The 43,841-nt window shown below is 58.9% G+C and carries 25 protein-coding genes and 1 rRNA gene; 10 read left to right on the plus strand and 16 right to left on the minus strand.

Translation table 11 applies throughout. The features are described from left to right. Nucleotides 1-26 precede the first annotated feature (26 nt). The 3 genes from AC1DWM_RS24000 to AC1DWM_RS24010 all read right to left on the minus strand — a co-directional run bounded on the left by AC1DWM_RS24000 (nucleotide 27) and on the right by AC1DWM_RS24010 (nucleotide 5,005). A complete protein-coding gene (locus AC1DWM_RS24000) occupies nucleotides 27-1,595 on the minus strand; it encodes an FGGY-family carbohydrate kinase (RefSeq protein WP_477796320.1) in 1,569 nt (522 codons plus the stop codon). A 204-nt stretch (nucleotides 1,596-1,799) separates the two neighbouring features. Continuing rightward, nucleotides 1,800-3,404, minus strand: coding sequence for a glycerol-3-phosphate dehydrogenase/oxidase (locus AC1DWM_RS24005; protein WP_223518353.1), 1,605 nt, complete (start codon nucleotides 3,402-3,404; stop codon nucleotides 1,800-1,802). A gap of 5 nt (nucleotides 3,405-3,409) precedes the next feature. Beyond that, nucleotides 3,410-5,005: an FAD-binding oxidoreductase gene (locus AC1DWM_RS24010; protein ID WP_223518357.1), complete on the minus strand. Its 1,596-nt coding sequence runs from the start codon at nucleotides 5,003-5,005 to the stop codon at nucleotides 3,410-3,412. A 209-nt stretch (nucleotides 5,006-5,214) separates the two neighbouring features. Between AC1DWM_RS24010 and gliR the strand changes: the two genes are divergently transcribed. From gliR to AC1DWM_RS24040, 6 genes are all read left to right on the plus strand, one after another. Beyond that, a complete protein-coding gene (gliR, locus tag AC1DWM_RS24015) occupies nucleotides 5,215-6,243 on the plus strand; it encodes an AraC family transcriptional regulator GliR (RefSeq protein ID WP_223518360.1) in 1,029 nt (342 codons plus the stop codon). A 153-nt stretch (nucleotides 6,244-6,396) separates the two neighbouring features. Continuing rightward, complete coding sequence (locus AC1DWM_RS24020; protein ID WP_477796304.1) at nucleotides 6,397-9,354, plus strand: Tc toxin subunit A; 2,958 nt, start codon at nucleotides 6,397-6,399, stop codon at nucleotides 9,352-9,354. A 26-nt stretch (nucleotides 9,355-9,380) separates the two neighbouring features. Beyond that, nucleotides 9,381-13,205 carry a Tc toxin subunit A-related protein gene (locus AC1DWM_RS24025; protein ID WP_477796305.1) on the plus strand — a complete coding sequence of 1,275 codons (3,825 nt, stop codon included), beginning with the start codon at nucleotides 9,381-9,383 and terminating at the stop codon, nucleotides 13,203-13,205. Next, a complete protein-coding gene (locus AC1DWM_RS24030; protein ID WP_477796306.1) occupies nucleotides 13,202-17,734 on the plus strand; it encodes a SpvB/TcaC N-terminal domain-containing protein in 4,533 nt (1,510 codons plus the stop codon). Before AC1DWM_RS24025 ends, AC1DWM_RS24030 begins: the two co-directional genes overlap by 4 nt. Continuing rightward, nucleotides 17,731-20,478, plus strand: coding sequence for an RHS repeat-associated core domain-containing protein (locus tag AC1DWM_RS24035; RefSeq protein ID WP_477796307.1), 2,748 nt, complete (start codon nucleotides 17,731-17,733; stop codon nucleotides 20,476-20,478). Before AC1DWM_RS24030 ends, AC1DWM_RS24035 begins: the two co-directional genes overlap by 4 nt. A gap of 574 nt (nucleotides 20,479-21,052) precedes the next feature. Continuing rightward, the gene (locus tag AC1DWM_RS24040) at nucleotides 21,053-21,418 is read left to right on the plus strand and encodes a DUF6124 family protein (RefSeq protein WP_223518373.1); all 366 of its coding nucleotides are present in this window, start codon (nucleotides 21,053-21,055) and stop codon (nucleotides 21,416-21,418) included. A gap of 112 nt (nucleotides 21,419-21,530) precedes the next feature. On the opposite strand, the gene AC1DWM_RS24045 is transcribed toward AC1DWM_RS24040, so the two are convergent. The 6 genes from AC1DWM_RS24045 to mdaB all read right to left on the minus strand — a co-directional run bounded on the left by AC1DWM_RS24045 (nucleotide 21,531) and on the right by mdaB (nucleotide 27,720). Beyond that, the gene (locus AC1DWM_RS24045) at nucleotides 21,531-21,899 is read right to left on the minus strand and encodes a glyoxalase superfamily protein (protein WP_223518374.1); all 369 of its coding nucleotides are present in this window, start codon (nucleotides 21,897-21,899) and stop codon (nucleotides 21,531-21,533) included. Between the two features lie 121 nt (nucleotides 21,900-22,020). Beyond that, nucleotides 22,021-23,478 carry an N-acyl-D-amino-acid deacylase family protein gene (locus AC1DWM_RS24050; RefSeq protein ID WP_477796308.1) on the minus strand — a complete coding sequence of 486 codons (1,458 nt, stop codon included), beginning with the start codon at nucleotides 23,476-23,478 and terminating at the stop codon, nucleotides 22,021-22,023. 46 nt (nucleotides 23,479-23,524) lie between these two features. Beyond that, nucleotides 23,525-24,970 (minus strand): SulP family inorganic anion transporter, encoded by a 1,446-nt coding sequence (locus AC1DWM_RS24055; protein WP_477796309.1) that lies wholly within the window; start codon nucleotides 24,968-24,970, stop codon nucleotides 23,525-23,527. A gap of 192 nt (nucleotides 24,971-25,162) precedes the next feature. After that, nucleotides 25,163-26,056: an NAD-dependent epimerase/dehydratase family protein gene (locus tag AC1DWM_RS24060; RefSeq protein ID WP_477796310.1), complete on the minus strand. Its 894-nt coding sequence runs from the start codon at nucleotides 26,054-26,056 to the stop codon at nucleotides 25,163-25,165. A 103-nt stretch (nucleotides 26,057-26,159) separates the two neighbouring features. After that, nucleotides 26,160-27,071 carry a LysR substrate-binding domain-containing protein gene (locus AC1DWM_RS24065; protein WP_477796311.1) on the minus strand — a complete coding sequence of 304 codons (912 nt, stop codon included), beginning with the start codon at nucleotides 27,069-27,071 and terminating at the stop codon, nucleotides 26,160-26,162. Nucleotides 27,072-27,129: 58 nt separating this feature from the next. Then, a complete protein-coding gene (mdaB, locus tag AC1DWM_RS24070) occupies nucleotides 27,130-27,720 on the minus strand; it encodes an NADPH:quinone oxidoreductase MdaB (protein WP_477796312.1) in 591 nt (196 codons plus the stop codon). A gap of 161 nt (nucleotides 27,721-27,881) precedes the next feature. On the opposite strand from mdaB, the gene AC1DWM_RS24075 reads away from it, so the two are divergent. After that, on the plus strand, nucleotides 27,882-28,196 hold the full coding sequence (locus AC1DWM_RS24075; protein WP_223518386.1) for a putative quinol monooxygenase: 315 nt from the start codon (nucleotides 27,882-27,884) through the stop codon (nucleotides 28,194-28,196). On the opposite strand, the gene AC1DWM_RS24080 is transcribed toward AC1DWM_RS24075, so the two are convergent. Beyond that, complete coding sequence (locus tag AC1DWM_RS24080) at nucleotides 28,186-28,950, minus strand: sulfite exporter TauE/SafE family protein (protein WP_477796313.1); 765 nt, start codon at nucleotides 28,948-28,950, stop codon at nucleotides 28,186-28,188. The two genes, AC1DWM_RS24075 and AC1DWM_RS24080, sit on opposite strands and share 11 nt — an antisense overlap. 223 nt (nucleotides 28,951-29,173) lie before the next feature. Between AC1DWM_RS24080 and AC1DWM_RS24085 the strand changes: the two genes are divergently transcribed. Both AC1DWM_RS24085 and AC1DWM_RS24090 read left to right on the plus strand, forming a co-directional pair. Next, nucleotides 29,174-30,055 (plus strand): LysR substrate-binding domain-containing protein, encoded by an 882-nt coding sequence (locus AC1DWM_RS24085; RefSeq protein ID WP_477796314.1) that lies wholly within the window; start codon nucleotides 29,174-29,176, stop codon nucleotides 30,053-30,055. Between the two features lie 111 nt (nucleotides 30,056-30,166). Then, a complete protein-coding gene (locus tag AC1DWM_RS24090; protein ID WP_007946320.1) occupies nucleotides 30,167-30,511 on the plus strand; it encodes a cupin domain-containing protein in 345 nt (114 codons plus the stop codon). A 199-nt stretch (nucleotides 30,512-30,710) separates the two neighbouring features. Here AC1DWM_RS24090 and mmsB read toward each other — a convergent pair whose 3' ends face one another. Both mmsB and AC1DWM_RS24100 read right to left on the minus strand, forming a co-directional pair. After that, nucleotides 30,711-31,598: a 3-hydroxyisobutyrate dehydrogenase gene (gene mmsB / locus AC1DWM_RS24095; protein WP_046031847.1), complete on the minus strand. Its 888-nt coding sequence runs from the start codon at nucleotides 31,596-31,598 to the stop codon at nucleotides 30,711-30,713. 10 nt (nucleotides 31,599-31,608) lie between these two features. Beyond that, nucleotides 31,609-33,135 carry a CoA-acylating methylmalonate-semialdehyde dehydrogenase gene (locus AC1DWM_RS24100; RefSeq protein WP_477796315.1) on the minus strand — a complete coding sequence of 509 codons (1,527 nt, stop codon included), beginning with the start codon at nucleotides 33,133-33,135 and terminating at the stop codon, nucleotides 31,609-31,611. A gap of 150 nt (nucleotides 33,136-33,285) precedes the next feature. Between AC1DWM_RS24100 and AC1DWM_RS24105 the strand changes: the two genes are divergently transcribed. Then, nucleotides 33,286-34,233 carry a LysR family transcriptional regulator gene (locus tag AC1DWM_RS24105; protein ID WP_477796316.1) on the plus strand — a complete coding sequence of 316 codons (948 nt, stop codon included), beginning with the start codon at nucleotides 33,286-33,288 and terminating at the stop codon, nucleotides 34,231-34,233. Between the two features lie 11 nt (nucleotides 34,234-34,244). Here AC1DWM_RS24105 and recD read toward each other — a convergent pair whose 3' ends face one another. The 4 genes from recD to rrf all read right to left on the minus strand — a co-directional run bounded on the left by recD (nucleotide 34,245) and on the right by rrf (nucleotide 43,760). After that, nucleotides 34,245-36,353: an exodeoxyribonuclease V subunit alpha gene (gene recD / locus AC1DWM_RS24110; protein WP_477796317.1), complete on the minus strand. Its 2,109-nt coding sequence runs from the start codon at nucleotides 36,351-36,353 to the stop codon at nucleotides 34,245-34,247. Beyond that, entirely contained in the window at nucleotides 36,350-40,039 is a 3,690-nt protein-coding gene (gene recB / locus AC1DWM_RS24115; RefSeq protein WP_477796318.1) for an exodeoxyribonuclease V subunit beta, read from the minus strand. The genes recD and recB overlap by 4 nt, the downstream gene beginning before the upstream one ends. Continuing rightward, nucleotides 40,036-43,488: an exodeoxyribonuclease V subunit gamma gene (recC, locus tag AC1DWM_RS24120; RefSeq protein WP_477796319.1), complete on the minus strand. Its 3,453-nt coding sequence runs from the start codon at nucleotides 43,486-43,488 to the stop codon at nucleotides 40,036-40,038. The genes recB and recC overlap by 4 nt, the downstream gene beginning before the upstream one ends. Before the next feature lie 156 nt (nucleotides 43,489-43,644). Continuing rightward, nucleotides 43,645-43,760: ribosomal RNA gene (gene rrf, locus AC1DWM_RS24125) — 5S ribosomal RNA — on the minus strand. Nucleotides 43,761-43,841 lie beyond the last annotated feature (81 nt).

Raw genomic sequence — 43,841 nt, forward strand, 5'->3', positions numbered from 1 at the left:
CCCTACAAGGGATTTCCGGTGTTTTTTCAGGCGGGGTAATCGGTGATTTTGCGGATGCTTTGGTACAAAGGCTTGAGCTGCCGATACATGCGCAAGTAGACCTCTTTGTACAGTCGCTCATAGATCTGCTGCGCCTCGGGTTGCGGCATGAAGACCGCACCAACCCGGGTCATGGCCGCCATCGCCGTGGGAAAGTCCGCGTGCAGACCGAGCCCCACCGCGCAGCAAATGGCCGCGCCCAGACCGGACGCTTCGTAGACATGCGGACGCTCGGCCGGCAGGCCGAAAATGTTCGCCGTGAGTTGCATCGCGGCATCACTCTGGGAGCCACCACCGGCGACGCGCAAACGCTTGATGGAGACCTTCGAACGCTTCTCGATGTTCTCCATGCCCTGCCTCAAGGCATACGCCAGACCTTCGAGGATCGCCCGGTAAATGTGCGCGCGGGTATGCACGTCGCCGAAGCCGATCATCGCGCCCTTGGCTTCCACACCCGGCTCGCGGATGCCCGGCGACCAGTAGGGTTGCAACATCAGCCCCATGGACCCCGGCGGCACGGCGTCGACCAGTGCATCGAAGAGTTGCTCAGGCTCCACGCCCAACGCTTTGGCCTGCTGCATTTCCCGCAGTCCGAACTCGTTTTTGAACCAACTGACCATCCAGTAACCGCGATAAATCATCACCTCGCAGTTGTATTGGTCCGGCACTGCAGACGGGTAAGGCGGGATCAAAGGGACGATTTCCAGGTAGCGCGACCGGGTGCAGGTGATCGTCGCTGTGGTGCCGTAGGACAGGCACACCGTGTCAGCATCGACGACACCGGAACCCACGACTTCGCAGGCTTTGTCGGCACCCGCGGCGATCAGCGGCAGCCCCTCGGGAATGCCGGTGTGGCGGCTGGCCTCGGCGCTGATGTAACCCAAGGTTTCACCGGGCTTGTGCAGGCTCGGCAGCTGCTCGGGACGCACCGCCAGCGCCTGCCATTTCCAGTCGCTGGGCGCGGCCCATTTCAGACGTTTGAAATCGAACGGCAGGTAGCCGACGCAACAGCCCACGGAATCGACAAATTGCCCGCACAGGCGATGAGTGAGAAACCCCGAGAGCAGCAAAAACTTGTCGGTCGCCGCCCAGACTTCAGGTTGGTGGCGGGCGATCCAGTTGGCCTCGGCCTGGGCGCGGAAATAATCCACGGTGGCTTGCGCGCCGACCAGTTTGAACAGCCAGCCCCACGGCCCCTTGATCCCGCCTTCGACTTCGCTCTGGCGTTGATCGAGCCACAGGATCGCCGGACGTAGCGCCTTGCCTTGGGCATCGACATTGATCAATGTGCCGCGCTGAGTGGTCAGGGATACCCCGGCAATCTGCGAACGATCGATACCGGTTTGCTGCCACACCTGCTGGCAGGCCTCGCCCAATTTCGCCCAGTAATACTCCGGGTCCTGCTCGGCCCAGCCGGGTTGAGTCGAGTAATAGGCCTGCAACTCGACCTTGCCTTTGCCCAGCAGATTGCCCTGCAAGTCGAAGAGCAGCGCGCGCACGCTCTGGGTTCCATTGTCGATGGCCAGCAGGTAACGCTTGTTCGGGTGGTTATCCATGGAGCTCTCTTCAATGGGCATGGGTCGCGCACATTCCTGAATTTTTATAATCCGTGTAGCAGCTGTCGAGCGCAGCGAGGCTGCGTCCGAGAACATCGTTCTCGCCCTCCCTGCTCCGAGGTTTATCTGAAACACCGGGCTGGGGGTTTTGCGACTGCTTCGCAGCCGAACGCAGCCTCGCTTCGCTCGACAGCTGCTACAGGGCTATGGGTGCTCAACGCGGCTGTAGGGCAAACCGTGATGGCGTTGCCACAACTCCAGGTAGCGCTGCTGCTCCTGCTGCCAACGCTCATCGTCCCAGCCCAGCCGTGGCTGGCAGAGTCGGCGTATGGCCGGCCAATAATCCTCGGCGCCACGCGGCAGCAACAGACCCAGACGGGTTCGGCGCAGCAGCAGGTCATCCAGGTGCAGGACCATTTCCGCCTCACAGGCAAAAGCCAGTTCCGCCCACAAGGTGTCAGTGGCGCCAACGCTGTCATGGCCCAGTTCCGCGATCAGTTTCGCCAGCCTCGGCAGGTCACGACCATGCCGCCCGGCCAGGCGCCGCCACTGGCTGCCACAAAGTCCGGGGATCGTCAGCTGCGGCACGACGGCAAACACCGGCGCGGCGTCATCATTGAAGGGGCGGTCGAGCATGGTCGCGCAGGCCTTGAGCACTTCGATCGCCTGCGGGCGAAAGGTGGTCAGCTTGCCGCCGGCCAGGGTCACGCAACCCGGTTCCTGCCACAGCACATGCTCACGGGTTTCATTCGACGGCTTGCCTTGATGTTCACTCGCAGCGCTGCCCACCACCGGGCGCACACCGGACCAGGTCGACAGCACATCGGCCGCGACCACCTCAGCCTGGGGGAACTGCTGGGTGCAGGCCGCCAACAGATAGTCGAGTTCCTCGCTGCTGATGCTCGCGCTCTGGTCCAGATCTTCGTGATGATCGAGGTCCGTGGTGCCGACCACCGTGGCCCCCTCCCACGGAAAAACGAACACCGGTCGACGGTCGCGCTCGTGCAGGAAGGTGAAGGCTTGCGCCACTGGCAGGCGCCAACCCGGCAGCAACAAATGACTGCCACGCAACGGGCGCAACTGGCGAGGGGCATCGGGCACGCGCAAGCGCCCAGCCCAGGCGCCGGTGGCCACGGCCAACACGCGACAACGCAATTGCATTGACGCGCCACCTTCGCTGTCCTCGACCTGGACCCCGCAAACCCGTCCCTCTTCACGCAGCAATTGCTGCACGCGCGCGCTGTTGAGCACCACGGCGCCGTCGGCCCGGGCCTCGCCCAATACGCGCATCACCAGTCGGGCGTCATCGGTCAGTGCATCGACAAAACAGGTGCCACCCAGCAGGTCATGTTCCTTCACCCCCGGCGCCAGATAACGCAGTTGTTGCGCGTCATGGAAGCGATGGCTACGCCGCCCGGCCAACGCGTCATAGATGGACAACAAACCACCCAGCACCCGCGGTCCGGGAAAGCCGCCACGGTAATGCGGCATCATGAAACTCATCGGCTCCACCAGTCCCGGTGCTTCATCGAGCAGGCGCTGGCGTTCGCGGACCGAATCGCGGGTCAGGCGCCACTGGCCCTTGGCGATGTACCGCAAGCCGCCATGGACCATTTTCGAGGATCGGCTGGAGGTGCCCCAGGCGAAATCACGCTGCTCCAGCAGCAGGCAACGCCAGCCGCGGCGCGCGGCTTCGCGCAGGATACCGGCGCCGCTGATGCCGCCGCCGATGACGATCAGGTCCCAGTTTTCATCCGCCAGCGTCGGCAGCACCTGCTGTCGCCACGCGGCGTTCCAGTCCAGGCTCATGTCCGTCACTCCTGCAACAGCGTGCCAGGGTTCAGTCGCCCGGCCGGATCAAAATGCCGGCTCAATGCCTGCAAGGTGTCCATCGCCAGCGCCCCTTTCTCCCGCCGCAGGTACGGCGCGTGGTCCTTGCCCACGCCATGCTGGTGACTGATGGTGCCGTGGTTGTCGACGATGGTCCGGCTGGCCGCCTGCTTGAGCGCCTGCCAGCGCGCCAGGGTCGCGGGGTAATCCGCCGCAGGGCGAAACACATAGGTGGTGTAGATGCTCGATCCTTCGCCGTAGACATGGGACAGGTGGGTGAAGACATGCACCCGTTCGCCTTCAGCCGCCAAGGCGTCGCGCAGGCTGCTTTCGATGAGAGTGAGCAGGTTATCGACGTTGCTCCAGTCGGTGGCGGTTTCCAGGGTGTCCACCACATAACCGGCGTTCCACAGGTTTTCCCGCAGGTAGGGAAAACGGAAGCGGTTCTGCTCCCACTTCTTGCCGAGCAAGGTGCCGGTAAACACCCCGCCGAAAGACTTGAGGTGCTGCCGGGCCTGGCTCAGGGACAGCGCATTTTGCCGACGATTACCGGTCACGCCGAATGTCAGCAGGCATTTGCCCTCACCGGCGCCGCGCAGGGCAAGGTACTTTTCCAGCCAGGCGATCTGCTGTGGGTGACCGGCCAGGGCCAGCTGGGTTTCGGTTTCCACCGCGTTGGACAAGCGCAGCATCGACAGCGGCACGCGCGCCTGGGCCAACTGGCGGATGGCTTGCAGTGCCTTGGGCCAATCGGGCAGAAACACCCCGTAGAAACGTTCATCAGCGGGCAGTGCGCTGACCCGCACCTTCACCTCGGAAATGATCCCGAAACGGCCCTCGCAACCCAACACCACCTCGCGCAGATCAGGACCTGCTGCCGAGGCCGGGAACGTGGCGATTTCCAAAGGCCCGGCAAAGGTTTCCAGGGTCCCGCCGGCGAACAGTTGCTCGATTCGCCCGTAACGCAACGATTGCTGGCCACTGGAACGGCTGGCGACCCAACCGCCCAGGGTCGACAGCTCCCATGACTGCGGGAAATGCCCCAGGGTGTAACCACGGGCGCGCAGCTGACTTTCCACTTGCGGCCCTGTCGCGCCGGGGCCGAAGGTGGCCAGCAGGCTCTGTTCGTCGAGGTCCAGCAGGCGATTCATGCGCGCCAGCGAAACCGTCACCACCGGCCGCGCGGAACTCGGTGGGTTGATGTGCCCGGCCACCGAGGTGCCGCCGCCATAAGGAATCAGGCACAAGTCCTGCTCATGGGCGAGGGTCAGCAACTGGCGGATCTGTTCGGCGCTCTCGGGAAAGGCCACGGCGTCGGGATAATTCCCCAGCGCACCTTCACGCAACGCCAGCCAGTCCGGCAGGCTCTGCCCCCGGGCATGCAGTAGACGATCATGCGCATCCACGCTGAACAAGGTGTGTTCCTGCAACCGCGAGGCCGGCACGCGGACCAAGGCTGTCTCAAGCGTCGCATCGGGCAGCGTTCGACCGGCACCTAGCCGGTCAGCGAGAAACCCCGCGCCCTGGGCCGGCAGTTCGACCACCGTGGTTGCATCTCCCCAGCCGTTCCAGCGTCGCATGCATGTGTCCTTTTGCGGTTCTGATCAGTGATATTTCAAGCCACATACTAGTCATCCGCCCGAAAGTGTCACGGTCGCATCGGGCCAGTTCGAGTAGCCAATTGAGTCAAACGTCGCGCAGGCATCAGCCATTTACTTTAGCCGTGGTTTCAAATTACCTTTCGGGGCATTCATCCGCGCACGCGGGCCTTGATCAAAGGAATACGATCATGCAATCCCTGGGCTTCACTTCAGTTCCGCCGCTGCTCAAGTACCTGCGACATGCCGAACAACTGGGCGTGGCCATCGAGCCTGCGTTGGCGGCTGCCGGGTTGCAGGCGCAGCAGTTGAGTGACAACAGCCTGCGGTTGCCGGGTGAAGCCCATGAACGGCTGCTCGATTATTTCTGCGAACACTCGGGTGATCCGTTGTTCGGTCTCAACGCCGCGCGTTTTGTGTTACCCAACTCCTGGAGCGTGCTGGGTTACATCACCATGAACTGCGCGACACTGGGCGATGCCATGAGCCGCATCATGCCGTTCGAGAAGCTGGTGGGCGACATGGGCGTCAGCCGCGTCGAGGTGCAGGACAGCCACGTGCACCTGATCTGGACATGCCGCTATCAACGACCGCGTATCCGCCGACACCTGGTGGAAAACGTGCTCGGCTCCTGGCTGCAATACGCGTGCTGGATCGCTGATACGCAGATGTCGCCGGCCGCTGTCTGGCTGGAACATGCACGACCGGCTGACACGACGCTGGCGCAGTACGAGCAGTTCTTCGACTGTCCGGTACTGTTCGACCAGCCTTATTCGGCGCTGATTGTCCCGTTGCCGTATTTGCAGCTGCCCTTGCGCCAGGCCGATGCGCAATTGCTGCGCACCCTGGAAGAACATGCCATGGGGTTGATGGCGACACTGGAGGATGCGTCGCTGGAACAGCGGGTCAAAAGCATCCTGCGCCAGTTGCTCAAGGAAGGTCTGCCCCGCAAGGAGCAAGTGGCCGAGCAGCTCACCGTGTCGGTGCGTACGCTGCAACGCCAGTTGCATCAGGCCGGCACGTCGTACCAGCAGATCCTCGATGACCTGCGCCAGGAACTGGCCGAGCATTACCTGCTCAACAGCGCCTTGCCGATTCAGGACATCGCCCAGTACCTGGGTTTCACCGAACCCCGCTCGTTTCACCGTACGTTCAAAAGCCGGCGCGGGATGCCGCCCGGCGAGTTTCGCCAAACTCACCGGGTGCAGGATGAAAGCTGAAGGCTCAGAGGCTGTTTCAACGTCCTACAGTCTCCCGTCCTTCTTCCCCGTCCCAGCGGTGAAAGATCCAGTCCTCAGTCAATGACGAGGCTGACAGCGCCCCCTCATGCCACGCCGTAATGTCGTCAGCTCCATCAAAGGAGATGCATTGGCATGGACGACAACACCTTACTGACTTCTCTGGTCAGGGCCTATGGCACCGGGCAAACCAACGCTGCCCTGGTGATGTTTTTTAAAGACACACTGAAATTCACCTCGGTGTTCGATATCGCCCGCCTCACCGAAACCGAATTCCAAAAACAATTCGATGACGCCATCAAGACTGACAACACGCTCAAAGACCAAGCGTCCAGCATTGACACCGCAAAGCTCTACGACGACGTTAAATGCCTGGCCACCCAGATCAGCCATCTGTATCTGGAACAACGAACTTCAGTCGAAACGGCACAAGATCATTGGCATCCCTTGGGCATTCGTGCGATCGAGAAAAAAGGCCCCACCTACACCCATCTGTTCAAAGAGAACTGGGACGACGCTTGCAAAAACGATTCGATTGCAGCCATCGACTCGCCGGTTGCTTACCTCAGAGCGCTGTACCGGTTTGCCTTGCAACTGGAAACCAGTGTCTCGTCATTACCGGGTGAAAAAGACAATCGAATCACGTTGGAAAAACGCCGTCCGGATCTCGCCGCACTGTCGATTGATCAGCAAAGCACCTTCACTGCGCAACCGATGCTCGGGATCGTTAATGAGACGCTGGACAAAAATATTCAGAGCGCGCTGAAGCACACCGAAGATGAGGGCAAGTCGACTTATGAAGTGCTCGCACAAAACTATTATCCCTTTGTGCTCCCCTATGAGTTTTACCATCACCAGTGCCTGCTGGGGCTGAATGGGAACAAGCCGACGCTGGGAGAGTTGAGTTACCTCGTGAGTGAATCCCTGCCTCTCACGTCGCATGACATCGCTCAGTACGGCAAGGTGTTGAACACTGGTTCTGATCAAGCGCAGAGGCTGATGTCCGGGCTTGGCCCGAAACAGCAGGCGCTGCTGACAGAACTGCCATGGGCTGAAAGATACGTGGGGAACTATTACTACTCCCACTCGAGCATCGGCCGGATAAGAGACAGTTACTGGAAAAAAATCTATGGCATCGCACCCATTACCGTTCTGAAAAATATAGACACCTTCCTGGAGCGAACCGAACTTAAAGCCGAGCAAATGGAAGCGTTACTGGCGCAAGGTAAATACGCGCCATGCCTGTCTCTTCATTACCTGTTGCCGGCACCTCACTCCCATCCTTTTGGAGCCCGATACGTAAACGGACCTCTCTCGGTCGATGACAGCATGGCGCTGGACAACGAGAAAAAAACCGGGGAAATCGAAAACGCGACCGAAGACCGACTCGAACGCTTGCATCGGATGATCCGTCTCCAACGCTGGCTCGCAATCCCGTTTAATCAGCTGGACACCCTGATATGCAGCGCATTTGAATCACAGCTGTCGCTCAATACCCAGCGGCAACTGGACAGTTACACCATCAGGGCCTTGGGCGTTTATCGGTATATGAGTCGCCGGTATTCCATCACGGCTGAAGAGTTCGCAGCGCTGTTGCATCACGTTTCACCTTATGCGTCCGGCGATGAGACGTCGCTGTTCGATAAGGTATTCAATCAGACCCGGGTATTCGCTACGGCGCTGAAGCTCGATGGTCGCGCCTTCGTGGCGGATGATTCGGATCCGGCCTCCCACACTATTCTCCAACACCTGAGCATCAGCCTCGGCCTGCCTTTGACCGAGGACTCGCTGATGCAGGTCGTCAAGAACACACTGAAATACCAGGGATCGCTCAAGTGCGATTTGCCCACGCTGTCATCCATTTATCGACAGGCCCGGGTAGCGAGAATGTTCGGCCTTTCGATCGCCGAAAGTTCAACACTGGCGAACTTGCTCGGGGGGGAACATGTTGCCAGGTGCCTGACAACCGGCGACACGGGCAAACAAGCCCCCCAGGAAGACTCGGCGCAGAACATTCTCGACGTCCTGATGCAAATGGACTGGATCACCCGCTGGACCAAGCAATCCGCCTACAACATCCCCTTTCTGAATCGTGTTCTTGAACTGCAAGGCAACGACAATTATCCGCAAGGAGATTTGCAGCAACGCCTCCTGAAACTGAGTGCCGAAACGCGTCATAGCGCGGTAACCGCACAAGAACTGGCATCGTTGGCACTGCCAGGCAACGTTGACTGGCGTGCGAAGCTGGCTGACTCCCTGCTCGATGACAAAGGTTTAGTGAAAAACTTCGCCCCATCGATCCGGGACAATGTGGTGCAAAAGTTGACCTTGGCGCTGAACAACGTCATCGAAGACAAAACAATCAAACTGGACGACGATCCCGAAAAAGACCTGACGCTTAAAAATGACGCCAGGCAAAAACTGAAAAACCTGCTCTTGTTAGCTCATGACCGGCAGTTGCACCTCATCGAAGCGTTTCTACAGGAAACATTCCTGCTGCCCATGAACTGTGCGAAGGATGTTGTGATATGGGCCAACACCTCGGTCCATCAGATTCTCGCCCAAGTTCTGAATTCAAAAGACTCACATGCCTTGGTGCAGACACTGCATCCGCTACTGCGCCACACAGAAACTGCCGTCCGGTTGCAGTTGAGCAACAAGGCCCTGCGTGCGCTCCTGAGCACTGCCCGTTGGCTGGACACAGCGGATGGACAGTTGAGGCTGTCATTCAAAAGTCTGTATCTGTTCGATCGCTTCAACCATTGCCTGAAAACATACCAGCAGACGGAAGAAAACCTGCTGAGCTATCTGGAGTTCGCGAACTTCTTCGGTAGCGAGAGTCATGCCATCAACGGCCGTCTGGCCCAATTGTTGAACTGGGAAACGGCTGAAGTGACCGTGCTCGCCTCAAAACTGATGTTCAAGTACGCCATATCGATGAAGGACATCGATTGGATTATGCGCTGCCACCAAACCTGCAAGGCCACCGGGCTCAGTGCAACCGCCCTGCTCAGCGCCGCGCCCCTCGACAACGACAGTTCGCTCGACCACTGGAAAACGGTCGGTGAGGCCGTCATGGCGGCCAGTCACTAATCCCACTCCATGCTCAAGGAATGAACATGTCTATTGCTATTGAAAAACAACTCAACGAAAGCCTTCGTGATGCGCAGCTCGGGCTCTATCTGTCAGTGATTGCTCCGCAAGACAAGACCCTCAAAGCCCTGAAACTGGCAGAGCACCTTAAAACGCCCGATGACCTTTATCATTATTGGCTGCTTGATGTACTGGTCAGCCAGGACGTGCCGACCAGCCCGGTAGCCTGCACCATTGCCAGCCTCCAGCAATACATCAACAGTATTCTGGCCAATATGGAGCCGGGATATCACTCCGCCCGGATTCCCTCGGATCAAGTCGAAGCCTGGCGCACCGTCATGCATCACTACCAGGACTGGGCCGCCAATCAGCGTCTTCACTACTTCCCCGCAGCCTACCTCGATCCAACGCTTCGCAAGAGCAGGACCGCAAGTTTTGAGCAGCTGGAAAACGACCTCAACCGCAATCAGCTCACGGCTGAGTCCGTGCAAACAGCGGTACTGGCCTATCTGACCAGATTAGAGGAAGTGGCCAACCTGGAGATCGTCAACGGTTACATCGACGGTAACGATTTCGCCAACAGCACCTATTACTTTGTTGCCAAATCCCGCGCGGCAAACACGTGGTACTGGCGCTCACTGGACATGGCGTGTCGCCCCTTCATGCCCGGCTCCCGGACTGACAAATTTGATGCCCCGGAACCACAGGCATGGTCCGACTGGCATCGCATCAATCTGCCGGTTTCCGAAAGTGCCATCGAACACACCATTCGCCCGGTCATGTTCAACAAGCGCTTGTATGTAGTCTGGGCTGAGTGTGTCTATCAGGATCAGGCGAGCAGAGAGGATCACAAGGACAAACCCTATCCATTGTTTCGTCTGAACATGTGTTACAGAAAATACGATGGCAGTTGGAGCCCGCCAAAGACATGCGCACAAGGTTACTGCCCGGTCGAAACAATTGATGGCATGGACCTGACGAAACTGAAGGAAAACACTAAAACCATTGCGACCAACGTTCAATCGCCCTCGTCACTCTGCATTGTCTTGCACGTCGGCCGCTTTGACCGCTCAGACTTCAATCTCTCCTACATTGATTTTTGCCTGTCGGTCGTAATCGACAAGGACGCCGTGCTCACTTCAGTCACTCGTCTCAAAGAGTTGAATGCCACGCAAGACAAAACGCTTATTGCACTGCTCGAATGCTGGCCATTTTCCAAGCCGAAACTGCTCCAGTTCAGTTATCCCTCAGCCTCGTCCGTAGCGCCCAGCATCGATTCCCATCTGGACAACACCCTCGGCAATGCAGATTTCATCGACTTCAAAGAATCCGGAATCAAACATACCGATGGCCAGGATAAGCAACTCCGTCCCCCCATCCGAATGAACATCACCTTCGCCAGGCACCTGATCGAGCGCGCTGAAGACAGCATGGATACCTTGCTGAGCTGGTCCTCCCAGCACCTGGAGGAACCACCTCTCGGGCGCGACAAGCCACCTCAGACAATGGACTTCTACGGCGCCTACGGTCGCTACTTCGTCGAACTGTTTCTATACCTTCCCTGGTTGGTCGCTCACCGCTTTAACCAGGAGCGTCAATTCAGCGAAGCCGAACGTTGGCTGCTTTATCTATTCAACCCCGCCCGAAAGGCAGTCAGTGGCGGCAACCCGGATTACTGGAACGCGGTGCCACTGATCTCTGGCCCTCCGAAGCCGGGGCAGCCCAGTTATGCCCTCCAGGGGCCACACGATCCACACCAGATTGCACTGAGTCATCCCGTGCACTTTCGCAAAGCCTTGTACGTGCTCTACATCGACATTCTGGTCAATCGCGGCGATGCCGCTTACCGCGAATTGAGCCCCGACAGCCTGACCGACGCGAAGCTCTGGTATCTGCGCGCCCAGGGCTTGTTGGGGCCAAGGCCGGACAGCAGGCAAACCGATTTGTGGACAGCCCTGACGTTAAAAACATTCAGTGAGGAGCATGATAAAAAACTGCGTGAGTGCGAGGAAAAGCTGGTCAGTGACGGTAAACATCAACGGATAGCAGATGCCCCGGGGCTGGCGCCAGAGGTGTGTGTCCGCCCGTATGTCCATTCGCACTTCACGAGCCTGATCGACACGCCGCATTCACGTTTACCCTTCAATCCCGTGCTGTTGCCGCGTTGGGACAAACTCGAAAGTCGTCTGCACAACCTCAGGCATAACCTCGACATCGTCGGCCGCCCCTTGCGACTTGCACTCTTCGCCACCCCGGAAGCGATAGACAACCGGCTCGGGACCAATCCACAACGGGCTGCGGAGCCCGGCCTGGCCCAACGCCTGGGCACAGAGATTCCGCCTTACCGTTTCAATGCTCTGCATGCCCACGCCATGATTGCGGTAGACACGGTGATCCAGTTCGGCGCGACGCTGATGTCGTTCATCGAGCGCAGCGAACAGGCCAGTTATCAGGAGCTTTCGCAGCAACATGTCTGGGACATCGCCAGCATTGCGGTAGACCTGCAGACCCAGGCCCTGAACATCGACCAGAAAAACCGGGAAGCGTTACTGGCCAGCAAAACCATCGTCGAATGCCGCCGCGATTATTACAGTCAGCGAGTTAGCGAAGTCGTCAACCTTGAGGAAGTGACCGCTGCCGCTTTTCATCTGGAAGGACGTATCGCTGAAGCAAGCGCCCATGCGGCTCATGCCATGGGCCAGGGGTTGAAGGTCGTCCCCAATATCTTTGGCACCTCAGACGGTGGCGCCCGCCTGGAGGGCGGCCCTTTCGCGTCGATGGCAATGGCTCAAGGGCTGACAACCGCGGCCTATGGCGCCGGCGAAGCCCTGGAACGTGCCGCACAGTATCGACGCAGGCATCAGGACTGGACGCTCGCCCGTGACCAGGCAACGCTCGAAATTGCCCAGATTGACGCACAGTTGGCGCTGGAGGCCGAACGAGAGACGGCCTCAAGACTGCTGCTGAAACAGACTCAAACCGCTTTGGATCAAGCCAGGACCCGCTACAACTTTCTGAGCCAGCGCTTTACCAACTCGCAGCTTTACCAATGGTTCACCCATCAACTCTCCAGCTTCTACTACCAGGTGTATGACTCGACCTTTTCGCTGTGCCAATTCACCGAACGGAGTTGGCGATACGAGATGGCCGACAACACCACTCAACCGTTCTTCCAGAACCAGACCTGGAACAGCACTTACCGGGGTCTAGGCCCCGGCGAGCGCATGAAGTTAGGTTTGGTGAAGATGAACAATGCCCATTTGCTGGGCAACGAGCGCGAACTGGAAATCCGCAAAACCGTGTCGCTTCGCCTGCTTCATGCAAAGGAAAGCACCATGGACCTGTCGGCCCCCTCCATCAACAAACCCTGGGACGATGCGACCGCGGCTGACAAATCCGTCACCAAAGGAATCAGGTCCACCCTTGTAGAGACTGGACGGTGCGAATTCGAGTTGACGTCTGCGCTTTTTGAAAACGATTACCCAGGACATTGTTTGCGCAGGATCAAAAGCATCAGTATTTCCCTGCCGGCAGTCCTCGGGCCTTATGAAGATGTCCGCGCCACGCTGTCCCAGACCAGCAGCGAAGTCGTCATGCCCGGTAGCAGGACGGTTATGAACAGCCTGCGCGCCAATCAACAAATTGCCCTGTCGACGGGTATCGACGACAACGGATTGTTCACCCTGAATTTTCAGGACGAACGCTACCTGCCGTTTGAGTACACCGGCGCGATTTCGAAATGGCAGCTGTCATTCCCCAATCATGCGGCACAGAAAGCCATGCTCGAATCACTCACCGATATCATCGTGCACCTGCAGTACACCGCCAGAGTCAGCGGGGGTGCGCAATGAGTGAACAAACCGTCATTTCTGCGCATTCACCTGCCCTGCCCAAGGGAGGGGGGGCGCTTCAGGGCATCGGCGGCAGCCTGAGTGCCATCGGCTCCAGCGGAACTGCTTCCTGCCAGATTCCGCTGCCCATATCGCCCGGTCGCGGATATGCCCCGAGCCTTGCCTTGAACTACAACAGCAGTCAAGGCAACGGCGTGTTCGGCCTGGGTTGGAAATTGTCCCTGGCGACCGTCTCACGACGGACGCACCTGGGGGTTCCCGCCTACACCGACGATGATTTATTCCTCGGCCCTGACGGTGAGGTGTTGATGCCTGAGCGGAACCGGGAAACCGGCGCAATCGTCTCCACCCAAAAGCAGTGCAGTGACGGTACGCAGCAGGTCGAACACTCGGTCGTGCGCTATCGCCCGCGCATCGAAGCCGCGTTCGACTTGATCGAGCATTGGTCCAGCGCAAAGGACAAACCGGGGTTCTGGCTGATACATAACGCCGACGGCAGCCAGCATCTGTTTGGGAAAACAACGCTCGCACGTCGTGCGGATCCCGACGAACAATCCCGCGTAGCCGAGTGGTTGCTTGAAGAGAGCATAAATGCTCATGGCGAGCATATCGGTTATGAATACAACGCGGAACCGGCCTCCCAAGTGGGCCCTGCCGACTGCCGGGCCCAGCGTTACCTCGGCCGCGTACGCTACGGGAATTTCAAAGCCGACTCACAGTTGTACTCGTGTAAAACCGACGGATTCAAGGACGTTCGTTGGCATTTCGAGTTGCATTTCGACTACGGTGAACGCAGCCCCGCACTGGATAAAAAACCCGCGTATCTGGCAACGAAATCGTCGCCCGTACGCAGCGACCCGTTTTCGGATTTTTCCTATGGGTTCGAGTTGCGAACCCAACGCCTGTGCCAGCAGATTCTCATGTTTCATTACTTTCCCGATGAGTCATCGATGGGAGCGGTGCCGGTGCTGGTTCGCCGCACGATCATCGAGTACCAGACCAGCCCCTTGTCCTACAGCTGCCTGAGCGCAGCGATGACCCAGGCCTACGGCGAAAGCACCGACAGTTACCTCCCGCCCCTCGAATTCACCTACTCCAGCTTCGCCCTTGAGCCCGAAGTTCATCGCTACAAACCTTTCGAGGCGTTGTCGAGGCTCAACCATCAACAGCACTTTCAGTTCGTCGATCTGCTCGGGGAAGGCCTGCCCGGTGTGCTGCACCGTACCGACAAAAGCTGGCGCTATAGCCAACCAATGCGTGATGACGCAGGAGGGGATCAGGTCACCTACCAGGCGTTGAGCGATCTGCCACATATCCCGCTGACCGACAGCCGAAAATCGACTCGCCAGTTTCTCGGTAGTCTCAGCGCCAGCGGTCGCCCCGACTGGATTGTCGCGCAACCCGGCTTCAGTGGATTCTTCACTCTGAAAGCAGACGGCAAATGGTCCGGGTTCACCCCGCTTGACGCCGTTCCGACCGAGTTCTTCCATCCTCAAGGACAACTGGCAAACCTGATGGGCGCCGGGCTCAGCGATCTGATCATGCTCGGCCCCCGCAGTGTTCGCCTGCACGCCAACCTCGACGGCAAACGTTTTTCGCCCGCAACCGAGGTGGTACGCCGGGCGAATGAGGACGATCTGCCACTGCCCGGCAACTCACGCAGCGAGTTGGTGGCCTTCAGCGATGTGCTGGGCAGTGGGCAACAACATCTGGTTCGAATCCGCCATGACGAAGTGAAATGCTGGCCCAACCTGGGTCGGGGGCGCTTCGGAAAAGGTCGGGTATTTGCCACTCTGGATTTTTCCTATGAGGAATTTGAAGCCTCTCGTGTGTTGCTGGCCGATCTGGATGGTTCGGGAAGCGCGGATCTTGTTTATCTCCTGCCTGAGTGCGCGCGCATTTTCATGAACCGTAGCGGCAACGGCCTGAGCTCGGCGATCGATTTGCCATGGCCCGAAGGGTTTCGCCATGACCGCTTCTGCCAGGTCCACGTTACCGACCTGCAGGGGCTTGGCTGCTCCAGCCTGGTGTTCAGCACCTCCGGGAAAACGCCGAGACATTGGCGCTGTGACTTCGTCAACACCAAACCCTATTTGCTACAGACAACCAATAACAACATGGGCGCTGCCGCAAGCCTGCTCTACCGCAGCTCCGCACAAGAGTGGCTGGACGAAAAAAAACATTTGCTCAAGACCAAAAAAACGGTGGCTTCGCACCTGCCGTTCCCCCTGTTTCTGGTCAAGCAACAGACTCAGGACGATGAAATCACCGGCAATCGATTGACCCGTCATTTCAAGTATCGACGCGGCTTCTACGACAGCACGGAACGTGAGTTCCGAGGTTTCGGCCTGCTCGTCCAATCCGACAGCCCCACTGGCCGCGGTGACACAGAAAACAGGCGTCTGAGCGTACCGACAGTCACAAAGACCTGGTTCCACATCGGCAACGCGGTCGATCTGATCATCCATGACCGAGACTTCAGCGACGCAAAAGCGGTTCTTCTTAAAGAGACCCTGCAGAACCTCGGGACAAGCTGGACCCCGCAAAGCGACGGACACGCCCCGGCCAAGACGTATTCCAAAGCCCGCGAACGCGAAATTGCCCGGGCGCTGAACGGACGCATCTTGAGGGTAGAGGTGTACGGCCAGGAACAGGACGGCAAATCAAAACGCCCGTATTCGGTGCAACAGCATCGCTACAAAGTCAACGAGCTCAGGGGCATGGGCAAGCACAGCCCTCATTCGATCCTGCACTTGGTGCTACTGGAGTCGATCAACTACCAGTACGAGCGTATCCCGCAAGATCCACGTTGCACCCATTCGATCAATTTGAAATGGGACACTTATGGCTTCGTGACTCACTCTCTGGACATCAGTTATGCCCGACGCACAACGGCTGCCGACGCCCCGCCGTTCACCGACAAATGGGAAAAAAAATGGTGGGGCGATGCCCATGACGAATCCCAGCAGCACTACTACCTGAGCGAACACAAAGCTCAATTCATCCATATAGGGACAGCGCAAACCAGGCGACTGGGGCTGCCTTATCTGCAACGCGTCAATGCACTGAAATTGCCCAAGGCGCCCTCTGCAGGCGGTCTGACTCCCTCTGGCATCAACCACGAAGCTCTGCTTGTGCTGAGTGCGTCAGACGGTTGGAAAACCGGACAAGTCTTGACGAGCCTGTCTGTGCAGCGCTACAGAAAACCTGACGGCAGCGGCACCTTCGCGGACGGACAGGCCAGTGTTGAAGCATTGGTCGATCACAAGGAAACGGCTGAACTCAATCCGTTGGCATTGAAGGTTTACGACAGACTCAAGCTACAACCGGGCGCGTCGTCCTTTGATTTGACTCAACGACTCAAGGAGAACGGCTACAGACAAATGCCCGTCGCCTTGCCGGCGAACACAGCGTGGGATAAACAGCACGGCCTGTGGTCAGTGCGACGTCATTTCTTCACTTACGAAACAAGGGATGGTTTTTTCAAACCTTCAAGCGTCAAAGAAACCTCGCAACAGGACTCGACAACATTCACCCATGATCCTTATTACTGTCTGACTACCCGCACGCAGCTGGCGGACGGCTGCACTACAACAGCCTCCAAGGTTGACTACCGACTGCTCCAGCCTTGTCGCATTACTGACGCCAACAATATTGTCCAGGAAGCGTCATACGACGCATTTGGACAGGTTCAAGCCATCAGCCATTACAAAAGCGGCATCGATGCGGACATCGGGTTCAAACCAGTCTCCGACTATGTCCGTCGCTATGATGGCCGACCGGATCTGGCCATCGAAAATCCGCAGCAGGCTCTCCAGCAAGTCGCTAGCGCCTGGTTCTACAACGCGTTCAGCTGGATGGGGCGTATCGCGCCAGCCACACCGCAGGAACAGGCGTTGTGCAAAGACGCGGTGGCGTCGGGCGATGTGATGCCCGGCGGACACATTCGCGCCAGTGCTCGCGCTCGCCTGGCCCGCCGCGATATCAAGAAAACGATTTACGAACAAGCGCTCCAGACAAAGATTGAAAGTGTGCCGCGCGCGCCGGTTTACTACGCCGAACTGCACGCAGACCGATTCCCCAACGATGATGAAAACAAACAAATTCGCGTGGTTGTCGCTTGCCGTGACGGCTTTGGCCGGCTGTTGCAAAGCAAACAGCAAGTCGGCCAAGGAACAGCCCTGGCAGTCAATGCGGACGGAACGTTGCAGTGGGTGAACGGCAAACCGCAAGAGCACGAAGTCAGCCTGCGCTGGCGTGTCAGCGCGCGTACCGAATACAACAACAAAGGCCTGGTGACACGTACGTATCGGCCCTTTTTCAGCGACCGTTACCGCTACATCAATGATGAGTCCCTGCACACATCAGGCCTGTACGACCAGTATTTCCATGACCCCATGGGCCGACTCGTTCGCGTTATCAATGCCAAGGGTGACGAGTGTCGCTACACCTTTCACCCCTGGTATTCCATCACCGAAGACGAGAACGACACACAACCCGACACCCCGGCCTCGGGAGGTGTGAAATGAGCGGCAACACTCATCGCCATACCCCGACCCTGAACGTTGTCGACAGCCGTGGTGTGCAGGTCAGCGAAGTCCGCTACCTGTGCAATGAGTCCATCAAGGAACCGGAAGCCCGCACCACGCGTTACCGGTACGACATCGGCAACCAGACCGTCGAGCGTTATTCGCACGCCGATGACATAAAACTGAAGGCGGCGGACTCAACACACATCACCAGCCTGTCGGGTGCCCAGGTTTTTACCGACAGTCTCGACGCCGGGTGGCGTCTTACGCTCTTTGGAGAAGCAGGGCAGGCGCTGGAGACGTGGGACTCACGCAGCAGCCATTGGCAAACGGAATATGACAGTCAGTTACGCCCACGGGTGATCTTCGAAGCATTCGAGCAACAGGCCCGACGGGCCATCGAGCGCTTCACCTACGCAGCCACCTCAAACGACGCTGCAGATACGAACCAGTGTGGCCGATTGATTCGTCATGATGATCCGGCAGGCACGCTGCTGTTCACCGCCTATGACCTGACGGGAAAGCCACTCAGCCAAACGCGACATGTTCTGAAAGACCTGCAGGCCGTGCACTGGCCAGAAGAGCTCGATAAACGCAAGGATCTTGTCGAAAGCGGTGCCGGCCATATCACCACCTGGCGGTACGCGCCGACTGGCGAAATCCTTGAGCAACAAGACGCCAAAGGGCATACGCAACGCTTCTGGTTCGATGTCGCCGGCCAGTTGCAGAAAGTTACCCTGCAACTCAACGGTGCGTCCGAACAGAGGCTGATACTCGATCAGATCAGCTATAACGCGCAGGGTCAGATTCAATCGCAAGTGCTGGGTGGCAAGATCACCAGCGCGGCGATGTTCGCGCCTGAAAACGGCCGTATGAACCAGCGAACCCTCTCGCGCACTGCGACAAACACCTGCGTGCTTCAGAAGCTGCACTACGCCTATGACGCTGTGGGCAATGTGTTAAGTGTCCAGGACCACAGCAAACCCGAACAGCACAACGCCAATCAACGCATCAAGCCGGGCAGCACTTATGTCTATGACAGCCTGTATCAGCTGATTAAGGCGACGGGGCGAGAGGAACAGACTGCCAGCCTCCACGCGGCGCTTCCCGAGTGGGCTTCAAGCCCGGGAGACCGCAGTCGATTGCTCAATTTCACTCAGCACTACAGCTACGATGAGCGCGCCAACCTGATCAGGTTGCAACATCAACGAGACGGCAATAACTACACCCGAGAGATGCGCATCGCACACGGCAGCAATCGCGCACTGGCGTGGAAAACAACAGATCCGCAACCCGACTTTGCAACAGGCTTCGATGCCAATGGCAATCTGCAAGCGCTACAGACCGGGCAACCGTTGATGTGGAACGCACGCAATCAACTGCAAAACGTGACGTTGGTGGAGCGTGCAGAACAAGCAGCGGATACGGAAAGTTACCTCTACGCGGGCAATGGCCAGCGCGTTCTCAAGCGCCAGACGCAAAAAGCCCGAGCACTCAGCCACTGCCGCGACGTCCTCTACTTGCCGGGTCTGGAGATCCGGGAAAGCGCTGCCGAGCAACTCGACGTCATCACGGTTCAGGCAGGAAACTGCAACGTTCGGTGCCTGCACTGGGCGCGGGGAACACCTGCCGCTATCGCCAACGACGCCTTGCGCTTCTGCTTCGACGATCACTTGGGCTCGAACACCCTTGAACTGGATGCCGAGGGAAGTCTGATCAGCGAGGAAGGTTATTACCCCTTTGGCGGCACCTCATGGAGAGCCGCCCGTAACGCCCTGGAGGCGAACTACAGGACCATTCGTTACTCGGGCAAGGAGCGTGATGCCAGCGGTCTGTATTACTACGGCCAGCGATATTACGCTCCGTGGTTGCAGCGCTGGATCAGCCCGGATCCGGCGGGGACGGTAGACGGGTTGAATCTGTATTGCATGGTGGGGAACAACCCGGTGAGATTCGTTGACCATCAGGGCTTGGGTAAAGAGGATATCGTCGAGCAGTTTCGTGGTTGGGGCAGGCAGCGTTCACAAGACATCATGAACGCAGCGAAACGAAAACTATCGACCCCTGGCGATATCAAGTTCAACAAACTTGCCGTGAGCAAACTGACTGCTCATGCCTACGCGATCAACACTGATCGCGAGCTGAAAGTCGGCGAACTGTTCAACCTGGAAGGCCCCCCTTCCGGCCCGACAAACTACCGAGGTGTCGATCAAAGTTATGTGGGGGCGAAAAGCCCGGAACACTATTTGGAATTTGGCAGCTACAGAATCGAAAACGCCGGCATTTTTCTGGAAGACCTGGCCGAACGCTACGCTGCAACGAAAACTGACGCACTGCGACAGATACATATTGCCCCCGAATCACTGCGCGCCCATCCGACGCTCAGCAGAACACGCGAGCAAGCGTACGAACTGCAACAACCGGTCAAATACCTCATCGCCAAACATATCGAGGCCAGCAACGGGATTATCCCCGCATTTGCTGGCGGCCCCGGGGCTCATGCCGAAGTCCGGGCACTGAACTCAATCGTTGCGCTCTATCCGGATTCCGCGGAAAGGTTGCTCAGCGAGACCACCATTTTCACAGACACCTTGCGACGAGGAGATGCACCGCAAGACTTCGTTGCCTGTTGCAACTGCGGCGGCATCATCCCCGACGAAGTCATCCTCCCGACCGGACGTAACCCCAGAAACTACGTTGCGTTCAATGACTTCGTCAGTCAGTTGAACAGCAGGGCTCCTTGAAAATAGCGAGTCCTGCTGCCGCCACTTTCCGAGGCTGCCAGTTGATCCGGAAACCCAGGAAGTCGACGTCGCCAGACTCACCGGAGGTGACTGCACTGGCCTCTTCGCGAGCAGGCTCGCTCCCACAGTGGATCTTCATTGGCCGCCAATTTTGTGAACCACACAAAACCCCTGTGGGAGCGAGCCTGCTCGCGAAGGCGTCAGTCGCGACAGCACAGTAAACGTCTTTCATTGCAGCTGTTTAAAGACACTCGACGTTACGCGACAACGCCCACAAATCCTTGCGCCGCTGCCTACGACTGCGCCAGAATCCGCCGGCTTGTGCGCTCGGGGGCTGCTCGGTAACTTGGATCGCGTCACTGATTCCCAGTGATCGGGTTTAGCAGCCCGGATAGTTGTCCGGCCGTACGAGTCTCATCCAGTCAGGCATTTGCCTGCGCTTGATGGTGGCTGTGCGCATGGCACCTTCGGGTGCGCCGGGTTTGGGTGACTACCGGTCTGCTAACTTGCGCACAGCTGCCACCCTTTCGTTTAGCAGCGAGATGGACGCAGCCTTACTAGAGGTTAGTCCCCCATGGTCAAAGTTACGCCAAACCCACCGGACACCGATCCGGCATCCCCCTACGAAACACCTGAATCAAAGAAATTCCACGAAGCCGCCGAACGCGCCCTCAACCACTATCTAGGTCCTCCGGCCGCCCACATCATGTCCAAACCCTACCAACCCAACCGCCTCTACATGGCCAACCCGGCGTCCGGCACCGAACCCTTGCTGACCGACGCCTGTGAAACCCTGGGCTCAGCCACCGTCATGCTCAACGACTTCGCCGCCTTGCTCGAAGGCTCGCACCGCAAAACCGTGCAAGGTATCGCCCAAGTGGTCATGGTGGCGGAAATGGCGGTCAATCAAGTGTTGGATAAATTAGTGCCCACGGAGTGATCAATACGGCGAGGCGATTACCACATTGACCGCCGATCCCGGAACGAAAAAGCCCGCTGCCAAACCGTAATGGTTTGGCAGCGGGCTTCTTTGCGTTTAGGGCGCTTTCAGCTCAAAGGCTGATCGCGTTGGTGAACACCAACCGATTGCCGAACGGATCAGCGATGGTCATGTCCTGGCTGCCCCACGGCATGGCCTGAATCTGTGGGTGGGAAAAGGTGTATTGCTTGGCCAGCAGTTGTTGCTGGAAGACTTCCAGTTCATCGGTCTCGATGCGCAGGGCCGAACCCGGCGTGGCGTCGCCGTGGTGCTCAGACAGGTGCAGCACACATTCGCCACGGGAGACTTGCAGGTACAGCGGGAAATTCGCTTCGAAGCGATGTTGCCAGTCGATCTTGAAGCCCAGGAAGTCGACGTAGAATTCCAACGCCTTGGCTTCATCGAAAATCCGCAGGATCGGGGTGGTTTTACCGAAACTCATGCAGTTACTCCCTGACTGAAAAGACACCCATTGTAGCTGGGCCGATTGTCAGCGCTTCGGCTTGGGGGTGGCTTTCTTTAATTGCAATGTGCCATCAGTGTGACGGACCACTAAAAAATGCTCACCGAAACCCATCACGCAAATCGCCTTCCCGCGCCAGAAACCGCCCTTCCCTTTTACCGTTCGCCCGCCCTTCGCTGTAACTCAACACGCCGTTGACCCACACGCCGTCGATCCCTTCTGCCGCCCGTTGCGGATCGTTGAAGTCCGCCACGTCGCGAATGGTCACTGGATTGAACAACACCAGATCAGCCCAATGCCCTTCACGGATTTCGCCGCGTTCCTTCAAGCCAAACCGCGCCGCCGACAGCCCGGTCATTTTGTGTACCGCGGTGTGCAGCGCAAACAACCCGACATCGCGACTGAAATGTCCGAGCACCCGTGGGAATGCGCCCCACAACCGCGGATGCGGGAACGGGTCTTCCGGCAAGCCGTCGGAACCGACCATGGATAGCGGATGCGCGAGGATTCTTCGCACGTCTGCCTCGTCCATTCCGTAGTACACCGCGCCAGCCGGTTGCAGCTGTCGAGCGGCGTCGAGCAACGGCACGCCCCACTCGGCGGCGATGTCCATCAGGTCGCGACCGCTCATCTGCGGGTGCGGCGTGGACCAGGTGATGGTGATGCGATGAGCGTCGGTGACTTGCTTGAGGTCGAGCGTCGAAGAGCTCGCCGCGTAGGGATAACAATCGCAGCCCACCGGATGGGTTTTCGCCGCGTGTTCAAGGGACGCCAGCAGTTGCGGACTGCGTCCCCAGTTACCGGCGCCCGCGCATTTGAGGTGGGAAATGATTACCGGGGATTTCGCATGACGACCGATCTGAAAAGCCTCGTCCATCGCCTCCAGCACCGGCTCGAATTCACTGCGCAAATGAGTGGTGTACACCGCGCCGAATGCGCTCAGTTCTTCAGTCAGTTGCATCACTTCATCGGTAGACGCTGAGAACGCGCTGGCGTACGCCAGGCCTGTGGATAAACCCAACGCGCCGGCCTCAAGGCTTTCGCGCAGTTGCTTACGCATCGCACTGATTTCGTCCGGCGTAGCGGTGCGAAACAGGTCATCGAGGTGATTGCTGCGAAGGGCGGTGTGGCCGACCAGTGCGGCGACGTTCAGTGTGGTATTCGCCGCTTCGACCGCCGCGCGGTAGTCGCGGAACGTCGGATAAACAAACGCCGCAGCAGTGCCGAGCAGGTTCATCGGGTCCGGTGGATTGCCCTTCAAACTCACCGGCGAAGCACTGATACCGCAATTGCCGACGATCACCGTGGTCACGCCTTGGCTGAGTTTGGGCAGCATCTCTGGCTGGCGGATCACCACGGTGTCGTCATGGGTGTGCACGTCGATGAAACCCGGCGCCAGCACGCGGCCAGCGGCGTCGACTTCTTCGGTGGCGGTGGCATCGTGCAAGTCTGCGATGCGCTCGATGCGGCCGTTCAGGATCGCCACGTCGGCGGGGTAGCCGGGGCGGTTGCTGCCGTCGATGATCAGGGCATTGCGTATCAGCGTGTCGTACATCATGTCAGTCTCCCAGCGGCAGGTAATCGTCCACCTGCCGAGTTCACTCTCAGTCGTGATTCACGCGCGCACGTTTCAGCAGTTTCTTGCAGCGCTCCGACAAGTGCAGCACCCGCAGGTGCTTGCCGGCCTTGGCGTAGCGTTCGCGCAGCGCATTCAGCGCAGCAATGGCCGAGTAATCGACGAAGCTCAAATGACGGCAATCCAGCGTCACCTGGGCAGGATCATTGGCTGGGTCGAATTGATTCAGGAAGGGTGTCGTCGAGGCAAAGAATAGCGTGCCATGCACTCGATAGAGCTTGCTGCCGTCGGTTTCCAGATGACTGTCAGCGTAAAGCTGCCGAGCCTGCTGCCAGGCAAAGTTGAGCGCCGCGATGATGATTCCGCACAGCACCGCAGTGGCCAGATCGGTGAACACGGTAATCACCGTCACGGCAATGATCACCAACACGTCGTTCAAAGGCACTTTGTTCAATACCCGAAGCGAGGCCCAGGCGAATGTTTGCTGTGACACCACAAACATCACCCCGACCAGCGCCGCCAGCGGGATGCGCTCAATCAGCGGCGAAATAAACAGAATGAACAACAGAATCATCACCCCGGCCACCACCCCGGACAACCGTCCGCGCCCACCGGAACTGAGGTTTATCATCGTCTGACCGATCATCGCGCAACCGCCCATGCCACCGAACACGCCAGAGACCATATTTGCTGCACCCAGCGCCACGCATTCGCGATCCGGGAAGCCACGGCTCTCGGTGATTTCGTCGGTCAGGTTCAGGGTCAGCAAGGTCTCCAGCAGGCCGACCAGCGCCATCAAAATCGCGTAAGGAGCAATGATGCGCAGGGTTTCGAGACTCCAGGGAATGTCTGGCAATGCAAACGTCGGCAAGCCACCGGCAATGTGCGCCATATCGCCCAATGTACGGGTCGGCAAGCCCAGCAGATACACTGCCAGGCCCACGCCAAGAATCGCCACCAGTGCCGGCGGTACGGCGCGCGTGAGACGCGGCAGCAGGTAAACGATGGCCATGGTCACTGCCACCAGCCCCGTCATCATGTACAACGGCGTACCACTGAGCCAGGTGTCACCGCTCTTGAAATGCTCCAACTGCGCCAAGGCGATGATGATCGCCAGGCCGTTGACGAAACCGAGCATCACCGGATGCGGGACCATGCGCACCAGCTTGCCCAGCTTGAGCAAGCCGAACGCCAGCATGATCAACCCGCCGAGCAACACGGTCGCCAGCAAATACTGCACGCCGTGTTGCACCACCAGCGCGACGATCACCACGGCCATCGAACCGGCAGCGCCCGACACCATGCCCGGCCGCCCGCCGAACAGTGCGGTCAGGGTGCAAATGATGAACGCCCCGTAAAGCCCCATCAACGGATTGAGGTGGGCCACCAGCGCGAAGGCGATGCATTCGGGCAGCAGGGCAAAAGAGGTCGTAAGCCCGGCCAGGACATCGGCTCTTAGGCGTTTTGGTTTCATGGGATTTGCACGCAGGAAGTAGCAGGAAAAGAGGGGGGATGTTACGGAATTGAGGCCGGCCCGGCCAGTTGTTGGGCTGCTGAAAACGCCATCGCGAGCAGGCTCACTCCTACAGGGGATCTGCGTCGAACACAGATCCCTTGTGGGAGCGTGGCTTGCCCGCGATGAACGATGACGCAGTTTAAGGCGAACTCAAACCATCTCGTCCCGAATCCACTCAATCACCGACACCCGCTTCGGCACCCAACCGAGCAATTCACGCGCCTTTTTCCCGCGCACCCGACTGTTGGAACCCAAACCATAGTTGGCCATTTCATACCCCCACTCGGCTTCGGCGTCTTTCAACGGCCAGTCTTGCGGCGCACCCAACGCCAGCGCTTGAGCAATGGCAGTGGTCATGTCGATGAACGACGCTTCACCGCTTTCGACGAAGTAGAACGTGCCCGGTACGTTTTTGGTCAGCGCCAGCAGGTACAGGGACACCACGTCTTCGATATGCACGTTGGACCAGATGTTCTGCCCCGGGCCGACATGCCGGACCACGCCACTTTTACGTGCCTGCTTCACCAAGCGGGGCAGTTGCACGCTATCGCGGTTGACGCCCAGGCTGTGGCCGTAGATCAGGGTGTTGCAGATCACGGCCGAGTTCACGCCGTCCTGTGCTGCAGCGAGGATCAGGTTGTCGATGGCCACACGAGCGGCCTTGTCGACAGTCGGTTCCGGCAGCTTGTCTTCGAAGTAGATGACGTCACTGGAATGGCCGCCCGAGGCATCACCGACAATGCTCGAACCGCTGGTGTGCAGGAACACTTTGTTGGAGCCGCGCAAGGCGTCGAGCAAGGCTTGCACCGCGCCACGATGGTCGCTGCTGGCGGCGTTGATTACGGCGTCGGCAGCGCGGGCCTGTTCGGCGAGCAGTGCGCTGTCGTCAAGCGTGCCGATCACCGCAGTGATGCCCAACACGCTCAGTTCATTGGCTTGTTCCTGGCTGCGAACGAGGCCGGTGACCTTGTGGCCAGCCCGGATCAGGCCGGTGGCGATGGAGCCGCCGATAAAACCGGCGGCGCCGGTGACGAATACGTTCATGGAGAAATTCCCTACGTGAATAAGTGATGCAACGAGTATCGAGGAGTGATCACTGACGAAAAATCCCCTCTGACCCAATTCACTCTTGCGCAGGGATCACGAATCAGCCCTTGAAGTCTGAATTCGCATAAGCCGCCAACTTGCCCTGAATGAAGTCCAGAAAGCACTGAATCCGCAGGGCCAGCTGCGAGTTACGGTAGTACACCGCGTTGATCGGCTGGCGATAACCGGTATTGAAATCCGCCAGCAGCACCTGCAAACGGCCGGCACGGATGTCGTCGATCGTCATGTAGTGCGACAGGCAGGCAATGCCCTGGCCTTCCAGCGCCAAGTGCCGGATGGTCTCGCCGCTGGAGGCATTGATCGACGCTTGAATCGGCCAGCGATCACCGTGCACATAACGCAACGGCCATTGGTTTAGGCCTTCGTTATGGGTGAATCCCAGCAATGCGTGCTCACTTAAATCCGCAACCGCCTGCGGCGTACCGTGTTGCTCAAGGTAGGCCGGACTGGCGACGATGTGCAGCGGGCTGCAACCCAAAGAGCGTGCATGCAGGGTCGAGTCGGAGAGCGTGCCAATGCGGATGGCGATGTCGGTGCTTTGCTCCAGCAGGTCGATTATCAAATCGTTGCTGTTTAGTTCCAGCTGGATGTCCGGGTAAAGCCTGCGGAATTCGTCGATGTAGGGCACGATGGCGTGCAGCATGAACGGTGAAGCGGCGTTGATCCGCAAGCGCCCGGACGGGGTTTGCTGGCGTGAGTTCAGGCGTTCTTCGAGTTCATCCATCTGATCGAGAATCCGCTTGGCGTGCTCGAAGAAGTACTTGCCCTCCTCGGTCAGGTCCATGCGCCGCGTGGTGCGGTTGATCAGCGTGGTATCGAGTTTCGCTTCCAGCCGTGACAGCGTGCGGCTGACCGCCGAAGGCGTTTGCCCGACCTGTTCGGCCGCAGCGGAAATCGACCCGCACTCAATCACGCAGACGAATATCTGCAACTCATCGGATCTGGCTTTCACAACTGCCCCTCATTCAAAAACTGGCTTGATAGTAACTGGATGCGGGGCAAAAGGAACCTCAAGCGGACAGGCCAAACACCTCGGTCAAATGCTGCTCATAACGCGCCACATCGGCTTCGATATTCGGGCGTTTCATCACGTCAACGCAGAGGAATGTCGGCAACCCGGTCATGCCGAGAAACTCGTTAGCCTTGTGGAACGGGAAGTACACCGCGTCTACGCCTTTGGCTTCGAAGAAGTCGGTCGGATCGTCGAAGGCTTGCTGCGGCGCGTTCCAGGTCAGCGACAACATGTACTGCTTGCCCTGCACCAGTCCGCCGCTGCCATATTTCTGTGAGGCGTCGGAGCGGGTGCGGCCGTCGCTGGCGTAGAGACTGCCATGGCCTTCGGTGAAGACTTCGTCGATGTACTTTTTCACGGTCCATGGCGCGCCCATCCACCAGCCCGGCATTTGATAGATGATCACGTCCGCCCAGAGAAATTTGGCGACTTCTTCGGCGACGTCGTATCCCTCGTCGATGAAAGTGGCTTTCACATCGAAGCCGCCGCGGTCCAGCACGCTCAGCGCGGCTTCATGCAGGGTGGTGTTGTAGCGGCCATCAGAGTGGGCGAATTTTTTGCCGCCATCGAGCAACAGGACTTTTTTCATGAGAAATCTCGGAAGGTCAGAAACTGGATGGCGGCAGGTTAGCGACTGGTCTCGCGCGCAATAAGCCCCGAATGCACAAAACTCTTTTGACCAATACGCACGAATAGCCAAGTGATTGTTGCCATAGACTTGCGCCGATTCTTAACTTGAGGAGATTTCTGATGAGTGAAATGCAAGGCTTCATCCTGAACGCCAAGACCCGCCCGGAAAAATCCGACGCCTTCGAAGCGTTTTTCCGCGGCTATGTGGAAGCCAGCCGCGCCGAGCCCGGTTGCATCGAGTACCACATGCTGCGCGACAAACAGGACCCGACACTGTTTATCTTCTACGAGATCTGGCAGTCCCAGGCCCACTTGGACGTGCACTCGAATCTGCCGCACATGAAGCAGTTCCTCGACCAGCGCGATGAATACCTGGAACAGGACTTCGAAATCCGCGCCATCGACATGCTCAGCCCGTCGTCCGCTAACCGCTGATCAACAAGTGGCCGCCGAGCACGCCGAGGCCGATGAAGAACACACGCTTGAACAATACGGCGCTGATCCGCTGACGCAGCCATTGGCCCAGCCACATGCCGAGCACTGCCGGGATCAGCGCCAGCAACGACGCGCTCAATTCACCACCGCCCAGGGTGTCGCGCCACCACAGGCCGGCGGCCAGCGCCAGGGTCGAAACGGTGAACGACAAGCCCAGCGCCTGCACGAGTTCGTCCTTGCTCAAATTGAGCGCTTGAAGGTAAGGCACGGCAGGAATCACGAAGACGCCGGTGGCCGAAGTGATGATGCCCGTCAGCACGCCGCACAGGGGTCCGAGCCAGGGTTCTGTGCGACTGCCGACACGCAAGGTCGGCAGGAACAATCCGCTAAACGCGTAGAGCAACAACGCCGCGCCCAACGCCCGCACGACCCAATGCCCTCCCACCATGCCGATCCACAACGTGCCGGCGCCTGTGCCGATGAAGATCGCCAGCAGCATTGGCCATAGACGTTTGATCAACCCGCGCAGGTGCCCGCCGAATGCCAGTTGCCAGACATTGGTGAGGGTCGCGGGGATGATCAACAGCGCGGCAGCCTGCGACGGAGCCATAGCCAGACCCAACAGCCCCATGGCAATCGTTGGCAAGCCGAGGCCGATGATGCCTTTGATCATGCCGGCCAGCAGGAACGTGGCGATGACCAGTAACGACAGAGCCAGGCCGAGGTTTTGATAGAACGCGGCGAGTGTATTCATGGGGCTATCCTGAGCCTGGATTAGCCTCGTGAAAATCTGCCATATACTGAGGCTGCCTCTTGTTGAGCAATAGGCTTAAAAATTCGTCGTTTTGAAGGACGCCTTCGCGAGCAGGCTCGCTCCCACAGTGGATCGCATTTCTCCAATGAGAACCCGGTCACCTGTGGGAGCGAGCCTGCTCGCGAAGGGGTCCGTCCAGACAACACATATCTAGAGGTTGCCAATGCACTTCGACCTGACCGACCTGCGCCTCTACCTGAACATCCTCGACAGCGGCAACATCACCGCCGGTGCCGCGCGCAGTCATCTGTCCCTGGCAGCAGCGAGCGCGAGAATCCGCGCCATGGAGGCTTCGTTCGGCATCGAATTTCTGCTGCGAGGTCGGCGCGGCGTCACGCCGACCTCGGCGGGCAAAGCCCTGGCCAAACACGCCCGGGCGCTGCTGCAACAAGCCGAACGCATGCAACAGGACCTGGCCGAATACGCCAAGGGGGTCAAAGGTCAGGTACGGTTGTTGTGCAATACCACCGCGATCACCGAATACTTGCCGGAGTTGCTCGCCGATTTTCTGCACGAGCACCCAAACCTCGATATCGATCTGCAGGAGCTGCCCAGCGCGCGCATCACCCACGCGCTGCGCCAGGGTGCGGCAGACCTCGGCATCGTGTCCGACGCCGTGGATACCGACGACCTGCAGACCCGCGCCTTTCGCGACGATCCTCTGGTGCTGATTCTTCCGCGAGATCACCCGTTGGCCGACAACGAATCCTTAAGTTTCAGCGACACCTTGCACCACGATTACATAGGACTGAACACCAACAGTGCCCTCGCGGTGTACCTCGAAGAACAGGCCCTGCACATCGGCTCACGCCTGCAAATCCGCATCCGCACTGACGGTTTCGAGGGCGTGATGCGCATGGTCGCTCGCGGTGCCGGGTTGGCAATCGTGCCCCTGGCAGCCGTCGAACGCTGGCCGGGGGAACGGCCTTTCAGGTGGACGGCCCTGCATGAACCCTGGGCGCAACGCAAACTGCTGCTCTGCGCTCGGGACTTTGAAGCGCTGCCCGGCTACGCGAAGGCGTTGTTACACGCCTTGAGCCTTTAGTAGCCGAATCGCGCGTTTCTGGACACTTCGATGTCGAGTTCAGACAACTGACCGGTGCACGGGCGCTATAGGGTGCCACTTCAGTTCTTGAACCCGCTGCCCGGAGTCCACATGACCGCACCGATTACCGTCCTTCGCGATACTCATCCACTGCCGGTGCTTGACGCCTGCAAATGGGAAAAACTCGAAGGTGACCCGCACACCGTCAACCTCAACGCCTACACCAGCGAAGACGGCAGCAAGATCATGGGCACCTGGATCTGCACGCCAGGCAAGTGGTATGTCGAATACGTGAAGTGGGAATACTGCGACTTCCGCGAGGGCTACTGCATCATTACCCCGGAAGGAAAGGAGCCGATCCATCTACGTGCCGGCGACATTTTCGTCATCGAGCCGGGGATGAAAGGCACATGGGAAGTGGTTGAAACCGTGCGCAAGTATTTCGTGTTTGCCTGAAGCAAAAAACCGGGAGATCACCCGACGTGATCTCCCGGTAAATGTCGATAGATAGGGCCGATGCAACTCCTGTGGGAGCGAGCCTGCTCGCGAATGCGGTGTGTCATCCAACGTTAATGTCGACTGACACGCCCTCTTCGCGAGCAGGCTCGCTCCCACAGGCCTTCAACTTCAAGACCGACTTCCCGCAGCCGCTCTTTTACTGCGGTTTGCGATAGCTATTGATGATCGCTGAGAAGTCTTTGCCCCCTTCCCCACGCTGGCTCATCGCCTGATACAACTGCTGGGCCACCGCGCCGAGTACCACCGGTTGATGCGCCTGACGTGCGGCTTCCGTGGCCAGCCCCAAGTCCTTGAGCATCAATTCGGCACCGAAGCCGCCGGTATATCCGCGCGAGGCCGGCGCCGTTTCGACGATGCCCGGCCATGGGTTGTACATCTCCGAACTCCAGCAACGTCCGGTAGAACTGTTGATGATCCCGGCCAGCACGGTCGTGTCGATCCCCAGGGCATCCCCCAGCGCCATGGCTTCGCTGACGCCAACCATGGAAATCGCCAACAGCAGGTTGTTGCAGATCTTGGCGATTTGCCCGGTGCCGACTTCACCGCAATGAACGATGTTGCGGCCCATCTGCGCCAGCACCGGTTGCAGGGTGGCGAACAGTTCAGGGGTGGCGCCGACCATAAAGGTCAGCGTCCCGGCGGCCGCACCGCCGGTGCCACCGGAAACCGGCGCATCGGCCATGGCCACGCCCTGTTTGGCGGCTGCGGCGGCCACATCGCGTGCGGTCTGTGGATCAATGGTGCTGCAATCCACGGCCGGTACACCTTGGCCGATACCGGCGAGAACGCCGTCTTCACCCAGCCACACGCTGCGCACATGCACAGCGGCCGGGAGCATGGTGATCACCAGTTCCGCGCCTTGCGCCGCTTCACGGGCCGAAGCGCTGATGCTGCCGCCCAGTTGCTCCAGCTCTGCCAAAACGGTTTTGTTCAAGTCGACTAGACGCAAGGCGTGACCGGCCTTGATCAGGTTGCGCGCCATCGGGGCGCCCATGTTGCCGAGACCGATAAATGCGATTTTCATGTCCGGCTCCTTAACGCAAGTTGATGGTGGTGTTCACACCGTCGTTGACGCTGTCGTCATCGAACCAGCGACTGGTGACGGTCTTGGTCTGAGTGTAGAACTGCACCACTTGCTTGCCATACGGGCCGAGGTCACCAAGTTTGGAGCCGCGCGAACCGGTGAAGCTGAAGAATGGGACTGGCACTGGAATCGGAATGTTGATGCCGACCTGACCGACGTCGATTTCGTTCTGGAATTTACGCGCCGCCGCACCGCTCTGGGTGAACAGGCCCGTGCCGTTGCCGAACGGGTTGGCGTTGACCAGCGCAATCGCCTCATCGAGCGTATTCACTTCCAGTACCACCAGCACCGGGCCGAAGATTTCCTGGGTGTAGATCTGCATGTCGGTGGTCACGCCGGAGAACAAGGTCGGGCCCACGAAATTGCCCTTCTCGTAACCCGGAACCGTGATCTCGCGACCGTCCAGCTCCAGTTTCGCGCCTTCCTTGATGCCGCATTCGATCAAGTCGAGTATCCGCGCCTTGGCTTTTTTCGAGATCACCGGGCCGACGTCAGTGCCCGGCTCGCTGCCGGCATTCACTGTCAGTTTCTGCGCCAGCGCTTTCAGGTCCGGCAACCATTGTTTGGCCGCGCCCACCAACACCACCACGGACGTAGCCATGCAGCGTTGACCCGCCGCACCAAAACCGGCGCCGACCAGGGCATTCAGTGCTTGTTCGCGATTGGCATCCGGCAGCACCACAGCGTGGTTCTTCGCGCCCATCATCGATTGCACGCGCTTGCCGTGCTTGCCGGCCAGGTCGTAGACGTGAGTACCGACTGCGGTCGAACCGACGAAGGAAACAGCCTTGATGTCTTTGTGCGTGCAGAGTGCGTCGACCACATCCTTGCCGCCATGCACGACGTTCAGTACGCCCGCTGGAACACCGGCCTCAATGGCCAGTTCCACCAGGAGCATGGTCGACATCGGGTCCTGTTCGGACGGCTTGAGCACGAAGGTGTTGCCGCAGGCGATGGCCATCGGGAACATCCACAGCGGAATCATCGCCGGGAAGTTGAACGGGGTGATGCCGGCGCACACGCCGATTGGCTGGCGCAGGGTGTAGGTATCAACACCGGCAGCAACGTTCTCGGCGAATTCACCCATTTGCAGGCTGCCGATGGAGCACGCGTGCTCGACCACTTCCAGGCCACGGAAAATGTCGCCTTCAGCGTCGGCGATGGTTTTGCCTTGCTCGGCGCTCAGGACCACGGCGATGCGTTTGGAGTGTTCACGAATCAGCGCCTGGAGCTTGAGCATGATGCGCATCCGCGCGCCGATCGGCGTCAGCTTCCAAGTCTGGAAGGCGCGATGGGCAGCGCTGATCGCGGCGTCGACTTCTTCAGTGGTGGCAAACGGCACTTTGGCCAGCACTTGCTGGGTCGCCGGGTTGACGATGTCGTGCCATTCGGTGGTTTTGGATTCGACCCACTGGCCATCGATCAACAGCTTTACCGTTTGGACAGTGGTTTCGTTAGGCGTGAGCGAAGCGTTCATGTGGGTCTCCGGATGCTTGTTTTTATCTTGGGAGCCAAGGCGAGAAAGTCGCCTTGAGATGAGGCGTGTGCCGCGAATTGGTTGTGGGACTGTTTTTGGAGTATAGATGTGCAAACTTCTAATAAGAACGCACATAAAAGCCGGTCCATCATGCAAAAAAACATCACGTCTTTAGGCTCGTTGAACTGGGATGACCTCAAGTTTTTCCTCGAAGTCGCCCGCACCCGCAAGGCCAGCACTGCGGCCAAGCGCCTGGCAGTCGACTACACCACCGTGTCGCGGCGCATCAGTTCGCTGGAAGCGGCATTGGGGACTTTGTTGTTCGAGAAATCCCGGACCAGCGGTTTTGTCCTGACCGCTGAAGGTCAGCGGTTGCTGGGTTACGCTGAGTCCATTGAAAGCACATTGCACATGGCTTGCGAGCAGGTTTCGGGGTCCGGGGTGGCGTTGTCCGGTCACGTGCGCATGGGTTGCACTGAAGGGTTCGGCAGCTTTTTCATCACCCCGCAACTGAGTCATTTCGTCGACGCCTACCCGGCCATCTCCGTCGACATCCTGCCGCTGCCGCACTTCATCAGCTTGTCCAAGCGCGAAGCCGACATCGTCATCGCCCTGGAGCGTCCGGAACACGGGCCGTACGTCTGCTGCAAACTCTGTGACTACCGATTACAGCTGTACGCGACCCAGGACTATCTGGACAAACACCCACCGATCCGCCGTCCGGCAGACTTGGGCAAGCATTCATTCATCAGTTATGTCGACGATCTGGCATTCAGCTCAGAGCTGTTGTATCTGGCGAACGTATTGCCCGGCGCCAGCGCCAATTTGCGCAGCACCAGCGTGATCGCGCAATTCGTGGCGGCGCAGCAGGGGCGGTCGCTGGCGATTCTGCCGTGCTTCCTGGCGGCCCAGGACCCACGGCTGCTGCCGGTGTTGCCGCAGGAGATCAACATTACTCGGCAATTTTGGATGTACTGCCGGGAGGACCTGAGGAAGCTCAAGCGAATCACCCTGTTGTGGGATTACATCCGCTCGGTCACTGAACAGAATCACGGCCTGTTGATGGGTGAAAGCCGGGAGATGTTGTTCGCCGACTAGTCGGCGATCAATCAAAGGCTCGGTGTAAAACCCTCTTCCAGTTCCAGCATCAACCCACTCAAGCGCTTGACCTTGCGCCGCACGGCCTCTTCGAAGACACCGGCACGCGGCTCGATCAAGGTGAACCAGTGCTTGGCCCGGGTGATCCCGGTGTAGATCAGTTCCTTGGTGAGCACAGGGTTCAGGGCATCCGGCAGAATCAGCGCGGTATGGGCGAATTCCGAGCCCTGGGATTTGTGCACGGTCATGGCGTAGACGGTTTCGACATCGTTGAGCCGGCTCGGCAGAACAAAACGTACGCCGCCCTGGCCGTCATTGCGTGGGAACGCCACGCGCAACACCTGCTTGCCTGCTTCGGGTCCCTCACGCTCCGGCAGTTTGAGGGCGATGCCAATGTCACCGTTCATCAACCCCAGGCCATAATCGTTACGGGTCATCAATACAGGTCGCCCTTCGTACCACTGCTGATCGCTGTCGATCAGTCGGGCCTTGAGCAATGCGGCGGTCACTCGCTGATTCAACCCTTCCACGCCCCACGGCCCTTTACGGACGGCGCACAGCAACTGGAAAGCGTCGAAGGCCTGCAACACTTCTCGCGCCCATTCGGTCCAGCGTGCATCGTCGAGCGGGCTGTCGAGCGCTGGCCGCTGCCTGCGCAGAAGATTCAAATAGTGGCGATAGCCTTGCGGTCCTTCGCCATGGCCTTCGAGCAACAAGCGCTCCAGCGCCCGGTCTTGCTCACCCTTGAGTGACAGGGAAAACACGTCGTCGTGGCTTCGAGCCGCCAACAACTTGCGGGCTTGTTCGGGTTGTTGCTGATTGACCCACCGAGCCAGTTGACCAATGCCACTGCCCTCGCCGAACCGGCGCGAATGACGCAGCATCACCACTTGCTGGGCCAGTGGATGAGCGCCTTGGGTGTCAGCCTGTAAACCACTGGCTTCCAGGCTTTCACCACTGACCGCTTCCAGCCACTGGCGAGTCTGCGGGCTGTACCAACCCGCCTCGGCATCCCGGCACAGGTCGCCCAGCACAGCGCCGGCCTCCACCGATGCCAGCTGATCCTTGTCCCCTAACAACACCAGTCGCGCGTGGGCCGGCATCGCATCCAGCAGGTTGGCCATCATTTCAAGGTCGATCATTGACGCTTCGTCCACCACCAGCACATCCAGCGGCAAGCGATTACCGGCGTGATGGCGGAAGTGTCGCGTGCCGGGACGACTGCCCAGCAAACGGTGCACAGTGGTGACGTCAGACGGGATCTGGCCGCGAACCGATTCGGCGACGGCCAAGGTCCGGACTTGTTGGCTGATGGACTCCGTGAGCCGGGCCGCCGCTTTGCCGGTAGGTGCGGCAAGCCGGATGCGCAGCGGTTTTCCGGCCTCCACGGCGGGCGCCTGAAGCAATGCCAGCAAGCGCACGACGGTGGTGGTCTTGCCGGTGCCAGGGCCGCCGGTCACGATGCTGAACGCACTGCGGGTCGCCAAGGCACAGGCGAGTTTCTGCCAGTCGATCACTTCACCGGTTTTGGCGGAGCCAAACAGACCGGTCAGGCGTTGGGGTAAATCATCCGGTGTCGTTTCGTGTTCAGCCAAGCGCAGGCGCAGGGCATCGTCGATGCGTCTTTCGTAAGCCCAGTAGCGGCGCAGGTATAGACGCTTGCCGGATAAAACCAAGGGCCGCGATTGCGCAGATTCACGACCATCTGCGGCCAGCGCCACCAGATTGCTGGACGCCAGAACCTTGCACCAATGGGCTCCGTCCAGCGCTTCAAGCAATTGCGACGGCAATACCATCGCACCACTGTGCAGATCACCTTCAGGGGGTAGCGACAGGGCGAAATCCGGTTCTTTCAGCGTCTCGAACAAGTCCAGACACACATGGCCGTGGCCCAGTTGATGACTGGTCAGCGCGGCCGCGAGCAGCACCAACGGATCATCGTCGGGAGCGAGTTCGTGGAGGAAGGCGACGAAGGCCTTGTCCAGCGCTCGCAACCAGCCCCTTTCAACCCAGCGCGTCAGTAACAGCAGCAGGTCATCGGCACGACTCAATGGCGTCAGATCCGCCAGGCTTTCGGCCGCCAAGGGTGTGGGCAGCAAATCGGCGAAGGTGCGACTCATAGCAGTACTCCCTGTTCCCACGCGGGTTCGGCCTTGGGTTCTGGCTTGCCCTGGAACATTCGGTCCAGTCGTTCGATCAACTCTTTGGGTGGGCGGGCGAAATACGCGCCTTGGGTGGCGGCACGTGTACCTCGAAGGAACAGGTAGACCGCGCCTCCGACATGCCGGTCGTAATCGTAGTCGACAAGCCGCGCTTTGAGTTGCCGGTGCAAGGCCAACAGATACAGCACGTATTGCAGGTCATAGCGGTTATCGAGAATCGACTGTTCCATGGCCTGTTCGGTGTAGGCCGCGTCATCAACACCCAGCCAGTTGGATTTGTAGTCGGCGACGTAATAGCGGCCATCGTGCTCGAAGGTGAGGTCGATAAAGCCCTTGAACATGCCATTAAGCAAGACCGGTTCGGCCGCCACTCGGGCGACGCCGTTGTGGGTGTGTTGGCACACCAGTTCATCCAGTTTGAGCACGTCGACTTTATGGCTGGCGAACCAGAACTCCATCTCGACGCGGTACTGAGTCAGTTGCTCGAAAATCACTGGTGCCGGCCCGCCGCCGAGGCGCAGCGGGGACTTGAGCAAATGCTGCAGCCAATCGCTCAGCGTAGTGATCCAGCCTTCCCAGCCACGGCGGTTGCAGCGCCGGGCAATCGCGTCTTCGATCGCTTGCGGGGTGGCGGAAAAACCTTCGTCGCCGGCCCATTCCAGCAAACCATGGAGAAAGGTGCCGGGGTTAGGGCCTCTGGGGAATCGATGGATATCACCGCCACCGGCCATCACTTCTCGTGGAGCGTGCGGATCGAGGCGTTCGTCGTCGAAGAGCTTTTGCGCTTGCGGACTCTCAGGGGCTTCGTCACTGCCCACGCTCAAACGGTCGCCAATGCGCAAGGCGCTGTACGAGGCGATCCACCAGTTTTCACTGGCCTTGCGTTTGGGGACGCGCAACGCAAGCAAGGTCGCCTGGTTTTGCGGCGGCTGGTAATGCTCGGCGGTGGCTTGTGGCATTTCAACGTAAGTCAGCGCCGGGCAGTCCTGCTGCAAGTCTTCCAGCCAGCGTTTCAAGCCTGCCGACTCGGCCAATGGCAAACCACCCCCCAACAGGTAACCCAACGCCGACAGGTGCAGCACCGAACTGTTGTTATTGCCGCGTTTGAGATCCGTCACGCCGAGCCAGCACGCATGTTGCGCGCGAGTCAGGGCGACATACAGCAGGCGCAGATCCTCGGCCAGACGCTCATCGTCGGCCAAGGCAATCAACTCGGCAGTCGGCTTCAAACTCACCTGGGCCTTGCCGTTTTCGTCGTGGTAATGCAGCGGCAAACGACTGCCATCCACCGGTTTCGCCGAACAGATGAAGGGCAGGAACACCAAGGGATATTCAAGTCCCTTGGACTTGTGAATGGTCACGACCTTGACCAGTTGTTCGTCGCTTTCCAGGCGCAGGATCTGTTCTTCACCAGCCTGGCCGGACAACGCCAGATGCTCGGACAAGTGTCGAATCAGCGCCTGCTCGCCGTCGAGCTCGGCCGCAGCCTGCTGCAGCAATTCGGACAGGTGCAGCAGGTTGGTCAGTACGCGCTCCCCGTCGCTGCGTGCAATCAATGCTTGCGGTAGCTGGAAGTCATGCAGCAAACGTCGCAGCATCGGCAGCACGCCTTGCTTGCGCCAAAGCTCGCGATATCCACGGAATTGCATGACCCGTGCTTCCCAGGCGAGCTCGTCCTGATTCAATCGTTCCAGTTCAGCCAGCGACAAATTCAGCGTGATGCAGGCTAACGCGGCGCGCAGTGGCCGCTCGACATCGGGCTCGGCACAGGCCTTGAGCCAGGTCAGCACGTCGTGAGCTTCTTGTGCGGCGAACACCGAGTCCTTGTCCGACAGATAGACGCTGCGCACACCTCGAGCCGAGAGTTCGCCGCGCACCGCTTGAGCTTCTTTACCATCGCGTACAAGGATCGCGATATCGGCCGGGAGCAGGCCCCTGAAGTCCTTGCCATTCTCGACGAACCCCGCCCGCCTTTGTTGTCCACCGTTGAGCAATGCAGTGATTTCACTGGCGCAGGCGGCAGCCAATTGTTGCCGGTACACCGCGCCGGACAGTGGTTGTTCTGCGGACAAATGCCAGATGTTCAGGGACGGCACCACTTGCCCCTCTACGTGCAGAACCTCTTTGCGCCCCTGGGACTCGACAGGCAAAAACGGTACGGGGTTGTCGCCATTTTTTTCCCGAAACAGAAACGCTCCGCGCCCCAGGTCACGAGACTCGGCGCGTTCGAATACGTGATTCACCGCACCGACCATTCCATGGCTGGAGCGGAAGTTGGTGCCCAACGTATGCAGTCGACCGGTGGTGGCCTGACGGGCGCGCAGGTAGGTGTAAATGTCGGCGCCACGGAACGCATAGATCGCCTGTTTCGGGTCACCAATCAGGAACAGGCCGCACTCTGGGTTGTTGTCTTCGATGCGATAGATGCTTTCGAAGATCCGGTATTGCACCGGGTCGGTGTCCTGGAATTCGTCGATCAACGCGACCGGGAACTGCTCCCGAATCAAGGTGGCCAGGCGCTCGCCTCCTTCGGATTGCAAAGCAGCATCCAGGCGCAGCAGCATGTCATCAAAGCCCATCTCCGCGCGACGACGCTTTTCTTCCTCGAACCGTGTTCCAACCCAATGTGCGGCATGTTGCAGAACCGCGGCATCGGGGGTCGGCAGTCCATCGAGGCTGGCCTTGAGACCGGGCATTGCGTCCAATCCTGGATGACGAGGCACTTCGCCCTTCCAGGCTTCGGCCATGCCATCAGGCGTCAGACGAGTGAAGCCGGTGCCGATGTCCAGTTGTTCAAGCGCTTCATCTTCGGCCCAGGCTTTGATTTTTTCGAACCAGGGTTCGAAATAGCGCGCCTGCATTTTTCGACCGTCGACACTCTTGCTCGCAACGCCTTGATGACAGATGACCAGCAACTCGTCCGCCCATTGGCGCCAAGGCATCTTGAGTTCAAGCAACGCGCTTCGTCGTTCCTGCAAACATTCGTTGATCAGCTCGGCCGGCTCTTTTCCTTCAACACTGTCGCGCTCGCTGGCGAACAAACCGCGCACGCGCGGCAGTAGCGCGGCCGGACCGCCCCAATTGTTGCGGACCCAGTTCAGCGCATCGCCTTGCATCGGATAACAGAACAGCCTCCAGTAATCACGCAGGACTTCGCCCAGCAAATCACTGTGATCGGTTTCCAGGGTCTGGGTAAACAAGCTGCCGCTGTCGAACGCATGTTCGCGCAGCATGCGCTGACACCAACTGTGGATGGTCGAGACAGCCGCCTCATCCATCCATTGCGCGGCGATGTCCAGACGGTTTGCGCAGCCTGACCATTGTTCGGGCAGGTACTGATCACGCAGTTCGGCAATGAGGCCATCCGGCGCTGTTGTCTCATCACGGAAGAACCGCGCAGCCTCGGCCAGGCGCGTGCGGATACGTTCACGCAACTCTTTGGTGGCGGCATCGGTGAAGGTTACGACGAGGATTTGCGGCGGTAACAGCTCACGCCCGAAACCACTCACTTCACTGCCGTGCCCCAGGACAAGGCGTAGATAAAGCGCGGAAATGGTGAAGGTCTTGCCGGTCCCGGCGCTGGCTTCGATCAGTTGGCTGCCGCGCAGTGGGAAGGCCAGCGCCAGAGGTGTTTTTGTGGTCATGAACGAGCCTCCTCGCTGGTCAGTGAACGCCAGGGGGCTTCAAGCATCGGTTTGTACAACGCGTCGCACCAGTCGGGGAATGTCTCGTCGGCGAGCAGTGCATCGTAGTCAGCAAACTGCCGGGTGAGTGCAGGGCTTTCGCGGCGTTCTCCGTCAGTGGTCTGACCATCGCCCTCATAGGCTTTACGGGCAGCGGCTTCGGCTTTCAGCGGCTCGGTCTGGCCAAGCCAGGCGAAGGCTGTTTTTACTGCAATCGGCAGGGGTTGACGCATGCCCGCCTGCCAGGCTTCCAGGAGATGTCCCAACATTTTAAGTGCTGCGCCCTTCTCCAACGGCTCCAGCAGCAGGCTGTCGTCACTGGCTACTAGCGCGGTGGCCATCGGTATGCCGCTGGCGCAGGCAACCAGATGATTGACCCAAGGCCGCGTCAAACGGTGCCATTTTCGGGTTTTGACTGAGCCAATGCTGTTGGGGATGGTAGTGACCGACAGCAAACCACCGTCTGCACGCTGGTGCAGGCCACTGAGCCAACCTTCAAGGCGCAGTCCTTCCAACTCAAGATTCACTGGCAGAGCGCTGGTAAGCGGCGTCGGCCATAACGCCAGGAGCTGTTGATAGCGCTGCAGCAGATCCGGCAACGGCTCGATCAACTCACGCTGAAGGCATTCGCCGAATCCCGCCATGGGCAACAGCCCACTGTTTTGCAGGCGTTTGGCCTGATCGTCAAGTGCCTGATCGGCGTGATCAATGCGTCCCAGAGCCGCCGCAAGCAAGCTGTCGCTGAGGGTATAGCGTTGCAGCGCATCGAGGACAAAGGGTTCTTCATCGGCCAACGGCACTTCAGCCGCTTCGAAAAACACTTTCAGGCGCTGACTGAAAAAATGCCGCACGGGATTGCGCACGAAGTCCTGCAATTGACCGAGGCTCAGCGGCTCCTCCTGTACGTAAGCCTCAAGTACTTCGACGTCAGCCACCTGATCAGTGACACGATGAAGTACCTGCCACTCATTGGCGTAGCTGAACAGCGCGTCACCTTCATGAAAGTAACGAGCGCTGAAGGGTTGCAATGGGTGCTCTTGAGTCATGGCCTTTAGCAGGTCCTTGTCCTCATCGCGTAGTCGCCAGCCGCTGGCGAGATGATCACGCAATTGGCCGATCAGCACTGAGGCCGGGCGCTCACTGTTATCCCGAATGCTACGGCCAACCCAGCTGATGTAGAGCTGATCACGCGCCGACAGTAGTGCTTCCAACAGAAGATAACGGTCATCTTCGCGGCGAGACCGATCACCAGGGCGGTAGTCACTGCCCATGAGATCGAAATCCAGCGGTGGTTGCGCACGTGGATAGTCGCCGTCGTTCATGCCCAGCAGACAGACCCGTTTGAACGGGATCGCCCGCATCGGCATCAAGGTGCAGAAGTTAACGGCACCGGCCAGAAAACGCTGGGACAGGCGGCCCTGATCCAGTCCGGCCAGCCAGGCTTCCCGAACAACGGTCAACGGTAAATCATCATGCAAACCTACGGACTCGCAGGTATCGAGCCAGGTTTCGCGTAACTCTTCGAGCTGGGCCAGCAAGTAGTCGTCGTGCTCGTTGCTGGCTTGAAAGAACAGCTGCACCAGTGCTTGCAACCGCACACCCCACTGCTTGGGTGGTGCAGGTTGAGTCAGTTCCTGGTGGGCAATCTCCAACGCATCCAGCAAGGCCACCAAAGGTCCGATAAGTGCGGCATCCAGACCGCCAATTTCGTCGTAAGGCTCGATATCTTCGCACGCATTCGCACTGCCCACCGCATAACCCAGCAGCATTCGGCGCAGGCCAAATCGCCAACTGTTTTGCTCCAGCGCTTCAGGCAATCCCAGACCCGCACGCTGTTCGGCATTCATTCCCCAGCGGATGCCGGCCCCTTCGATCCAGCGGTGCAACGTCGGCAGGTCACGCTCCTCAACGCCAAAGCGGGCACGTAATGCGGGAACGTCCAGCAAGTCGAGAATCTCGCTGACGGGGAAACGGCTATCGGGGAGTTTAAGCAGGTGTTCGACGGCAATCAGCAGGGGATCGCGACCACGCTGGCCTTGATCCGCGAGCGTGAATGGAATGAAACGTGGATCCTGACGTTCAAGCTGACCGAACACGGCGCGAATATGCGGTGCGTAACTGTCGATGTCCGGAACCATCACGATGATGTCGCGAGGCCTTAGGTCCGGATCAGCGCTGAAGCGTGCGAGCAACTGATCATGGAGGATCTCTACTTCACGCTGGGCACTATGGGCGATGTGAAAACGGATCGACTCGTCTTGCTCCAGATCGACAGCTGGCCAGCATTCTCGCGTCTCGCTCAGTGGACGCAATTCGAGAATGTCGTCCTGCAGTTGATTGAGCATGCTCTTTGGCTGATTGTCGCTGAACAGGTCGATACGTCCGTCACGAAATGCCGAGCTATAGCTGTTGGGATCGTCATAGCTGTCGAGAAGATTGATGTAGTCCCGTCCCTGTTTGCCCCAGGCAGCCAGCAGCGGATGAGCATGCTGGTGGAGCGTTTGCGGGTCGAGCACAACGGGCATTCCGCTCTTGCGGGCCTGGCGCTTGTATTGATGCCGTAGCAGGTCTTTATCGGCGACGATGTCGGCCCAATGGTAACGACAAGGATTATGTACACACAGCAGAACCTGACTGAAACGGGCCAGTCCCGCGAGCGCTTCGAGGGCTTGAGCGGGCAGAGAAGAAATCCCGAAAACGATCACCCGTGCAGGCAATCCGCTGGGTGCGACGTCGAGGCTGTTAATGCGTTCTATAAACCGCTGATGAACACCAGCACGGCTTTGCGCCATGCCTTCCTCGCCCACATCCAGCAACAGCGCTCGCCATAACTCCGCTTGCCAGCAGTTGGCCGAGGCCAGGGGCTTTGCTTCGCCTCTGCCATTGCGTATTTGATGACGACCTTCTGCCCAGTCTTCTAGCCAGTCGGCCCGGTAGACCTGGTATTGGTCGAACAGGTCGGCCAGTCGCTCAGCCAACTGGTAGCGCTTACGCAAATCAGCGTCATGGGTCAGGAAGCGCTGCAGCGGCTCGAAGTGCGGCTGGTTGATCAGTTGCGGAAGGAGGCGCATCAGACGCCAAGTCAGTGGCGCTTTATCGAGCAACGATTTGACCGGGATTTCATCCCGCCCAAGGACCATGCGATAGAGCTGCCACATGAAGCTACCGGGTAACTGCACGTCGATGGCTGCTGCAATACCGCAGCCGCCCATGTCATCCTCTTCCGGATCTTCAGCCAGTGCCAACTTAAGCCATTGCGCGATGCCATTGCTCTGCACCAGGGCGATTTCGTTTTCCAGGGGGGCCAGCGGATAACGCCGCATTACGCTGATCACCAGGCTGCGCAGTTCATTCAGACTGTTGCTTTGAACCACCATAAAAGCAGCGTTGAGGGACATGGCGTCCGGCATAAAGGCTTCCTTGGGAAAATACAAACGCTAGGGCCGAACCTTAGCACTGTCGGGAGACTGTGACAGCCGGGAGCTGTCCGGTAATGCTGTACGAACTTTCCTGCAGACAAAACAAAACCCCTACCTGCATACGCAGATAGGGGTTTCGGAATTTAATCTTGACGATGACCTACTCTCACATGGGGAAACCCCACACTACCATCGGCGATGCATCGTTTCACTGCTGAGTTCGGGATGGGATCAGGTGGTTCCAATGCTCTATGGTCGTCAAGAAATTCGGTAGCCAGGTCGTTTACCTTTCGGTTCACGCTCCAGCGAATGGGTATGCAATAGATTTGTGTGTTGCTTGCGAA

Source organism: Pseudomonas sp. P4_C8, from assembly GCF_056401975.1.

Bases quoted from the DNA above. Each gene is read 5' to 3' on its own strand.
- AC1DWM_RS24080 (WP_477796313.1), bottom strand. From the start codon at position 28,950: ATGAATACACTCGCCGCGTTCTATCAAAACCTCGGCCTGGCTCTGTCG.
- AC1DWM_RS24055 (WP_477796309.1), bottom strand. From the start codon at position 24,970: ATGAAACCAAAACGCCTAAGAGCCGATGTCCTGGCCGGGCTTACGACC.
- AC1DWM_RS24050 (WP_477796308.1), bottom strand. From the start codon at position 23,478: ATGATGTACGACACGCTGATACGCAATGCCCTGATCATCGACGGCAGC.
- AC1DWM_RS24060 (WP_477796310.1), bottom strand. From the start codon at position 26,056: ATGAACGTATTCGTCACCGGCGCCGCCGGTTTTATCGGCGGCTCCATC.
- AC1DWM_RS24085 (WP_477796314.1), top strand. From the start codon at position 29,174: ATGCACTTCGACCTGACCGACCTGCGCCTCTACCTGAACATCCTCGAC.
- AC1DWM_RS24075 (WP_223518386.1), top strand. From the start codon at position 27,882: ATGAGTGAAATGCAAGGCTTCATCCTGAACGCCAAGACCCGCCCGGAA.
- mdaB (WP_477796312.1), bottom strand. From the start codon at position 27,720: ATGAAAAAAGTCCTGTTGCTCGATGGCGGCAAAAAATTCGCCCACTCT.
- AC1DWM_RS24025 (WP_477796305.1), top strand. From the start codon at position 9,381: ATGTCTATTGCTATTGAAAAACAACTCAACGAAAGCCTTCGTGATGCG.
- AC1DWM_RS24105 (WP_477796316.1), top strand. From the start codon at position 33,286: ATGCAAAAAAACATCACGTCTTTAGGCTCGTTGAACTGGGATGACCTC.
- recB (WP_477796318.1), bottom strand. From the start codon at position 40,039: ATGACCACAAAAACACCTCTGGCGCTGGCCTTCCCACTGCGCGGCAGC.
- mmsB (WP_046031847.1), bottom strand. From the start codon at position 31,598: ATGAAAATCGCATTTATCGGTCTCGGCAACATGGGCGCCCCGATGGCG.
- AC1DWM_RS24100 (WP_477796315.1), bottom strand. From the start codon at position 33,135: ATGAACGCTTCGCTCACGCCTAACGAAACCACTGTCCAAACGGTAAAG.
- AC1DWM_RS24010 (WP_223518357.1), bottom strand. From the start codon at position 5,005: ATGCGACGCTGGAACGGCTGGGGAGATGCAACCACGGTGGTCGAACTG.
- gliR (WP_223518360.1), top strand. From the start codon at position 5,215: ATGCAATCCCTGGGCTTCACTTCAGTTCCGCCGCTGCTCAAGTACCTG.
- AC1DWM_RS24030 (WP_477796306.1), top strand. From the start codon at position 13,202: ATGAGTGAACAAACCGTCATTTCTGCGCATTCACCTGCCCTGCCCAAG.
- AC1DWM_RS24035 (WP_477796307.1), top strand. From the start codon at position 17,731: ATGAGCGGCAACACTCATCGCCATACCCCGACCCTGAACGTTGTCGAC.
- AC1DWM_RS24020 (WP_477796304.1), top strand. From the start codon at position 6,397: ATGGACGACAACACCTTACTGACTTCTCTGGTCAGGGCCTATGGCACC.
- AC1DWM_RS24045 (WP_223518374.1), bottom strand. From the start codon at position 21,899: ATGAGTTTCGGTAAAACCACCCCGATCCTGCGGATTTTCGATGAAGCC.
- AC1DWM_RS24040 (WP_223518373.1), top strand. From the start codon at position 21,053: ATGGTCAAAGTTACGCCAAACCCACCGGACACCGATCCGGCATCCCCC.
- recD (WP_477796317.1), bottom strand. From the start codon at position 36,353: ATGAGTCGCACCTTCGCCGATTTGCTGCCCACACCCTTGGCGGCCGAA.
- recC (WP_477796319.1), bottom strand. From the start codon at position 43,488: ATGCCGGACGCCATGTCCCTCAACGCTGCTTTTATGGTGGTTCAAAGC.
- AC1DWM_RS24005 (WP_223518353.1), bottom strand. From the start codon at position 3,404: ATGAGCCTGGACTGGAACGCCGCGTGGCGACAGCAGGTGCTGCCGACG.
- AC1DWM_RS24000 (WP_477796320.1), bottom strand. From the start codon at position 1,595: ATGGATAACCACCCGAACAAGCGTTACCTGCTGGCCATCGACAATGGA.
- AC1DWM_RS24090 (WP_007946320.1), top strand. From the start codon at position 30,167: ATGACCGCACCGATTACCGTCCTTCGCGATACTCATCCACTGCCGGTG.